Genomic DNA, 56213 nt, shown 5'->3' on the forward strand with positions numbered 1-56213 from the left:
TGCTGTGCGGGGTGCTGTTTCTGCCCATCTCGCCGTTTCTGCCGCTCTCCGCCCGCTACCGGCTGCTTAACCTTTACAACTACTTTATCGTGGTGTGGTTTCGCTGGGCGTGCGGCGTGCGCTACGAGATCGAAGGCCGTGAAAACTTGCCGAGCGGCCCCTGCGTGATTCAGGCCAACCACCAGTGCGAGTGGGAAACCGTCTTTCTCCAGGTGATGAAACCCCCGGTCTGTACGGTGCTCAAAAAAGAGCTGTTGAAAATCCCTATTTTTGGCTGGGCGCTGCGCTTATTGCATCCTATCGCCTTGGATCGTTCCAAACCCGCGCGGGCAATGAAGCAAGTGCTGACGCAGGGCGAGGCGCGTTTGAGAAGCGGGCTCTCGGTGCTGATCTTCCCGGAAGGCACCCGCGTCGACCCGGGGGTGCGCAAGCGCTACAACAAAAGCGGCAGCGTGATTGCTTGCCGAGCCGGGGTGCCGGTGCTGCCGGTGGCGCACAATGCCGGCGAGCGCTGGCCGGGGCGCGACTGGGTGAAACGCCCCGGGGTGCTGCGGGTACGCATCGGCGCGCCGATCGACACGACCGATAAAACCCCGGATGGGGTGATGCAAGAAGTGGAGGCCTGGGTGGAAGGGCAGCTTAAGGAGATTTCCGAGGTGCCGCGCCCGGAGTAAACTATTTTTATTACGTTCCAATGGCCCATTAAAAACGGCGCCGCTGCGTGAGCAGCGGCGCCGTTTGGTTTCAAGCGCTGTGGAGGTTAGTCCGCGTAGCGCTGGAACACTAGGCAGGCGTTGGTGCCGCCAAAACCGAAGCTGTTGGACAGCACCCGGTTTAGCGTCACGCCGTCGCGGCGCTGGGTGACGATATCAAAGCCATCGGCCTGTTCGTCGAGGTTTTCGACGTTGGCGGAGGCGGCGACAAAGTCGTTTTGCATCATCAGCAGCGAGTAAATCGCCTCCTGCACGCCGGTGGCCCCCAAGGAGTGGCCGGTGAGCGATTTGGTCGAACTCATCGCCGGGGTGGTGTTGCCGAAGACCTCGCGAACGGCTTTGAGCTCGGCCACATCGCCCACGGGGGTCGAGGTACCGTGGGTATTGATGTAGTCGATATCACCGTCGACCGTTGCCATCGCCTGGCGCATGCAGCGCATCGCGCCTTCACCGGAGGGCGCGACCATATCGTGACCGTCCGAGGTGGCGCCGTAACCGACCAGTTCGCCGTAAATCTTGGCGCCGCGGGCTTTGGCGTGCTCTAGCTCTTCGAGCACCAGCATGCCGCCACCGCCGGCGATCACAAAGCCATCGCGGGCCTGATCGTAGGGGCGCGAGGCTTTTTCCGGCGTGTCGTTGTAGTGGGTCGAGAGCGCGCCCATGGCGTCGAAGAGGCAGGAGAGCGTCCAGTGCTCCTCTTCACCGCCGCCGGCGAACACCACGTCCTGCTTGCCCAGCTGGATCTGCTCCATGGCGTTGCCGATGCAGTGCGCCGACGTCGCGCAGGCGGATGAGATGGAGTAGTTCACACCCTTGATTTTGAACGGTGTGGCCAAGCACGCCGAAACGGTGCTGCCCATGGTGCGCGTGACGCGGTAGGGGCCCACGCGGCGCAGGCCTTTTTCGCGCAGCACATCGGCGGCTTCGACCTGGTTGGCGCTTGAGGCACCGCCGGAACCGGCGATCAGGCCCGTGCGCTCGTTGGAGACCTGCTCAGGGGTTAAGCCCGCATCTTCGATGGCCTGCGCCATGGAGACATAGGCGTAAGCGGCCGCGTCGCCCATAAAGCGCATCAGCTTGCGGTCGATCAGCGCGTTGAGGTCGATATCCACGCTACCGGCCACATGGCTTCTAAAGCCGCGCTCGGCGTACTCTTCTTTAAAGCGAATGCCGCTGCGCCCCTGTTTGAGCGCCTCTAGCACCTGTTGCTGGTCGTTGCCCAGGCAAGAGACGATGCCTAGGCCGGTGACTACCACTCGTCGCATGGGAGCCTCCTGTTAAAAATTCGCAGTGGAGGTAAATAGGCCAACGCGCAAGTCGTTTGCCTGATAAATATCACGGCCGTCGACGGAGACCGTTCCGTCGGCGATACCTAAGATTAAACGTCGCGTAATAATACGCTTGATATTAATACGGTAGGTGACTTTTTGCGCGTCGGGCAAAATCTGGCCGGAAAACTTAACGTCGCCACAGCCGAGCGCGCGGCCGCGGCCGGGGTGGCCGAGCCAGCCAAGGTAGAAGCCGACGAGCTGCCACATGGCGTCTAGGCCCAGGCAGCCGGGCATCACCGGGTCGCCGGGAAAGTGGCAGTCGAAAAACCACAGATCGGGGGTAATATCCAGCTCGGCGATCAGTTCGCCCTTGCCGTGCTCGCCGCCATCTTCGGTAATGTGCGTAATGCGATCGAGCATCAACATATTGGGAGCCGGAAGCTGGGCGTTTCCGGGGCCGAAAAGCTCGCCGCGCGAGCAGGCCAGCAGTTCTTCGCGATCAAAAGAGTGTTGCTTGGTCACTGATTCGTTCCGAGTGTCGAGATGATTGTGGGTGTAGTCTACTTCCCGAAGCGAGCGAATGCACGTAGCGGGGCTTTTTCCCTAAGCCTTTCCTTGAGCGGCCCCGTGGCGGGCGCTCGCGCTGGCGTCTTCCGGTGGATACGCCATGGCGTCTGGCAGGGTGAAGCCTTCCACCCAAGGGAGGATATCGTCGGCGGGCATGGGGCGGGCGAAAGCGTAGCCCTGGCCGTACTCGCAGCCCAGCGCCAGCAGCGCCCGCGCGTGAGCATAGCTTTCCACGCCCTCGGCGATCACGCGCCGCTGAAACGCCTTGGCGAGGCTGAGCACGCCTTTGAGCATGACCAAATCCTCGCTGTTATCGAGCATGTTGAAGACGAAGCTACGGTCGATTTTAAGCTGTCCGACGGGTAAGTAGCGCAAGTAAGCCAGCGAGGCGTAACCGGTGCCGAAGTCATCCAGGGCAAAATGCGCGCCAAACGATTGGCAGTGTCGCATGATACCCGCTACCTGGTGGATATCGTCCAGGGCGCTGCTCTCGAGCACTTCGATTTCGATATCACCCGCCCCCACGCTTGGGTAGCGCGCAAGCATCTGCCGTAGCCAGTCGGCAAAGCCGGGGTGCTGAAGATGAATGCCGTCGATATTGATACTCACGGGCAGGTGCACGCCGCGTTTTTCCCAGGCGCAAAACTGCTCTATCGCCGTGCAAACGACCCACTCCCCCACGGTAATGGCCAGGGTGTGCTGCTGTAGCTCGGGCAAAAATGCCGCGGGGGGCAGCAGGCCTTTGTCGGGATGTTGCCAACGAATCAGCGCTTCAACGCCGATCACCTCGCCGCTGTGCATATTGATCTTGGGCTGATAAAAGAGCACGAACTCGTTATCGTCTAGCGCCTGGCGCATACGCGCGATGCTTTGGTGATGACCGCGGATGGCGCGCTCGTGGGCGGAATCAAAAATATGGCAGCGATTTTTGCCCAGTTGCTTGGCCTGATACATGGCGTGGTCGGCATGGCGGATAAACTGATCCGGCTCGATATCGTCACTCGCGTCGTTTGGGTGGCCGGCATAGCACGCCACCCCGATGCTGGCGGATACGTGGAGCTCGTGTCCGTCGAGCCACAGCGGCTGGTTCACTTGCTGAATGAGCCGATTGATCATGTGCTGCATCGCGTCGTCACTATTCAGGTGGGGCAGCAGAATCACAAACTCGTCGCCGGCCAGGCGCGCCACCGTGTTGTTACGATCCACCGAGTCGTGCAGCCGCTCGGCGATCACCTTTAATACCCGGTCGCCCAGCGCATGGCCATGGGTGTCGTTGATCTCTTTAAAACCGTCAAGATCGAGATAGGCGAGCACCACGCGGTGACCGTGTCGGCGTGCGTTCGCCATGGCATGGGTTAAGTGCAGGGTTAAACGTTCGCGATTAGGCAGGCCCGTCAAGCGGTCAAAATAGGCCAGGTATTCGAGCCGGCTTTCGTACTCTTTTTGGCTGGAAATATCGGTGAATACCACCACAAAGTGGGCGCTGCGATCGGCGCTGTTATCGACCCGGGAGATGGTCACCAGCGTCGGGAAGCGTTCGCCACTCTTGCGCGTTTGCGTCACTTCACCCTGCCAGACATCCTGCCCGCCGCTTAAGTGATCGAGCAGCCTTGCGTGAGTACTCACCACCTCTTCGGCGCCTAGCCCGGTAATGCGTGTAAACGCCGCGTTGACATTCAAAATCATGCCCGCGCTATCGGTGAGCAGGATGGCGTCGTGAGCGTTGTGGAAAACGCTGGCGGCCAGACGCAGGTCCGCCTCGGCGTGGCGCTCGGCGCTGATATCGATACGGGTGCCGGAGGCTTTCAAGGCTTGGCCCTGGGCATTGCGGCTGGTGACCTTGCCGCGATCGAGTACCCACAGCCAGCGGCCATCGCGATGGCGCAGGCGAAACTCGCAGGAGTAGCTGGGCGTTTGCCCGCAGATATGCGCGTTTAAGGCGTGTTCCGCCTCGGTAAGGTCGTCGGGATGTACCCATTGGCGCCACTGCGAGAGGCTGCAAGTGGTCAGTTCGTTAGGCGCGTAGCCCAGCATCTCGGCCCAGCAGTCGTTGACGGCAAGCTCTCCGCTGGCGACATCCAATTCCCAGGTGGCCGTACGGGTGGCGTGCAGAATGTCCGTTAAGCGTGCCTGATTGTGGCGCAGCTCGCGGGTTTTGCGCCGCACCAGCTGGCGCAGCCGCAGGTTCCAGGCGATCACCCAGAGCGCGGCGATGATCACAATCAAGGCGTGGGGCCAGTAGTCACGCCAGTTGATGCGCGCCGAAGGCAGTATCTGGCCTAGCCACTTTTCGTTAAGCCGGTTCAGCGTGCCTTGGGCGCGGGCCTGATCGATGCCCTTGTTGAGAATACTCTGAAGCGGTTGATTGCCTTCGACGACCGCCATGGCGTTTAAACCGGTATAGAGCGGCTCGCCGACCCGTTTCATCTCATCGTTGAGCCCTTCGCGGTAAAGGTGGTAGAGCACGATTTGCTCGTCGCCGATCATGGCATCGGCGTCGCCATTGATCACCGCTTGGGCGGCCTCGGCAAAGTTGCGGGTGGCGACGAGCTCGACATCAATGTCGCTCTCTGCCAGGTACTCTTCGGCGTAATCATCGCGCTGCGTGGCCACTCGGCGGCCATCAAGGTCGGAAAGCCGGGCGATATCGGGGCGGTCGGCACGGACAAAAATGGCCGCCGGTACTTCGAAAATGGTTTGGGTGAAATCAAAGGTTTGATCGCGGCTTTCGCTGTAGAAAAAGCTGGTAAGCACGTCGGCATTGCCGTTTTGCACCTGCGCCTGAGCGGCGCTGAAGTCGGTGTGGGAAAACTGGGCGTGAAAGCCGGCTTCGGTGGCGATCCAGTGGGCCAGCTCCACCATCATGCCTTGCCGCTCGCCCTGGTCATCGACGAACTCGAACGGCGGATAAGCGCGCTGGCTGACAAACACGATCGGCTCGTTGGCCTCCAGGTAGGCTTTTTCGGCGTAGCTTAGCTGAAGGCCGGGCTCAGCGGCGTAAGCCGGCACGGCGGTAAGCAAGATAAACCCGGCCGCAAGCCGGCGCAGGCAAAACGATTTGGTGGTGCAACCTTTGCGTCCTGCCACGCGAAAGCTCCCTTTGACGGTGATGCTCGTGAAAACGGTGTCGCCTTTTCGAGGCGCTGGCGTGTCAGCACCCGCTAAATTGTCGACACTTGTTAGACTCGCGTAACTTTGCGTGTCCGTCTAGTGCCCAAGTCAACTTTTTGGCTACGCCTTTCGGTGCGTTTCGCCCTCTTATGCATTGCGTTGCGCAAGTTTGCACTGTATTGCGCAAGGGGCGTGCTTGCCCTAGACTCGTCGAACTCGCTTGACGGGGTGCCGGTGAATCCGGCTGAGATGGCGCAGGGCAGTCGTTGATCAACGACTGCCAAGCGCTGGTCCCGTTGAACCTGATCCGGCTAATTTTCTGGCGCCATGCCAGAAAGGGTACCGGCGTAGGGATCAAGCACTGGCACGCGCTCGCTTGCGCCGTTTCATAGGTTTCTTGCCAGTCCCCACGCCTCCCTGGCCACCACCACGGGAGCTTTTCGCATGAGCAAGACACAGCATTTTCTCGCCGAGACCGCCACGGTCGACGCCGCCGCCATCGCGCCGTTGCCGGCTTCACGCAAGGTCTATATCGAAGGCTCACGGCCCGATATTCGCGTGCCGTTTCGGGAAATCACCCTGTCGCCCACCCGGACCTCCGGCATCGATGAAGCGAACCCGCCGCTGCTGGTCTACGACACCTCCGGCCCCTACACCGACCCGGATGCCGCCATCGACCTGCGCCGCGGCCTTCCCGAGCTGCGCCGGGCCTGGATCGAGGCGCGCGGCGACACCGAGTTTCTCGATGGTCCCACCAGTGAGTACGGCCGGCGCCGCGCCAACGACCCGACACTTGCGCCGCTGCGCTTCGACCTGACCCGCACGCCCAGACGCGCCAAGGCTGGCCGCAACGTCACCCAGCTGCACTACGCGCGCCAGGGCATCATCACCCCGGAGATGGAGTTCATCGCCATCCGCGAGAACCAGCGCCGTCAAGCGCTCGGTACCGCAGAAGTCGAGCGTATTCTGGGCCATCAGCATCCGGGCCAGGGCTTCGGCGCCCGGCTTCCCGAGGAGATCACCCCCGAGTTCGTGCGCGATGAGGTGGCCGCCGGGCGCGCCATCATCCCTTGCAACATCAACCATCCGGAAACCGAGCCGATGATCATCGGGCGCAACTTCCTGGTGAAGATCAACGGCAACCTGGGCAACTCGGCGGTCACCTCCGCTATCGAGGAGGAGGTCGACAAGATGACCTGGGGTATCCGCTGGGGCGCGGACACCATCATGGACCTCTCCACCGGGGCCAACATCCACGAAACCCGCGAGTGGATCATTCGCAACGCGCCGGTGCCCATCGGCACGGTGCCCATCTATCAGGCGCTGGAGAAGGTGGGCGGCATCGCCGAGAACCTGACCTGGGAGGTGTTTCGCGACACCCTGATCGAGCAGGCTGAGCAGGGCGTGGACTACTTCACCATCCACGCCGGCGTGCTCTTGCGCTACGTGCCGCTCACCGCCGAGCGCGTCACCGGCATCGTCTCCCGCGGCGGCTCGATCATGGCCAAGTGGTGCCTCTATCACCACCAGGAGAGTTTTCTCTACACCCACTTCGAGGAGATCTGCGAGATCTGCAAGCAGTACGATATCGCCTTCTCCCTGGGCGACGGCCTGCGTCCGGGCTCGATTGCCGACGCCAACGACGCGGCCCAGTTCGCCGAGCTCGAAACCCTCGGTGAGCTGACCAAGATCGCCTGGAAGCACGACGTTCAGGTGATGATCGAGGGCCCCGGTCACGTGCCCATGCACCTGATCAAGGAGAACATGGACAAGCAGCTGGCCGAGTGCGACGAGGCGCCTTTCTATACCCTGGGGCCGCTGACCACCGATATCGCCCCGGGGTACGACCACATCACCTCCGGCATTGGGGCGGCGATGATCGGCTGGTACGGCTGCGCCATGCTCTGCTACGTGACGCCCAAGGAGCACCTGGGCCTGCCCAACAAGGATGACGTCAAGACCGGCATCATCACCTACAAGATCGCCGCCCACGCCGCCGATCTCGCCAAGGGGCACCCGGCGGCTCAGCGCCGCGACAACGCGCTGTCGAAAGCGCGCTTCGAGTTCCGCTGGGAGGATCAGTTCAACCTGGGGCTGGACCCGGACACCGCGCGCGAATACCACGACGAGACCCTGCCCAAGGACTCGGCCAAGGTGGCGCACTTCTGCTCCATGTGCGGGCCCAAGTTCTGCTCGATGAAGATTAGCCAAGAGGTGCGCGACACCTACCGCGACCGCGGCATGCAGGAGCAGGCCGAGAAGTTTCGCCGCGAAGGCGCCGAGCTGTACAAGGAGGTGTAGTGGTATAAAGCGCTGTAGCGGCGCTTAAGCGTTATACACCGCGCGCCCAAGCTCCCGGATGTCGTAGCCGCCCAGTGCCGCCGCGCGCTGGGCGAAGCGCTCGCTGCGGGCGAAGTCGAGTAGGCGCTGCAGCGGTGGCTCAAAGTAGTGGCGCCGACGCATCGCGAGGTCGAAAGACTCTTGCTGCAGCGGGATAAACGCAAGCCCCTGACGGCGCGCGGCGGCCTCAATCCCCACGCCCGCATCGGCCTCGCCTTCGCGAATGGCAAGCGCCAGATCGTCTTCGCTAAGCGACGGGTTTTGCGCCCAGGTCAGCGCGCTGGCGTCTACACGGTGGTAGGCGAGCAGGCTCTGGAGTAAGTGGCTGGCGCCGGCGTCCGGCTGGCGATGCGCGAGGCGAATGCCCGGGCGGGCGATATCGGCAAACGCCGCGAGGCGGTGCGGGTTATCCGCGGCCAAGAGTAGCCCCTGTTGGCGCTTGGCCCAGCGAATCAGCACCAAGTCGCGCATCCCGTTAAGCCCCAGTTCGCCGGGGTCGTTGTAGCGCTGTCGCTCGGCGTGCCAGATGTGCATGCCCGCGACCATCGCCTTGCCCGCGAGCAGCCGTTGGACCCCATCGCCGCTGCCTTGGCAGAGAAGCGCCAAGTCGGCGCCGCTCTCCTTGATCGCCCACTCCAGCAGCGGGTCCTGGCTTCCCGCGAGCACCGGTGGCGCTGGGGCGCTGGCGGCGTCATCGCCCTCCATGTGGCTCATCAGCCAGAGATCAATGCGCTGACGGGGGAAGAGTAGCTTTCCCGTCACCCGCACGCAGGGGATCACCCCCTGACTCACCAGATCGTAAACCTTGCGCTCTTTCAAGCGCAGGTAGTCGGCGACCTCGGCCGTGGTGAGGTAAGCGGGCAGCGGCATGGGTGGCTCCTTAATCGTTCGAAGGCGAGATCGCGCAAAGACTCAGTATGCCGTAATCCTGTCTATGGCTGCACTTTTTTCACCATAGGATGAAAACAGCCAAATAAAAGCACACGATGCAAAGAGTAAAGCGCCAATGTCTAGGAGCGCGTCGTCGCAAACTTGGGAAAACGCTTGTGGAAAACAACGCCTTTTATGTGGCGCTATCGCTGCTGCTGAACTTGGATGCCACGCTGTTTCAGATTGTGGCGCTATCGCTTAAGGTCTCGCTGTTGGCGGTGCTGGTCGCGGCGCTATTGGGGTTTCCGCTCGGGGCGGCGGTGGCGCTGTGGCGCTTTCCTGGGCGCAGCGCGGTGGTGGTCGCGCTCAATGCGCTGATGGGGTTGCCGCCGGTAGTGGCGGGGCTTTCGGTGTATCTGCTGCTCTCTCGCGCCGGGCCGCTGGGCGAGTTCGGCCTGCTCTTTACGCCCACCGCCATGGTGATTGCCCAGGTGGTGCTGGTGCTGCCGATTCTGGCCGCGCTGTCACGGCAAAAGGTGGAGGAGCTTCTGGGCGAGTACCGCGAGCAGTTTGTCTCGCTGGGAATGTCGAAGGCCCGCATGATGCCCACGCTGTTATGGGATGCCCGTTTCGCGCTGTTGACCGTGCTTTTAGCGGGCTTTGGCCGCGCCAGCGCCGAGGTGGGCGCGGTGATGATGGTGGGCGGCAACATCGACGGGGTAACCCGCGTCATGACCACGGCGATTGTGTTGGAGACCAGCAAGGGCGACCTGCCTCTCGCGCTGGGGCTTGGCATCGTGTTGCTGACGCTGGTGATGCTGATTAACGCCGGCGCCTACGTCATTGGCGAGATGGCGAGGAGGCGGATGGGATGACGTCGTTTAATGCCTCTCTCTCCGACGTGTCCGCACGCCCAACGCCTTCGGCGCTAGCGTTTGACGGCGTCACCTTTCACCACCAGGGCAAAACACTGCTCGGGCCGTGCGCGTTTACCTTAGCCGACCCCGGCCCGACGCTGGTGATGGGGCCTAACGGCGCAGGCAAAAGTTTACTGCTGCGCTTGGCGCATGGCTTGCTAACGCCGACACAGGGGCAGGTCCGCTGGGGCGAGCGGGTACCGCGCCAAGCGATGGTTTTTCAGCAGCCGGTGCTGTTGCGACGTTCGGCGCTAGCCAATCTCACCCACGCCTTGGCGGTGAACAAAACCCCGCGTAAGGCGCGCAAGCCACTCGCGCTTGGTGCCTTGGCGCGCTTTGGTTTAAGCGCCTGCGCGGAGACCCCCGCGCGGGTACTTTCCGGCGGTGAGCAGCAGCGTTTGGCGCTGGCGCGGGCCTGGGTGCTCACGCCTGAGGTGCTGTTTCTGGACGAGCCCACCTCGGCGCTCGACCCGGCGGCCATTAAAGCGGTGGAGGAGGCGGTACGTGAATTCCAGCGCCAGGGCACGCGTATCGTGATGACCAGCCATGACGTGCACCAGGCGCGCCGTTTGGCCGGCGACGTGCTGTTTTTAGCCGGCGGCCAAGTGTGCGAGCACACCCCCGCTGACGCTTTTTTTACCGCGCCCGCCTCAAAGCAGGCGCGGGCCTATCTGGCCGGAGAGTTAGTCGAGTAACGACGCCTTCGACCTGGATGCTGTAGCGACCGTTGTAACGACCCTGCACGTTATTGTCTGACACAGGAGAACGACCCATGAAAACAACGCTAACCTTTGCCCTTGTGGGCGTGATGAGTGCCGGCTGGGCCGTACAGGCGCAGGCAGAGGCGTACATTACCTTGGCCTCGACCACCTCGACGGAGAACTCGGGACTGTTTGATGCCATTTTGCCGCAATTCGAGGACGCGACCGATATCGAGGTGCGCGTGGTGGCCGTGGGCACCGGGCAGGCGTTTGAGATTGCCCGCCGCGGCGATGCCGATAGCCTGTTGGTACACGATACCGCCGGCGAAAAGCGGTTTGTCGAAAACGGCTACGCTAGCGAGCGCGCCGACGTCATGTATAACGACTTCGTGCTGATTGGCCCGGAAAGTGACCCGGCGGGCATCGCCGATGCGCAGAGCGCCGCCGAGGCGTTGGCGGATATCGCCGAGGCCGAGGCGCCCTTTGCCTCGCGCGGCGATGACAGCGGCACCAATCGCGCCGAGCTGCGCCTGTGGGAGAGCGCCGGTGTGGAACCAGGTGGCGACTGGTACCGCGAGCTGGGCAGCGGCATGGGGCCGACGCTCAATACGGCCGCCGCCATGGACGCCTACGTAATGGCCGATCGCGCTACGTGGGTAGCCTTTGAGAATCCGCAAAACTTGACGCTGCTATTTGAAGGCGATGAGGTGCTGTTCAATCAGTACGGCAGCCTGCTGCTATCCGAAGAGCGCCATCCGCACTTAAAGCATGACCTCGCCGAGCAGTGGCACGAGTGGCTGTTATCAGACGAGGGCCAGCAGGCGATCGCGGACTTTGAGGTCGACGGCCAACAGCTGTTTTTCCCTAACGCAAAGTAAGGCGCCCGGGTGAGCGGTCATGGTTGTAATATGACCGCTCAGCACCCATGTTATATAGGTGCTATTCACCCTCTAAAAGGAGCCGACAATGTCACTACGGATTAACGAAGTTGTACCGGATTTTGAAGCCGATACCAGCCAAGGCAAGATTCGCTTTCACGAGTGGATCGGCGATAGCTGGGCGATTCTGTTCTCACACCCGAAGGACTTCACGCCGGTATGCACCACCGAGTTTGGTGCCGTGGCGACACTCGATGAAGAGTGGAAAAAGCGCGGTACCAAGGTGATCGGCGTGTCGGTTGACGGCGTGGAGGAGCACAAGCGCTGGATCAACGACATCGAAACCTACTGCGGCAACGATGTGCATTTTCCCATCATCGCCGATGAAGACCTGCAAGTTTCCAAGCTCTTCAACATGCTCCCGGCGGAAGCCTACCTGCCGGACGGCCGCACGCCCGCCGATAGTGCCACGGTGCGCTCGGTATTTATCATTGGACCGGATAAGCAGCTCAAGCTCTCCATGACCTATCCGATGACGGTCGGCCGTAACTTCGCCGAGGTACTGCGCGCCCTGGATGCGCTGCAGACCACCACGCAGCACGGCATCGCCACACCGGCCGACTGGACCGTTGGGCAGGACGTCATCATTCCGCCAAGCGTCTCCGATGAAGACGCGAAAGCTAAATACGGTGATTTTGAGGCGGTCTTTACTTACTTGCGCAGAACCAAACTGCCCAAGTAAGCAAAACGACAGCGCACTAGGTCAACGAAGCCACCCTCGGCACGGGGTGGCTTTTTTTCAAAGTAACGACCAGCTGACATTGTCCCAGGGGTGGTGCGGTTCGGGCTTGATGGCACGACGCGCGGCATCTAGCTCCTGTTGGGTAACACCACTTAAACCGTAAGTGTATCCATGGCGCTTTGCTTGGCCTTCAATCCAGCCATTGGTGTAGCGAAAGCCGGGAATACCTTTTAGCGTCTGGTGACTTTTACCCCGTTCGCCGTCAACAAAGCCATGAATCCATGCAAGGCGATACTTCCGAACGAACATACAACATCCTTAGTATTTCCTGATGGGTATTTCACTCTGAATAGTAATGCTTAATGCTTAATCTACTAAGCATATAGTATAGACTATCTTAGCTGCTTTGCAGCATGACGATGTTATGACGCGCGTGTGGAGTGAAACAGGGGAGTAGACGGTGAACAGTTGGCTTTACGCAGCGGGGTTGTTAGCAGGCGGTTCAGCGCTGGGTATTGCCCTGCAGCAGCGTTTTCACCGGCGGCTACAGCGCGAACTGGCGGCCCCGCGTGAGCCGGTCATCACGACGCTTGATGTCTATGACCTCGACGGTGACACGATACGCTTTCCTACCCAGCGCGGACGCTGGCTGGAGGGCTGGTGGCTACCGGCGGCAGCGGCGCGGGGCCATGTGGTGATCACCCATGGCTGGGGCGCGAACCGCGCCACGCTTTTGGGGTTGGCGCCGCTTTTGCTTAAGGCGGGCTGGAACGTGCTGCTATTTGATGTGCGCAATCATGGCAACAGCGATAGCGACACGTTCTCCTCCATGCCGCGCTTTGCCGAAGATATCGACGCCGCGCTTGCCTGGCTGCACGCAACCCAAACCACGCGACCGACGGCCCTCATTGGCCACTCGGTAGGGGCGGCAGCCACGCTGCTTGCGGCCTCGCGCCGCGACGACATCGACGCGGTGGTGAGCCTGTCGAGCTTTGCCCACCCCGATGGCATGATGCGTCGCTGGCTGGCAGACAAAGGCCTGCCGTTTTTCCCTTTGGGTTGGTACGTGCTGCGCTACGTGGAGCGTGTGATCGATCACCGCTTCGACGCGATTGCCCCCATCAATACGCTCGGCAAGATACGCTGTCCGGTGCTCTTGGTTCACGGGGAACACGATACCGTCATCCCGCCCGAGGATGCCCGGGCGCTAGCCGATCACAACAACAACGCAACGCTGCGCTGGGTCGAGGGCGGGCACGATTTAAGTGAAAGCCTTGCCCAGCACGGTGATGAATTAGTGGCGTTCTTGGATCAGGCTCTGTTATGAATGTCTCTGCGCGGCCTCTAGCGCGTGGCGGCGCTCTTCCAAGTCGTGGCCGGCGTCGCGGGCGGCTTTGAGCAGCGCGGGAATATCGCAGCTCTCTCCTTGGCTTTTGGCGTGGGCCCAAAGGTGCACGGCGCGCTTGCCGCTGCGGCAGAAGGCGAGGATGGGGGTGGGTAGCTCGTCCAGCGCGCGGCCAAAGGCGGCAATATCCGCGTCGCTGTAATCGCCGGGCGTCACCGGAATGCAGCGCCACTCAAGACCCAGAGAAGCGGCCTTTTCGCTCAAGCGTGCATCATCGGGGTGGTCCTCGGCCTCGCCGGGGCGGCGGTTGCAAATAACCGATTGGTAACCGCGCGCGGCGACGTCTTCCAGGTCATCCGGGGTAAGCGCTTCGCTGATAGCAAAGCCGGGCTCAAGCTCGTGGATATTCACGGCAATCTCCTTATGTTTTCGGCACACCACTTTCATCTACAGCAGGGCGAAATAATCGTGCGCTAAAACGCATAAGACACCACCTCTCAGCGGTGGTGTCGAGCGTGGTTACGTTGCTTATTTACTCCCAGGCGGCGCCCTCTAGCGCGTCCAGCGGGATTTTGAGATAGCGTTTGCCATTGGCTTCCGGCTCGGGCAAACGTCCGCCGCGGGTGTTGATCTGCAGCGCGTGGAGGATGAGCTTGGGCATGGGCAGCTCGCTGTCGCGCTTATCGCGTAGGGCGATAAAGTCGGCCTCGCTCATGCCGGCCAGGTGCGGGTTCTCCGCTTTCTGCTGCTTAACCGTGCTCTCCCACTGCGGTTCGCGGCCGTCCGGCATGTAGTCGTGGCCGGTGAAGAGGCGCGTGTCGTCGGGCAGGGTGAGAATCGCCTGAATCGAATCCCACAGCACCTTGGCACTGCCGCCGGGAAAGTCCGCGCGGGCAGTGCCGAAGTCCGGCTGAAAGAGCGTGTCGTGAACGAACGCCGCCTCGCCGACCACATAGGTGATGGAGGCGAGCGTATGGCCCGGCGAGAACATGACCCGCGCGTCGAGGTTGCCGACCTTAAACGTATCGCCCTCGGCAAAGAGGTGATCCCACTGGCGGCCGTCGGCGGGGAAATCGGGCCAGTGGTAGATGCCTTTCCACAGCTCCTGTACGTCTTTGACGTAAGTGCCAATCGCGGTCGGTGCGCCGGTTTTCTCTTTCAAGTAGTGCGCTGCGGAGAAGTGGTCGGCGTGTGGATGCGTGTCGAGAATCCACTGTACCGTCAAGCCCTGCTCTTTGACATAAGCCAAGAGTTCATCGGCGTGGTGAGTGGCAGTGGCACCCGATTTTTCGTCGTAATCGAGCACCGGATCAATGATCGCACACTGCTGGGTGGTGGGGTCACTGACGATGTACTGAACGCTGAAGGTACGCGGCTCGAAAAAACCAGCGACATCGGGGGCATTGGCGCCTGTACTAGGTGAAAGGGCAAACGTTTGCATAGGGGCCTCCTAAAAGTGAAGCGGCAAAGCGCCGGTGAGGCGCCTTGCGTTGCTGCATTATACCCGTTAGCTATTTATTCATTCTTTTACGGCTAGATAGATATTGGCGATTGCGTCGCGGTGTTTACAAGGTTTTCTTGCAGAAATACCAATCGGTGTATTCATAGCCCTCGTCCTTGCGCGCTTCTGCGCCTTCTGCCGTGTTGGGCGGTGGAACGATGACAGGCTCGCCAGGTATCCAATTTTCTGGTGTGGCGACGCCGTGTGCGTCACTGGTTTGGAGCGACTTCACCAAGCGCAATACTTCGTCGACGGAACGGCCGTTAGTCATGGGGTAGTAGAGCATAGCGCGTAGCACGCCTTCTGGGTCGATAACGAAGGTGGCGCGGACTGCTGCGGTATCGCTGGCGCCTGGCTGAATCATGCCGTAGGCGTTTGCCACTTTCATATCCAAATCGGCAATGATGGGAAAGGGAATTTCAACGCCAAAGTTATCTTTAATGCTGCGCTTCCAGGCAATGTGCGCATGAACGCTGTCGATCGAAAGCCCCAGTAAGTCGCAGTTAAGCTCGGCGAATTGATCCGCGCGAGTGGCAAAGCCAGAAAACTCGGTGGTGCAGACTGGCGTAAAATCAGCGGGATGAGCAAAAAGCACCAACCAGCGACCGGTATAGTCGCTTAACGATTTTTGCCCATGAGTCGTTTTGGCAGTAAAGCCGGGAGCCGGGCGGTTGAGTTGTGGCATGACAGGTTGAGTCTCTGCTTGTGCTTGCATCGTCTTACTCCATATCAGTGATGGGTGTTTATCGGTAGGAGACGATATCTCCATGTGGGTTATAATGTTAGATTATTTATGAATATAAGCAAGGCAACCTAATCTATAGGGCAAATAGGGTGTGGTTATCGAAATGCCATAAAAAAGGGCGCCGCGAGGGCGCCCAAACCTGCATATAGGAATATGCAGAGGGGGAGATAATCGGTGATGGTGCGCTTAGTGGTAGCCTTCGCCGACTTTGACCTTGCCGCGGAACACCCAGTAGGTCCAGGCGGTGTAGCCGACGACCACGGGGATGATGAAGACAACGCCCACCAGTAGGAAAAGCTGCGATTCAGGCGCTGACGACGCATCCCAGATGGTGTGGTCGGGGGGGACGACCACCGGCCACTTACTGGCGATCAGCCCCAGGTAAGTGAAGATGAAAAGCCCCAGCGCCATCACGAAGGGCAGGCCTTCCTGCTGGCGCTTGACAGCACGGTAGAGCAGGCCGGCGCAAACCAGCGCTAAAATGGGGAATATCCAGATCAGGTGCAGTTGACTCAGCCAGCGCTCGCGCACCTCAAGGCTTACCAGCGGCGTCCACAGGCTGATGATCGCGAATACCCCCAGCACCGCGAACAACAGCCTGGGGGTGATGCGATACGCCCACGCTTGCACATAGCCTTCCGATTTCATGATCAACCAGGTGGCGCCCAGTAGCCCGTAGCCCGCCATTAAGCCGAGGCCGGTGAGCACCGTGAACGGGGTCAGCCAGTCCAGCGCACCGCCGACATAGACGAAATCCTCCACCGCGAAGCCCTGAATATAGGCGCCGACCACCGCGCCCTGGGCAAAGGTGGCGACCGCCGAGCCCCAGCAGAACGCGCGATTCCACCAGTGGCGGTTTTTGCGTGACTTAAAGCGAAACTCAAACGAGATACCGCGAAAGATCAACCCCGCCAGCATCAAGAAGACGCCGATATAGAGCGCGGGCAGAAACACCGAGTAGACCAGTGGGAAGGCACCCAGCAGGCCGGCGCCCCCCAGGACAAGCCAGGTTTCGTTGCCATCCCACACCGGTGCCACGGAGTTCATCATCACATCGCGAGCCTCCTCGTCTGGGGCGAAGGGGTATAAAATCCCCAAGCCCAGATCGAAGCCATCCATCAGGACGTACATAATCACGCCAAAGCCGATAATACCGGCCCAAATCAACGGCAAATATGAATCGATCATGAGCGGGCTCCTTGCATATCACTGTCGTTGTCATCAAACGGCGTATGTGCAGCAGAGAGCGGGCGCTTAGGACGCTCCACTTCGCCATGCGTTTCTTCTGGGTCTTCCAGCATGCCATTGCGTACGACCCGGGTGAGGTAGTAGACACCTACGCAGAACACCACGCTATATACTGCGATATAGCCAATCAGCGTGAACAGCGCCATTCCACCGGTGAGCGAGGGGGTGAGCCCTTGTGCGTGCGTCATGACGCCATACACCAACCACGGCGCACGGCCAGATTCGGTGACAATCCAGCCCGCTAACACTGCCAGGAAGGGCGATACGATCATCGCGACCAGCACTTTGAGGAACATCGGATTTTCGTAAACCCGGCCACGGCGGCGCAGTATCAACCCGCCAATGGCCACGCCGATCATCGCAAAGCCAAGCGCCACCATGATGCGGAACGACCAGAACACAATGGCCACCGGCGGCTGCTCATCAGGCGCTGCCTCGGTAATACCCGGTACGACACCATCAGCGTGGTGGGTCAGGATCAGGCTGGCAAGGCTCGGAATGCCGATTTCGAAGTGGTTGGTTTGTGCGTCTTGATCCGGGATGGCGAACAACAGCAGTGGTACGTTGGACTGGGTTTCCCAATTGCCTTCCATCGCGGCAACCTTAGTCGGCTGGTGCTCTAGGGTATTCAAACCATGAAAGTCACCCACGACCGCTTGCGCCGGTGCTAAAAACAGCAGCAGCCACAAGCACATCGAGAGCGCTTTTTTGTTGGCCTCGACATCGCGCTGACGCAGCAGGAACCAGGCGCTTACCCCTGCGACGACAAAACCACCGGTCAAGAACGACGCCATGCCCATGTGGACAAAGCGGTACCAGAACGACGGGTTAAAGATGGCTTCCATCCAAGACGTAATATGGAAGCGGCCATCAATAACCTCAAAGCCTGCCGGGGTTTGCATCCAGCTATTGGCGGAAAGTATCCAGAAGGAGGAAATAAACGTCCCGACAGCCACCATGATGGCGGCAAACAGGTGTACACCCTCCGGGACTTTATGGCGGCCAAAAAGAAGAACACCAAGAAAAGCGGCTTCCAAGAAGAAAGCCGTCACGACTTCGTAGCTCAGCACGGGGCCGAGGAAATTCGACGTCGCCTGGGAGAAGTTGCTCCAGTTGGTGCCGAACTGAAACGACATCACGATGCCGGATACTACGCCCATGCCGAAGACCACGGCGAAGACCTTGGTCCAGAAGAGCGCCAGGCGATCCCAGGCTTCGTTTTTGGTGGTGTAGAACAGGCCGTGAAGCACGGCGATGTAGGACGCCAAGCCAATGGTGAAGACCGGAAAGATGGCGTGAAATGAGACCACAAAGGCAAATTGCAGCCTTGAGAGCAACAGCGGATCAAGCTCCATGATGACCTCCCAGAGCACGTCGCGGAAAAGAGATAGGCCTTTCCACTAACAATAAAAACCAGCGTCCATATGGCGGCGGCTTTTAGTTTTTAATGGAATATGCTTATCACGTGTATTTTATTTTAGCGTAAACCTCTTTTCGCTATAAGCGTAAGTCACGTTATTGACGAGGACGAATTGTCGCGGCGAAGCACACTTAACCCGTCAGCGACACGGTGTGAGTAATGCCTGGCGGGGCGGGCGCGCGGGCGTGGGTACCATGAACAAGATATATCACGCTGCGTCCACCTAGCCAGGTATCAAGAAAGTTTGACAAATGTTGTGCGGTAAGTTCATCGACGCTAGAAAACGGTTCGTCCAGCAGCACAAGATCCGGGTCGCGTAAAAAAAGGCGCGCCAACGCCACGCGGCGCGCCTGCCCCCCGGAGAGCTGACGGCCGCCTTCGCCTACGCGGGTTTTCAGCCCCTGGGGCAAGGCGCTTGCCCACTCGGCGAGGTCAACGTTTTTAAGCACGCGCCAAAGGGCGTCGTCATTAGCCTCGGGGTTTGCTAGGCGCAGGTTCGCGGCTAGGCTGTCGTCCAAAAGCTCGGTTTGCTGGGTGAGCACGGCGACGCGTTGGCGCAGTGCCTCTTCGGGCCACTGTTCAAGCGCTATGCGGCCAAGCGTGATACGGCCCGCGCTGGGGTAGAGCTGGCGGCTCACCAGCGCGGCCAGGGTGGATTTGCCCGCGCCGGAGGCGCCTGTGACCGCCAAGCGCTCGCCGGGGTGAAGCGTCAGCGACAGCCTATCAAGCGCGGGTTGAAGGGCACCGGGGTAGTGAACGCGCACGTTTTTCAGCGTCAGCGTCCGGGCGCTGGGCGGCACGCTCGAAACCGGGCTGGCTGCGGGCCTTTGCTGGGCGGTGAGCTGATTTAGCCGCGCCGCCGCTCCTTTCGTGGCACCTAACCAAGTGAACGCCGCTGGCAGCGCCCCCAGCGCCTCGTTCATCGCCAGTACCACCATGGGCAGCATCACCATTACCGGGCCGCTAATGCTGCCTGCTTGCCACGCCTGCGCGGCAAGCCAGAGCGTCATCAGCGTGGCGGCGCTCACCAGCCACCCTTCAAGGGCGTTACCCAGCGCCGCTAGACGCCCCAGCGTTCGTTGGCCGGCTTGCATTCGCGCCTCGATGTCATTCAGGCGCGCGCGGTGATCCGCCAAACCGCCATAAGCTTCGAGTTCCGCCAGGCCCTGTAGCTGCTCGATGGTGCGGCTGCGCAACGCTTCCAGGTAATGAACATGGCGCTCGCTTGCCGCGAGTCCAAGCCGCGCCTGCCCCAGCGTTAGCCACAGCCCGCCAAGCAGCAGAATTGCTCCCAACAGGGCACCGGCGAAGGGGACGAACAGCGCCACAAATCCGCTGAGCAACATGATAGCGACCAGTGCGACGGCCGGTGGGGCGAGCAGGCGCAAGTAAAGGCTATCGAGGGTGTCGATATCGGCGGTTAGGCGGTTGAGCCAGTCGCTGGCGCGGCGCTTGGCCAGCGTGCGGCTATCTAGCCGGGAGAGCACGCCAAAGAGCTGGGTGCGCAAATCCGACAGCAGGCGCAGCACCGTGTCGTGGTTATACAGCCGTTCGACGTAGCGGCTCACCGTGCGGCTGACGGCGAAAAAACGGATCGCACCGCCGGGCACGTAGACATCCAGACTGGCCGCCACCCCTGCAGCGAGCAGCAGTCCAGTGATACCGGTCGCGGTGATAAACCACCCAGAAACGGCCAGCAGCCCCAGCGCCGAGAGCAGCGTCAGCGCCATCAACCCCCCCCCCCGCCACAGCCGCGCGCGGCGTTTGGTCAGCGCCGCAAGCCAAGGGCGTAGCGTATTCAGCAGCGAATCAGCGGGGGACATCCGCACCTCCTTCCCCTAACAGAAGCTTGCCCTGGGTAAGATGCCAGTGGCGGTCGGCCAGGGCCTGAACCGCCGGGTGGTGAGTGGCAATGACGAGCGTGCGGCCTGCGTACTTGAGCGCTTCAAGCCCCTGCATGACGGCGCGCTCGGTGTGCTCGTCCAGGCTAGCGGTGGGCTCGTCGAGCAGCACCAGGGGGGCCTCGGAGAGAAACACCCGCGCCAGCGCCAGCCGCTGCGCCTGACCGCCAGAGAGCCCCACGCCGCGCTCGCTGATGAGCGTCTCGATGCCGTGGGGTAGGCGGCTGACCAGTTCGCTAAGACCTGCCTGTGAAAGCGCCTGATAAAGCGCCGAATCGCTTGCTTTTGGCGCGGCGAGGCGCAGGTTTTCCGCCAGGGTGCCCTGGATCAGCAGCGGGCGCTGGTCCATCCAGGCAAAGTGCAGCCCGCCTGCTACCCGGCGCTCGCCGTCGCCGGGGTCGACAAAGCCGGCAAGCAGCTGCAAAAGGGTCGATTTACCGCTGCCGGAGGCGCCGGTGAGCACCACGGTCTCGCCGCGCGCAAGGGCAAGCGTAAGAGGCCCCAGCACCACGCCGCGCTCGGGGTGAGAAACGCAGGCATCTTCCATCTCCATCAGCGTGTCGGGCGCTCGTGGCGTGGGTGGGAGCGTGTGCCCTGTGCGCGTGGCCGGTGGAGACGTAGCGAGCAGCTGGGTTAGGCTATCCGCCGCTCCGAGGGCGGCGGCGCGGTCGTGGTAGTGCTGGGCAAGGCTTCTTAACGGCTGAAAAAACTCCGGGGCCAACAGCAGAATCAACAAGCCGCTAAACAGCGTGAGTTCATCGGAAGGGCCGTAATCGATGTAGCCCAGAAGGCCGAAGCCGATGTAGATCGCCACCACGGCAATGGCCACCGACGCGAAAAACTCCAGCACCGCCGAGGAGAGAAACGCCAGACGCAGGGTGCGCATGCTGCGGGTGCGATACCCTTCCGAGGCCGCCCAAACGCTTCGGCGAGCCTGCTCGGTCTGGCCAAAGAGCTGCAGGGTGGTGAGACTTCTCACCCGGTCGATAAAATGCCCCGAAAGACGCGCCACGGCGGCGAACTGATCGCGATTCAAGCGCTCGGCGCCTATGCCCACTAGGGCCATAAAAAGCGGAATCAGCGGCGCGGCAACGGCAAGAAACAGCGCCGCCAGCCAATCTTGGCTGACGGTGATGATCAACACCCCGAGCGGCAATAGCATCGCCAGCCAGCGCTGTACGCGAAAGCGGGCAAAGTACCCGTCCAGCGCTTCTACCTGCTCTACCAGTTGATACGACAGCGACGCCGAGTGATAGCCGGCAAGACGAATGGGCCCGAGGGCGATGAGGTGATCCAAAAGCCGCTTTCGCAGCCGCTGGCGGATGGCGAGTGAGGCCTGCTGGCTCAGCGTCTCTTGGGTGTAAGTGAGCAGCCCGCGTAGCGGCAGCATCATAAGCCATAGCACAAAGAGCAAACTGAGCTCGCTTAGCGGCTGCGCATTCACTACAAGGGCGGTGACGCACCAGGCAAAAAGCCCCATTTGCCCCCACGTCAGCGCACCGGCGAGTACGCCGCTTGCCACCGCGAGACCAAAGCGGCCGCGCTCGGCGCCGGCGAGCTGGTCGAGTAGTTGCTTGGCACTGGATGTCGCCATGGCCACTCCTTAAACGTAAGCCTCTAAGACGTGCACCCGATAACTTGATTGAAACCGTCAAGTACTGCTCGCTAGCCTACGGTGAACGGCACGCATTACCAAGACGTGTGCGGCAAAGCGTCTCGACAGCGGCTTAATGAATGGCGTATTGAAAGGCGTACATGGCAAAAAATGCCAGCACCACCGTGGTCGCCACGGCATTGGGCGAGGCGTCCTTGAGGGCATCGGGGAGCAGTTCGGCGAAGACCATCCACATCATGGCGCCGGCGGCAAGCCCAAAGCCGATCGGCAAGAACGGCGCGAACCAGGTGACGAACAGAAACGCCGGCACCGCCATTAATGGCTGCGGCAGACTGGTGAAAATACTCCACCCCCCGGCTTTCAGTACCGACATGCCCCGCGGAATCAGTACCAAACTGATGGCCAACCCCTCGGGGATATTATGGATCGCAATCGCCGCGCTAATGAACACGCCGAGCGACTCACCGCCGCCGTAAGAGACCCCCACGCCGACCCCTTCCGCGAAGGAGTGAATGGTCATAATGCCTAAGATGAGCAGCGCTTTGCGCGCGCTGGCACCGCTTAATTCGCTTACGTCAGGGGCCCCACGGCGCTCAATCAGCCAGTCGGAGGCCACAATCAGTAAAAGCCCCAGCGCCATACCCAATAACGTCAGCCAGGGTGCATCGCCGCTTCCTTCGCTCACCAGGCTGTGGCTGGCGGCCAGCATTAGCCCTGCGGCCAGCGCATTGAAAAGACTTAGCCAGCGAGGACTGAACTGCTTCACGAACAGAAACGGCAGCGCGCCTAGCCCAGTCGCGAGGGCGGTAATCATCGCGGCGACGAACACGACCCAGAGGGTAACCTCGACGGTCATAAACGGCTCCTTATGCGGTGTTCCTGGCTATCCGAGTGGGTGGGCTGACAGACATCATCGCGGTCAACATAACATTTTTATTCTTTTTTTGAATTAATTTATTCCGTTTGGCGTTTTTATATTTGAACTGCTACGTTAGAAGCATAAGACAGTGACACCATCAAAGGAGGCTTTATTTATGAAAGAGGTTCGCAAGACCACGCTCCCTATCGTGCAAATGGCCAAAGAGAACGAAGAGTTCCGCCAAGTGATCTGGACGGGGGATAACACCCAGCTCGTGCTCATGGCGGTTCACGCCGGCGGCGAGATCGGCGGTGAAGTACACCAAGGCCACGATCAGCTGCTCTACTTTGTGGAAGGTGAAGGCGAAGCCACCATCGGCGATACCACGGTGCCGGTCCAGGCGGGGGAAGTGAGCATTGTGCCCTCTGGCGTTTACCACAACTTCCGCAACACGGGTAACGTGATGCTCAAGCTCTATACCACCTATTGCCCGCCGGAGCACGCGCCGGGCACCGAACACGAAACCAAGGACCAAGCCGACGCTTACGAATAAAGCAGCGCCTAATGCGGTTGGTCACAGGCGCCGACGATAGGCGGCGCCTCGATCACTTGGTTGCGGCCTGCGTGTTTCGCGCGATAAAGCGCCTCGTCAAGGCGCTTCATGCAACTATGCGTGCAATCGGTGGACTGCAGGGTGGTGACACCGAGGCTTGCGGTAATCGTCCCCACCACGCTAAAGCCGTGCGCGGCGATCAGCTGGCGTAGCCGTTCGGCGAGGTAGTGCGCCTCGCTCAAACCGGTATCGGGCAGCAGTAGCACGAACTCTTCACCGCCCCAGCGGGCGAGCAGATCAGGCACCCGCAGGCTCGATTGGATCAAGTTCGTCAACTCTACCAGCACTTTGTCGCCGACCGCGTGGCCGTGGGTGTCGTTCACCGGCTTGAAGTGATCGATATCGAGCAGGATCAACGCAGTGGAAATACCACTCCGGCGGCGCCGCGCGAGGGCTTTGGCCAGCTCCTCATCGAAGCGCTTGCGATTAAACGCGCCGGTGAGGTGGTCGGTGATGGCGTTGCGCTCAAGCTCCGCTTCCAGGCGCTTCTGCTGGGAAATGTCGCGGATCATGGTCGAGGTCTGATCGACGTTACCGTCCTCATCGTAGTGAACGATAAGCACCTGCGAGACTGGCACTTCGTCGCCGTCAGGGTTAAGAAGCGCGGTCTCTCCCTGCCAAATGCCGTCGCGTAGGGCAGCGGGCATGGCTTCTTGCTCGATGCGCTGTGCGGCCCACTCGGGGTGAAACAGGCGTATCGTTTCGGCGATACTGCGGGTCGCTTGGGGGAGCGCGTAACGCCGCCAGCCTTGCTCGGGATCCCAGTCATCGTTGACACTGGTGGCGGGGAGGCCGTGGAAGCGGCGCCCGGCGCTGTTCATGTAGAGCATGGTGCCATCGGGGCCGTGCATGGTGATCAAATCAGAAGTGCTATCGAGAATCGCCACCAGGCGGCGCAAGTTGTGCTCAAGGGCTTTCTGCTCGGTGATGTCCTGCACGGTGCCGATCATGCGTCGTGCCATACCGGTAGCATTGAACTCTATCTGCCCACGCTCGTGGACCGTGCGCACGCTGCCATCAGGGTGTACCACGCGATGGATGATATCGTAAGGCGCGCCGTGCAGTGCGGCATCAAACGCTGCTTGAACGCGCTCGCGATCATCGGGGTGAACGGACTGCATGAAAATGGCGTGGGTAATGGTTTCGCCTAGGGGGCGCCCGAACATCTGATAGATCTGCTCACACCAGTGGATTTCGCCGCGCTCGAAGTCGGAAACCCAGTTACCTAAGCGGGCAATGCGCTGCGCTTCAAGCAGGTCTTGTTTGCGCTGCAGCAGTGCCTGCCGCTGTGCTTTCTGCGCGCTGATATCGCGCACCGTGGCCTGCAGTACCGTGCCTTCGGGCAAGTCAAGGCGGTAGAGCATCACCTCGGCGGGGAATTCGCGCCCGGCAAGATCGCGCATCTGCCATTCGAAGAAGGCCTGGCCGGTGTTAAATGCCTGCTTAATATAGGTATCGCTTTCGCTAGCGCTGCGCTGGCCGTTGGGCTGCGTAGGTGGTGAAAGCCTGATGATATCGAGTGTGGCGAGTTGCTCGCGGTCTTGAATGCAAAAGAGCGCAAGAGCGGCAGGGTTGCAGTCAGAAATGCGTCCATGCTGAAAGAACAAGATGGCTTCGCGCGACTGGGTAAACGCGGCCCGATAGCGGCGCAAGAGGGCAATGTCCGCGCTATCGTCGGTGCTGGGCGCAGCATAGATCGGTTCTTGGTTTGCCATCTCGGGTCCCTGTCGAGGCATCAAAACGCATGTTTCTTTTTGTTGATACGAACTGCGGGTACGTGGTGTTCTGCACGCCATCCTGGCATTGCCTGTTGAGCCGCTGGCGTATGTTCCCAACGCGTTACACTGTTAAGGTATGGGCAGTTCAATTGACTCAGTCAGTGAGTGTGACTCAAGGTGGCTTCGGCACGCAATAGCCTTGGCTCGTCCCCGTAATGCCCGCCAACAGATAGAGTACCCGTGGCATGTTAAGTGAAATGAGCGCCAATGCGCTAGCAGGGCAGTTTTTTGGTCTGGTTGCCTTGGCCATCTGCCTAATAGCGTTTGCGAGCAAAAACGACGATCGCCTTTTGGTGCTACTGATTTCCGCCAATGTCGCCTTTGCGCTGCAGTTTGTGTTTTTTGCCAGTTGGACGGCCGCCGCGTTGACGCTACTGGTCATCGTGCGGATTCTCCTCGCGCGGCGCTATATGGGCCGCAAAACCGTGATGGTGGGGGTGCTAGCGGCCAATCTCGTTGCGGCCGCGCTGACCTGGCAAAGCGTGGTGGATATGCTGCCGCTTACGGCGGCCATCCTTGGCACGCTGGGTATGTTTATGCTGCGCGGCATTGCCATGCGAGTGGTGCTGGGCCTGGCGGCACTGTGCTGGATGCTTAATAACCTTCTCATTGGCTCGGTGGGTGGCACCTTGGCGGAAGGGCTGATTGTGGTGACCAATATGGTCACCATCGTGCTCATGCTCCGCGCCAAGCGCCGCTACTCCGAGGCGTTTGAAGAGGGCGTCTCTTAGCGGGCGAGGGCGGCGCTCTTTTGCGGCGCGTTGCTCTCCACCGCATCGGCGAGCAGCTCAGCGGTAATCGCCGATAGCGTCCAGCCAAGGTGGCCGTGACCGGTGTTGTAGAACACGGTCGGCAGCTTGCCGCTCCCTACCCGGGGCATCATGTTCGGCAGCATCGGACGCAGACCCGCCCACGGCACCACGCGGCGGGTGCTGACATTGGGGAAGCACTCCTCCACCCAGCGGATCAGCGGGCGAATGCGGTCATCGCGAATATCACGGTTGATGCCGTTGAACTCCGCGGTGCCCGCCACACGGAAGCGGTCGTGACCGAGACGGCTGGTGACGAGTTTGGTTTCGTCATCGAGCAGGCTCACCGTCGGCGCGCCCTCTTGCGAGGTGGCGTCATCCAGCCCGACGGTGATCGAGTAGCCTTTGACGGGGTAGATATTGACCCGGTCGCCCAGCTTGGCTGCCAGCGCACGGCTGCCAATCCCCGCGCACACCACCACGCCATCAAAGGTTTGGCGCACCGGCACGCCATCGGCTTCGGCGGTGACCCAGGCGCCGCTCTCATCAGCGCCCACATCCTGCACGCTGTGGCCATAGTTGAGGGTGGCGCCGCGACGCTCGGCGGCCTGGGCGAGACCGTGGGTGAACTTATGAATATCGCCGGTGGCGTCGCTTTCGGTGTAAAAGCCGCCGTAGTAGTTGCCGGCGAGCGTGGGTTCGATGGCGCGCATCTCCTCCGGCGTGACCGCGCGGCGCTCAAGCCCGCCTTTCGCCAATAGCTCGGAAACACGCGCGGCGTGATCGAAACCGGCTTTATCGCGATAAATATGCAGGATGCCTTTGCGCTTCAAATCGAAGTCGATGGCTTCGTCCTCGGCCCACTGAAACAGGTGTTCGCGCGCAGCGATGGCCAGCCGTGCCGTTTCACTGGTGTTGTCGGCGTACTGCGGAATCGCGCGGATGAATTCGGCGAACCAGCTTAGTTTGTGCCAGGAAGGGCGCGGATTGACCAACAGCGGAGCGTCGCGGCGCAGCATCCAGCGCATTCCCTTGCTCACCGTGGGCCAGTGATTCCACCCCTCGGCATTGGAGGCGGAGAGCTGCCCGCCATTGGCGAAGGAGGTCTCCATGGCGGCGTAGCGGTTTTTTTCAAACACGGTGACATCGAAGCCGCGCTTGAGCAGGCTATAAGCGGTGGTAATGCCGGTAATGCCGCCGCCGATAACGGCGATATGGCGGGGGGAAGCAGCAAGCATGGTGTCTCTCCGAAATTTAGGCGTCAGGGAAATACACGTTGGATTAACGCGGGCTAAGTCAACGTGTGCCCCTTCCGTCTATAACCTGAGAGATTCACAAGCGGCGGGCTTGCTTGCTCCTTCGGTGGGCTGAATGACGCAGATATCAGCCACTCTTCGGAAAGTGTTCGCGCAAACGGTCCGGGGGCCTGAGAGTTTCCGGGGCGGTTGCTCCTTCGGCGCTGCCACGGTAGGGATCCATGAGGATCCAGGGCAGTCTCTCCCGCAAGCGCGTAAATCATGCTAGCGTGAATTAATACCGCGTAACGTAAAGATAGTTCAATTCATCAAAGGTCTAGTGATGCAGGCAAACGGCTTTTTTCAGGGAATCGGCGAAGCCGTTGGCGAGGCGATTCAGGCGCTGGTGGCGTTTCTGCTCGCGCTATTTACCCAGTTCTTCGACGCCTTTGAAGCGTTTATCGACGGCTTAGCACGCGCGCTGGGTATCAGCCCTTCGTTTTTCAGCATCTTGGTGCTGGTGATAGGTCTGTGGCTGTTGTGGGGCGCACTGCGCGCTTTTCTGCGCGGGGCGTTTATCAGCGGCATTGTGCGCACCCTCTTAGGGCTTTTGGTGCTCGGCTGGTTGTTGATGTAGCGGCCGGGGCGATGAGTTCGCTCGCAGACGGTCGGCGAGGGCAAAGGTGTGCGGGTCGTCGATATCGAGCTCACGCAGGGCGCAAGCGAGATTGAGCAGGTACTCGCGGTTGGCGCCGCTGGGGCCGTGGGCGCGATCAATATGAGCGGCGATGGCGTCAAGCGGAGCGTCGCCCAGGTAGGCGGGATTCTCCTCGGTGGCGAGATAAACGAGCCCCTTGGCGTGGGTGCCGTCGTCAAAGGTCAACGTGGTGAGTTCGCGCAGATAGCCGTTTTTCTCGCGGATATCCAACGGCTTGAGCGTCTCTCCCGTGATACGGTAGGCCATGCCGTGACACACCGCCTCTGGCGAGGCAATTAACGTCACTACGCGACCGGGGGCTTCGGGGGTGCCGCGATGGTCGTGCGACCCCTGCCAAAAGCGCCGCTCCCAGCCGCGGATAAAGGCGCGGCGACGCTCAAGAAACGCAAAATCCGCTTTCCAGATCAGCGAGCCGTAGCCAAATAGCCAAACGGATTCATCGTCGCCCACGCGCTGGCGCTGTTGGTTAAGCGTGCGGGTATCGAGCATGGAACACTCCTGGGGTTTTGGCTTGTGTGTTGAACGAAAAGCGCTGGTATTGATTGTATCAGCAACCGGGTAAAAGGAGCTCAGAGCGATGCGTGCGATTTTTCTTACCGATAACGGCTCGCTGCGACCGCAAGCCACCTTCAACCTGCGCCGTGTGGCGGGAAGGCTTAGCGAGGTATGCGGCGAGCCCGTGCGTGCCGCCTCGCTTCTGCACTCCCATAAAATCCCCGCCGAGCAGCTTGATGGTGAGCCGGCTATTACGCTTGGGCCTCTCGCCGAACGCGCCGCTGAGGCCGGCGCGAGTGACATCATCATCGTGCCGTTTTTCTTCGGCCCCAGCCGAGCGCTGACCGATTACTTGCCAAAGCGGATGGGCGAGTTGCAGGCCCGCTTTCCGCATGTTGCCGTGCATGTGGCCAAGCCGCTGGTGGATGAGCGCTCGCCGGTGGATCTACGCTTGGCGCATTTACTCGCCGATAACGTGCGCGAGCGAATGACGCCGGGCGCGCCGCCAAAAGTGGTGCTGGTGGATCACGGTAGCCCGATTCCCGAGGTCACGGCGGTGCGCAACCGCTTGGCGGGGCAGCTAAGCGTGCTGCTGGCCGAGGAGGCCGCCTGCGTGTGCGCGGCCTCCATGGAGCGGCGCGAGGGCGAGGCTTACCGCTTCAACGAGCCGCTTTTAGCGCATCTGCTAGCCGAGCCCTCGTTTGATCACGGCGATGTGGTGCTGGCCATGCTGTTTCTCTCCCCGGGGCGTCACGCCGGGGAGGGCGGGGATATCGCCACGATTTGCGCGACGGCTGAGCAGTCGCATCCAGGACTTAGCGTGGTGCCCACGCGGCTTGTGGGTGAGCATGACGGGATCACCGCGATCCTCGCCTCACGCCTTGACGCCGTGAATACAGGCGACGTGCTGCTGACCTTGCCGCCGCTTAGCCGATGATGCGCGCGTAGGTCTCTTCGGTGGCGGGTTGGCGATCGCCGTCGAGCATGTCGCCTTCAAACATCTTGCCCATCTCTTTGGCCAGGTCCACGTACACCACCATTTGCTGGTTGCGGCGTTTACGCAGCGGCGGTTTCACCAACAGGCTGATGCCCCTGATCGGCTCGTGGACTTCACCGCGGAGTAAGTCGGGCATGTCACCGGGCGGAAACGCGTTGGCAATGGTGATGGGGTTGGAGGGTTGCTCGCCGTCGATATGAAAGACTTTTTTCACGGGGTCGAAGGTGGCCCCTTTCTCTTTTAACCACTCGGCCAAACGCTGATCGGTTGCCTCGTCGGGGTTAGAGAAGATAACAAACAGCGAGTACTTCTTGCCTTTGGCGGGACGTTTGTCGGTTTTTCCGCTATCGCCCTCCTCGCTTTCTTGGGCTTGGCGGTTATCGGATGCCGAGGTATCGCGAGGCTTTGTGTTTTTCTCATGCTTGGCGGCGGACGCTTTGCGTCGGCGATGGGGCAGCGCCAGGTAAATCAGCAGCGCAATCGCCGCGATGCCTAACACGAGTGAGCTAAGCGCTAGCGCTGCCACTAACGGGTTGTCCATTGACGTCTCCTGTGCAAAACACGTGGGCGGCAACGATGCTGAAATCCCTATGCGGCATCGGGTTATTATTAGGTGATTAGGATAACCCTGAGTAGGGAGTAAACCAACTTCTTAGGTAGCAAAGATGTTGTGATTGACGCTAAACGCCAAGATGGCTGCCATAAGAGCCAATCCGCGGGTGTAGGTTGTTTCGCTTAGGGACTCGGTGGGCCTTGAGAGGCGAGCATGACAAATTATAGCGTCTGTTGATATGCATCAACCAAGAGGATGAAATGTGTTTTGCAAAAAACGTACAATGGTTTTTATCAACATATTCGTATAAATAAGTCGAAAAGCTGAGTGAAAAACCCCTATATTGCCGCGTAACCGGCACGAGGAGTAAAAATGCGCATAACGATAAAGGCGCGTCTGATCACGGTGATCAGCGTGATGTTGGTATTGATGCTGTTGGTCGGTGTCATGGGCTTTAGTGGCATGGTGACCTCTAATCGTTCGGTCGATACCATTTATCAGCAAAACCTTCGCGATACGCAGCGCATTGCCGCCATCAACCAGCACGCCAAGGATATGATCATGGAGTTGGCGCTGGCGGGGCAGCACGACCCCATTCTTCCCGTAAGCGATTTACACAATCACGAAGTGCAGATGCACATGGACAATATCGTGATGAACCTGTCGGAAATCGATGCTCACTGGCAAGAGCTGACAGCGCATGATTTATCGCCTGAAATTCAAGAGGTGGCTGATCAGTTCATGGAGGATTATCGTCAGCTTCTAGGTGCCGTGGCACCGGTTATGCCGATGTATTCGACTGGCAATTACGATGCGGCTAATGAGAAAGCGTTTACCGAAGCGCTGCCGGCCTACCGTCAAATGGATGAAACCCTGACCGAGCTGATTGAGCTTGAGGAGCAGGCCGCCCAAGCCGAGTACCTCAATGCCGAGTCGCAGGCGAACTTTATGCGTAACCTAATGATCGCAGCACTTGTTGTCGCGGTCATCTTGGGCGGTATTATGGGCTGGCTGTTGATTCAGCGTATTACCCAGCCGCTGGCGTTGGCGCGCCGTCACTTCCACGCCATGGCGGAAGGGGATTTGACCCACTCGATCCAGAGCTCACATCGCGATGAAATCGGCGATATGTTGCAGGAACTCGACGATATGCAGTCCAAGTTGCAGTCGTTGATTGGCGAGATCAAGACCTCGGCGGATGCTATCTCGACCGCCTCTTCGCAAATTTCCACGGGCAATATCGACCTCTCCCAGCGGACCGAGGAGCAGGCCTCAAGTCTGCAGGAAACCGCCGCCAGCATGGAGCAGGTGGCCGCCACGGTGAAGAACAACACCCAGCATACCGCTGAGGCGAACCAGCTCGCTCACACCGCCAGTACCTCGGCGAGCCAAGGGGGCGAGAAAGTCACCGAGGCGGTGGGCAAAATGCACGAGTTGACCCAGAGTTCGGAGAAGATCAGCGGCATTGTCGCGATGATCGACGGTATTGCCTTCCAGACCAATATTCTCGCGCTTAACGCGTCAGTGGAAGCCGCGCGCGCCGGTGAGCAGGGCCGTGGCTTTGCCGTCGTCGCTCAAGAAGTGCGCAGCCTGGCCCAGCGCAGTGCCGATGCCGCCAAGCAGATCCAAGAGCTGATCGTGGAAAACGACGAGATCGTAACGCAAGGGAGTACGGTGGTAGAAGCCGTGGGTGACTCCATGAAACAGATCGTCACCAACATTGGCAGGGTCTCCGACCTGATGGAGGAAGTGAGCCAGGCATCCACCGAGCAGAGTTCCGCGATCGAGCAGATGAATACCGCAATTAACCAGATGGACGACGTGACCCAGCAAAACGCCGCGCTGGTTGAGCAAACGGCCAATGCCTCGGCGTCGATGGAAGACCAGGCGCGGGATCTGGCCAATGCCGTGGCGTTCTTTAAATTGAACCATACCAGTGCGCGTCCGGCGCTTTCGGCCTCAGCGCCTTCCAATGAGATGAAGCGCCCAGCGCTTGGCGGTGGCAGTCACTCCAGTGCGTCTTCCAGCTCGGAAGGGTTGCGCCGTCCTGAAGCAAAGCAAACCGCCACGCAGCACAACGACGATGACGACTGGGAAACGTTCTAACCCTCAGCGTATCGCTTAGCGCGAAATGAAAAACGCCGCTGGCCTTCAAGCCAGCGGCGTTTTTGTGAGTGTCACTGATTACCCTTTTCGGCAAAACGGCCAGACTTGGTAAAACTTGCGGCACTGAAACTCCGCTTCGCAGCTTGCAAGCTGCGAGCGGTAGCGACCGGCGCGGGTGGCGACCTGGCGTGCGGCGCGCTGTACCGCCGGTTTGGCGCGGTAGCTGCCACGCTGATAGCCGCCGGCACCTTCGTGGTAGGCGAGATAAAGGTGCTCGGGGTTATTGAGTGAAATCCCCGTTTGCGCGCGCGTCCGGGTGTTGTACCAGCCGATAAAGTCGGTGGCGTACTTCATGTGCGTGCGCCGGGCGAAAGTGCTGCCCGCTTGGTCGCGGTACTCACCCCAAACAGGGTCTTGGGCTTGGGCGTAACCTTTGGCCGATGACGGACGCGGGCCGGGTATAAAGCCAAGGTAGCGTTTGCGCGCGGGGCGGATATGACTGCGAAACGAGGACTCCTGCTGAATAAATGACATTTGTGTGGCGATCGGTGTGCCCCATTTGTCTTCGGAGTCGCGGGCGTAGTCGTACCAGCTGGGCTGCTCGCGGAATATTTCGCAGATATTGCTTTGGTCCTGCGGCGGGCTGGGCGCAAAGACGGCGCAGCCGGAGAGCAAAAGCATCAGCAAAAGCGCCGTGGCAAAAGGCGTACGTAGGATCATGGTAATTCTCTTTTAGTGACTCATCGGCATGACCGGGCGCACCGGCGCGGTCAGCTCAAGGGTGTCGCCGTTATCAAAGCGGAGCGTCAGCGCCACTTCGTCGCCTTTGCGCACGGGGCTTTCCAGGCCGATAAGCATAAGGTGCAGCCCGCCGGGGGCGAGGTTGACTTCGCCGTTGGCCGGCACCTCGATCTGCTCGATTTGGCGCATCTGCATCACCCCATCGACCTCCACGTGGTTGTGCAGCTCGCTGTGGGCGGTGAGCTCGTTATCCGCGCTGATTAAGCGTACTGGCGTATCACTCGTATTTTGTAGCGTCATAAAGGCGGCGGTCGCGGGTGAGCCGGGCGGCACTTCGCGCACGAAAGCGTCAACGGCATTGATCGCGGCGGCGTGAGCCGTGGTCGCTAGCAGCAGCGCACTGGTGGCTGCGGAAAAAAGTATCGACTTCAGCATAGGAGGGTCTCGTGTGATGATGGATAACGCGACAAGCATCATACAAGGTTTTCTTACCGCGCCGCCAAAGTGTGCGACACCGCGTCCTAGGGCTTGATTTGCAAAAGCCATCGATCGCGGTAGCGTAGGGGGGTCAATAATGAAGGAGAGTGCTATGTATATCGCCATGAACCGTTTTCGCATCGCGCCCGGCCGTGAGGAGGATTTTCTCAACGTCTGGCGTAACCGCGATAGTCATCTTGACGAGGTGCCGGGGTTTAAGCAGTTTCAGATGCTCCAAGGCGAAGCCCAAGAGGATCACACGGTGTTTATTTCCCACAGCGTCTGGGAGTCAGAAGAGGCGTTTCGCGCTTGGACGAAATCCGAGGCGTTTCGCAAGGCCCACGCCAACGCCAAAGCGCCGGAAGGTATCTATCTCGGGCCACCCCAGTTTGAGGGCTATCAGGTCGTACTGTAGGAAATAAGTATGAACGATAGATGATAGGGCTAAATCAAATAAATGACATACATCAATACTATGTAGTAATCCCGGGCGGAAACAGCTTAAAAAGTGTGCTAAATGAGGCACCCTTAATAAATCCCCTTATCCCTCATAATGACAATAGGTACCCGGCGCTATGCCAGACTCCCCCGATCAGTTGGCGGCTGAATCGCGTTTATACCACCGCCTTCGCGTGAACGCCGTCGTGCTTTATGTGCTGGCGCTGATCGCGATGGTGGCGATCTGTACGTGGCTATTGAGCGACCAATACCGCGAGGATATTGAGGCGGCACACGAGCGTAACGCCACGCGAGCCGATTTAATCGCCGAATGGGTGAACAGCACTTTTGCGCTAAGTGGCTATGTACTAAAGGATATTGCTCAGCTTTTGGAGTCGCCGCTGCTATCGCGTATGAACGAATATCAGCAGCTTGAAAAGCTGCTGATAAAACGCCGCGACAGCTTGCCGTTGATCAACGGCATCGCCGTGATTGATTCGCGCGGCCAGGTACTGGTGAGCTCAAATACGGACCATCCGCCTGGGTTTGACACCAGCGAGATGCGCTTTTTCCGCGCCTTTCAGCAAACGCCGTCGCTTGATCACTACGTAACGTCGCTTGTGTGGTTGGAGCAGGAGAGCCGCTATGCCCTATTCCATGCGCGCCGGCTGCGTGGCTTACAGGGCTACTTCGAGGGGTTGGTCGCGGTGCGTATCGATCCGCGGTTATTTGACGACACCTTGCAGCAGTTGACGGGGCGACACGGCGAGAGCATGGCGATCATGGATGGTGAAGGCCAGCTGCTTGCGCGCCGCCCCGATAAGGCAGCGTCATTGGGGATGGCGGTCAAAAATACCGAAGTGGAGCGTTTTCTTGCCAGCGGAGATGATACGCGCACGGTGCAGATGGTGTCTCCCGTGGATGGCGAAGAGCGACTTTATTGGATGCAGCGCTTAGAGTCGCTCCCCTTTGCCATCGTGGTGGGAGAGAGTACCGATACGCTGCTAGCCGGGTGGCGGCAGCGGCTGATGATTTTGAGTTTGATCGCGCTGCTCATGGCGGTGCTGGGTATTTTTGTCGTCCGCCACTACCTCAATCGGTTGCAGTTATCCCAGCAGCTACATAAGCGGATGCAAGAGCGGGAGGAGGCGCGCGCACAAGCGCAAATGCGCGAAGCACGCCTGGAAGCGCTCGTACACTCGATCCAGGATATGATTTTTGTCTTCGACGAGTACGGCCGTTTTAGCTATATCCACGCGCTGGACGATGACCACCTCCTACGCACTCGAACGGAGGTGATCGGCTGCCATTACAGCGAAGTGCTCCCCACGGAAGTCACCCAAGCGCTTACCGGTACGTTCTACCGCGTTCAGCATAAACGCGAGACCCAGGAGCTGGAGTATTCGCTGAATATCAGCGGTAAAGTGCGCTATTTTCATGCGATTTTAAGCCCGCTGGCCGATGCAACCGGCATGTTTAACGGCGTGCTGGCCGCGGTGCGCGATGTGACCCAAACCAAGATCAACGAAGCGGAGCTGCGCATCGCCGCGACCGCGTTCAAAACGCATTTGGGCATGATTATCACCGATGCGCGCGGACGTATCCTCAAGGTCAACGATACCTTTACCCAAATTACCGGCTACCAAGAGCATGAGGTGCTGGGTAAGAACCCGCGGATGTTTAGCTCCGGGCGCCACGACCGCGAGTTTTATCACAAAATGTGGTCCGACGTGGCCAAAACAGGCAGCTGGGAAGGCGAGATTTGGAACCGGCGCAAAAACGGCCAGGTCTTCCCAGAATGGCTGACGATCAGCGCCGTTCACGACGAGCAGGGGCGGCTCACCCACTACGTCGCCACGCTGAATGACATCACCGAAAGCAAAGCCGCCGAGCAGGAAATCCATCAGTTAGCGTTTTATGACCCGCTCACCGGGCTTGCCAATCGCCGCTTGTTTATTGACCGCATGGAAGCCGCCCTCAAAGATAGCGAGCGTCATGCGCAGCACGGCGTGCTGCTGTTTATCGATTTGGATAACTTCAAGCAGGTCAACGATACCCTAGGGCACTACGCCGGTGATCAGCTGTTGCAAAACATGGCGCGCGAGTTGGCCCAAGTGCTGCGTGATAGCGATACCCTGGCGCGGTTAGGCGGCGATGAGTTCGCCGTCTTGATTCACGCCCTCAATCGCGACGTGGAGCAGGCCGCGCGTTTAGCGGAGGGCATCGCCCTGAAGCTTCTGACCGCGATTCGTCGCCCAATCGATGTCAATAACGAAACCGTGCTGGTGACCGGGAGTATCGGTATCACGCTGCTCGATGACAGCGTGAACAGCGTCGATGACTACCTGCAGCAGGCGGATATGGCCCTCTTCCAGGCCAAGGAAGCCGGCCGCGACACGCTGAGCTTCTTCGACCCCAATATGCAGGCTGCCCTCGTCTCGCGGGCGAGGCTGGAGAAGGATCTGCGCCAAGCCTTAGCCAACGATGAGTGGCGGCTGGTGTATCAGCCGCAGGTGGACCTAGAAGATCAGCTCACCGGCGTTGAAGCGCTGCTGCGCTGGCAGCACCCGGAGCGCGGTATGGTTTCGCCGGGGGAATTCATCCCCATTTTAGAGAGCACGAGGCTGATCAACGAAGTGGGCTTCTGGGTGCTGGAGATCGCTTGCCATCAGCTGGCCGAGTGGCAGCAGCAGCCTGAGGCGGCCCATCTCACCGTGGCGGTGAACATCAGCCCGATTCAGTTCCGTGAAGACAACTTTGTCCCCAAGGTAAAAGCGATGTTGCGCCGTACCGGCGCGCCGGCGGATAAGTTAAAGCTCGAAGTCACCGAGTCACTGTTCGTTGAAGCGCAAGAGGAAACCCGGCGTAAAATGGAGTATTTACGCGCACAAGGGCTGCGCTTCTCCTTGGATGACTTTGGCACCGGCTACTCATCGCTCTCTTACCTGGCGCAACTGCCGCTTGATCAGCTCAAGATCGACCAGAGCTTTGTCTTTAAGGTGCTCGAAAGCCCCGCCAACGCCGCGATTGTGGAGAGTACCATCGCGCTGGCGCAGAGCTTGGGGCTTTCCGTGATTGCCGAAGGCGTTGAGAGCCGGACGCACAAAAACTGGCTGGCTCGCCACGGCTGCTACGCCTTCCAAGGGTATCTGTTTGGCCGGCCAATGGCCGTTAAAGAGATCGAAGCGATGCTGTTGTGACAGATGTTGTTGTGACAGAGGTTCTTGTGACAGATGTTGTTATGACTTAGGTGAGCCGCTCAAGCAGCGGCGCCACCGCGCGGGCATCGGCGCTGGGGATGATCACTTCCAGGCGTGAATCCTGTCGCCAGGAGGTGCTTTCCAACTGAAAGGTACCGCCGGCGCGATTGACCTTTTTCCAACCGTGCTCGGTGTGAAAGACACCTTTGATGCGCGCCGCCGCGGGGAGCTCTCCCAGGGTGGCCGCGAGGTGGTCGAGATCAAAGCGTGTGCCGGGATGCCAGCGCATCCCCGTACTGGTGTAACCCAGCGAGGTGCCGGTTTCGATTTGGGGCTTGCCGGGGGGCGGTGGAAAATCGAAAAACTCCCCCGCCAGGTGACCTTGCGGGCTTTGCGCCCGGTGCGCTTGTGGCATCGCGCCGCTTTCCGCTTGGCTGACGTCGCTTTCGTACAGCAGTTTGATCGGCAACTCGCCATGAGGCGCATCGTGCACCCACTTGCGCGGCGGCCAGTGCTCCCGCGCAAGGCGGTGGGCGGCGTCGATCTGCTCAGCGCTGCTGTGGTCGAGCATCGTGATGGCAATGGCGTCGGCGATGGCGAGCTGATCCTGGAAGGTCTCGTGCTCGCGCACACGCGGCTCCTCCAGCCGGCGAGGGTCGAGCGTGGCGATAATATCGCGCACCTCAAGCGCATCCGCGAAGGCCTCGCTGCGCAATAGGTCAATAAGCCCCGCCGGGTGGCCCAAGCCCGAGGGCTCGATAATCACCCGGTCAGGCTTGGCGCGGGCGATCAAGTTGACAAGTCCGGCTTGCAGCACAAAGGCCAGCTGGCAGCAGAGACAGCCGCCGGGCAACCCCTTCACCGCGACGTCGTCGCGCTGTTCAAACATCGCCTGATCGATGCCGATCTGGCCGAACTCGTTGACCAGGATCGCCCAGGTTTCATCCACAGGCTTCTGTGCAATCAGGCTGTGGATAAGCGTGCTTTTGCCGCTGCCCAAAAAGCCGGTAATGATATGTACCGGTACGCGTTTTGCCATCTTTAACCGCCGGTCATGTTCATAAAGCGCACGACCTGAACGTCACCGTCGGTGGTGAAGTGGTGGCGCTCGGGTTTTTTCGGCAAGGCATTGACGATGGCCATTTTTAGCGCGTCCATGTCGCCGGGGTAGCGGCGCAGCACCGCGCGTAGGTCCACCGAGTGCTCGTTACCCAAGCAGAGCAGCAGCCGCCCCTCAACGGTGACGCGAACGCGGTTGCAGCTTGCGCAGAAGTTATGGCTGTGCGGCGAGATAAACCCGATACGTGAGTCGCTGTCGGCCATTTTGAAGTAGCGCGATGGCCCCGGCGTGGCTTCGGTGGTAGGCGTGAGCGGATAGCGGCGTTCGATGTGCGCCTGTACCTCGTCGCTGGAGCAGTAGGTCTCATCGCGGCCATGGTCGGAAACATCACCAAGCGGCATCTCCTCGATGAAGCTGATGTCGAGCCCTTCCGCCCGGGAAAACTCGACCAAATCGAGCACTTCGTCGTCGTTGCGGCCTTTTAGAATCACGGCGTTGAGCTTGATGCGCTCAAAGCCGGCTTCCTTCGCTGCCCGAATGCCGTCGATCACCTTGGACAAATCGCCGGTGCGCGTCAGGCGTTTAAAGCGGCCGGGGTCGAGCGAATCGAGGCTGATATTGAGGCGGGTGAGGCCACTCTGGCGTAGGCGCTCGGCGAACTTGGGGAGGCTTGCGCCGTTGGTGGTCATGGTGAAGTCATTGAGCCCCGGCAGGGCGCCGATCTCATCGACAAGCTGTTCGACGCCGCGGCGCACCAGCGGCTCGCCACCGGTTAAGCGGATCTTCTCCACGCCCATCTCGGTAAAGGCGCGCGCGATCATGCCCATCTCTTCCAGGGTGAGTATCTGCGCGCGGGGGAGAAACGTCATCTCCTCGCTCATGCAGTAAACGCAGCGGAAATCACAGCGGTCGGTCACCGAGAGGCGAACGTAGTTGACCCGGCGGCCAAAACTGTCGATCAGCTGTTGAGGTATTGTGTGCGTTGTCATTCGTCAAGCCTCTCTCTGTGCCGTTCGTCCCGCATCGCTTCCCTTCGGCCTGAGCCTTATGCCTTACCCTAGCAGCGGTTGTAGGGTGACCGCTTCGCCAGGTTCAACGCTTTCGCGTTCATCGGGCACCTCGATCAGGCAGTTGGCGGCGACCATGGAAGTCAAAATCCCCGAGCCTTGCGCGCCGGTGCTGCGTACATAAAGCTTGCCCGAATCGTCACTATGGTAGACGCCGCGAATAAAGTCGCAGCGGTTCAGACGACTGTAGAGCGGTTCATCGGCGATGGCAGTGAGCCGCCTCGGGGGCGATACCGGCTGATGTTCCAAACGCTGCAGAAGCGGCACGACAAATTGTAAAAAAGTGACCATAACCGCCACGGGGTTACCCGGCAATCCCACCAGAGGGGTACGCCTTTTGCCCAGTTGCCCGCAGGCGAGCGGTCTGCCAGGGCGAATCGCCACGCGCCAGAACGCGAGCTGCCCGAGGGCGTGTAGCGCGTCGCGGGTAAAGTCGGCCTGGCCGACGGAAACCCCGCCGCTGGTAAGCACCAGGTCGCTCGTCTGCGCGGCGTGGGCCAGCGCTTCGCGAATCGCGCCGGCGTCGTCGGGCAGAATGCCGAGATCGACCACGTCGGCGCCGTGCTCCTTTAATAGCCCGGTCAACGTGAATCGGTTGGTATCAAAAATCCCGGCGACGGGAAGCGGCTCGCCGGGGGCGGTCACTTCGTTGCCGGTGGAAAACAGCGCCACCCGGGGGCGGCGGTAAACGCGCACCTCGGCAAACCCCAGCGAGGCGATAAGCCCCAGGTGCGCAGCGTCGAGTCTAATGCCTTCGGGGAGGGCAGTGGCCCCTTGACGAATATCCTCGCCGGCTTGGCGCACGTTCTGGCCGCGTTTGACCCGCTCGGGGGCATGGACGATCACGTGATCGTCATGCTCGTCAAGCTGTTCGCGCATGATCACGGTGTCGGTGCCCGCCGGCAGCGGCGCGCCGGTGGTGATGGTAACGCAGCGGCCGGCCGGCACAGGGTGGTCAAGGTGCTCACCGGCAAACACCCTGCCGGAAAGTGCCCAGCGGGTCTGTTCGGCGCTCGCCCAGGCCAGCGCCACGCCATCCATGGCGGCGTTGGTATGTTGCGGCACGTTAATGGGGGCGTGAATGGCCTGGGCCAGGCGCCGTCCGTGGGCGTGAGCGAGCAAAACGCACTCGGTCTCCACCGGCGTTTCCACCAGCGTGGTAAGGGCCGCACGCGCCTCGTCGAGGCTTAACATCCGCTCGCCGAGGTCAAAGCATGAAAGCGGGGAAGGCGAGTTTGTCATAACGCCCCCGCCTTCAGGGCCATTTCCAGGCGCGTTTTTTCCTCGTCGGTATTCAAGTTGGCGAAGGCCGACGCGGCGTCCGGCATGTCGATACGACACCACGGATGGCGTGCGTACCAGCGGTCGATCTTGCGTTCACCTGCTGCCAGCGCGGCGTGAAGATCATCGGCGAGAGTGGTGCGGATCAGCGCCACCACCGGATGCAGGCGCTCGCCGTCGAAGGCGACTCCGATGTCGTTACCCTGAATGCCTTCCACCAGGCGCGCGACCAGATCCCGCGGCAGCGCCGGAGTGTCGCAGGGCGCGATAATCAGCCACGGCGTTTTGGCCGCGCGCAAGCCGCTGTAAATACCCATGAGCGGCCCTTGAAAGCCGCCTTCGGCGTCTTCGATCACGCGGTCGGCGTAGCGGGCGTAGGCATCGACGTTGCGGTTGGCGTTGATGAGGAGCTCCGCCACGTGACCGTGCAGGCGCAGGCTGACATGCTCGACGAGCGGGGTGCCGGCAAACGGCTCTAGCCCTTTGTCGCGGCCCCCCATGCGGCGGCCTTCGCCCCCGGCGAGAATCATGCCGGTGATGTCGCTGGCGGGAATCATGCGCGAGCCTCCTGGGTTACGGCGGTGGATGTCGAAAGCTCCCGAGAGCTGCGCGCTTTGGGCGGGCGCGGTGGAATGGCGTCAAGCGTCAGGCGGCCATCGGCATTGAGCGCCTGAAACGTCTTGCCCTTGGCGCGGGCGATTAGCATGACGCCGAAGCGCTCGGCGAGTTCAACGCCTTTTTGCGTCACGCCCGAACGCGATACCAGCACGCTGATGCCCATCTGCGCGACCTTGAGCACCATCTCGGAGGTCAAGCGCCCGGTGGTGTAGAAAATGTCCGCGTCGTCGCTGTCGGCTTCTTTGAGCCACTGGCGCCCGGCGAGGGTGTCCACGGCGTTGTGGCGGCCCACGTCCTCGACGAAATCTAGCACCTCGGCCTGGCGGCAGAGCGCGCAGCCATGCACGGCGCCGGCGCTGCGGTAGGTGTCGTTGTAGGCGTTGAGATTTTTCAGCAGCGTGTAGAGCGTGGATTGCAAAAGCGGCGTTGCCGGTAGCGCCGTGAGTGAGGTCTGATCGAGCAGCTTGCCAAACACGGTGCCCTGCCCGCAGCCAGTGGTCACGGTACGCTGCCCCAAGCGCTCGTCAAGATCCTCGGGAAGATGGCGCGTGGCGACCGCGGCGGCTTCCACGTCCCAGTCGACCTGCACGGCGATCAAGTCCTCGGCTTGGCGTAAAAGCCCTTGGTTGCGCAGATACCCCACCACCAGGGCTTCTGGGTCATCGCCTAGGCTCATGAGCGTGACGATTTCGCGCTTATTGAGGTACACCGTCAGCGCCCGCTCGGCGGCAATCATTTGCTCGCGGGTATCGCCGTAGGCGTCGACCACCTGCACCTGCGTGGTAGCGGGCAAGCGGGCATGACTTAACGCAATCGCGGGCATCCGACGTTCCTCGCTTTTTTAGTACCTGAGTAAAATTGTCGATATTGACGATGATGGCGCCCTGTGTGCTTACTTGTCTAGCCTGGCGTTTGATTTCACTTGCTGATCGGGAGAGACCGCGTGACGTCTGACAATACACGGCCGCTAAGCGTAGCGCTTGCGGCACAAGAGAAGCAGGTGGGGAAATTCCGCCTGCGCCAGTGGCGGATTGACTCGCTCACCCTTGGCGAACAGGGCCCCTATACGCTGTGGCTGCAGCTAACCATGACCGAGCGCGCGGCCTACCGCTTCAATCTCACATCAACAGCGCCCCGGCTGTTTGTGCGGGCCGGCTTCAGCGGAGAGGATCCAGTGCCTGACGCCATCAGCGCCAGCCAAGACGTTGCCGCCGGCTGGATGGATGGCGAGCAGCAAGTTTTTGAGGCGCCCATGCCGATGGCGATTCAGATATGGCTCGAAGGGTATCTTGCCCGCCACGGTGAGGCGCCCGTGGAGGGGCGCAAGAAAAAGCGCAAAGGCGCCGGTCGCGCCAAAGAGCTGCCGACCAAGGAGAACCCCCAATGAGCCGTTTTGAACGCTGGTCGCGCGCCAAGCGCGGGTTACCCGTTGACGACGAGGTGAAGGGAGAGCACCCCGCCGCTGAAGGCCCGCCGCCTGAAGCACCCGAACCCAACCATCAAGCAGTAGAAGACAACCAAGCAGCAGAAGACAACGAGGCGAGTGAAGCCCCGGCCAAAGAGGTGCCACCCGAGCCCGGGAGTCTCGACCACACCCTACCCGACCCCGATACGTTGGCTGCCGACAGCGATTTCAGCGCCTTTATGGCACCCGGCGTGAGCTCGGCATTGCGGCGAAAAGCGCTGCGGCGGCTATGGTCCACCGGCGACTACAACGTCCGCGATGGCCTCAACGATTACGATCATGACTTCAAGGCGCAGATGAAACCCATGGCGGCCGAGATGGCGGACAAAGTGCGTCAGTGGACCAAGAAAGTGGAGGAGGCGCTGGAGGAGCCCGAGGATAAATCCGCTACCCAGCCACTAGGGGAGCCCGCCGAAGAGAGAACGGCGGAAATAGCGGAGGAGAGCGACGATCGCGGCGAGCCTTACCCAAACGTTGAACAGCCTGAACGTGGAAAACAGGTTGGCAAATAACTCATTTCCGCCATACGCTGTTATAAAAGATTAAGCTAGCATGATAATAAATGTGGCTTATATTAAATAGCTAAAAAATAAATCATAACGATAACAAGAAGACACCTGACCGTGAGAACGCATGAACCAGCACATCGAACTGGCGTCGGTCGACGACGCACGTAACGCCCAGGCGAAAGAGGCGGTGCGTCAGCGCATCTCCTGGCCGATCAACTTAACGCCCGCGAATGTGACTTATCACAGCCGCGGTCATGCGCTTTTGCTCGGCAGCGAGCGCGATACCCGACAAGCCGCGCGGGCTCTGCAGGGGCAGGGCTTGGCCTCATTGACGCTGCTATTTACCGCGCCCAACGCCCCCCAGGCCGACGCTGCCCATAGCGACAGCGATCTGCTCGCGGCCACCGAGGCGCTCACCACGCAAGCGCTCACCCGCGCCCAGGTGGAAAAGCTGCGTATCAGTGGCTATCTGGGGGCGTTCAATGTAACGCTTGATGGCCCGGCCGATGAGGATGAGGCACCGCTCAATCTGGCTCGTGCGTTGATCGAGCGTGACACGTTCGACCTGATCCTCGATCTGAACGCCGCCCCCTGCCTGCCGGTGGATTTGCCGCCGCCGGGCTACGCGGTTGTTGACTGGCAGCAAACAGAGGCGCGCAGCGACGCGCTAACGCAGTTCGCCGACTTGGTCGGTGAGTTCGACAAGCCGCGCTATTTTCAGGTCAATAGCGACCTGTGCGCCCACTCCTCTAGCGGCAATATCGGCTGCACCCGCTGCTTGGAGGTGTGCCCGGCGGATGCGATTTCAAGTCATCAAGGGCGCATAGAGTCGCAGATTGAGATCGACCCCTTTCTGTGCCAAGGCGTGGGCAGTTGCACTAGCGCCTGCCCCACCGGGGCGATCGAGTTTCGCCTGCCCGAAACCCGCCGCCAGCAGGAAACCCTCTCCACCTGGCTTTCCGCCTATCGCGACGCCGGCGGCACCGCCCCCGTCCTGCGCTTTGTTACCTACGACACCCTGGAAGCTGAGCAGCAGGCAGGTGTTGGTAGTGCCGGACACGTGCTGGATGTGCCGCTGGAAGAGCTCGGTGCCGCCGGCCATGATCAGTGGTTGACCGGTCTTGCCGCCGGTGCCAGCGAGATCCGCTTGCAGTATCACGCCAACATGCCCGCCCGTTTAACGGCATTTCTCGATCAGCAGATCGCCCAGGCGCGCACGCTGCTCGAAGCGCTTGGGCACGACGCCGATCGCATACAGCCGCTCGCGGAGGGTGACACCCAGGCGCTGAGCGCCTTGCCCAAGCGCTTACCGCTGACGGAGGCGCCGCTTACGTTTAGCGCCAATGAAAAACGCGCGCGCTTCAACCAAGTGTTGCGTCATCTTTCAACGCTCGGCGCGCCAAGTGGCGAGCGCCACCGCATGCCAAGCGGCGCGGCGTATGGCGCCATCAACGTCGACAGCAACGCCTGCACCCTGTGCTTGGCATGCGTGAGCAACTGCCCGACGCCGGCGCTGAAGGCCGGCAGCGATCAGCCGGCGCTTAGCTTTCTGGAAGCCGACTGCGTGCAGTGTGGCCTGTGCGAGGCGGCGTGCCCGGAAGAGGCGATTACGCTGACGCCCGGATTCTTGGCTGCGCCCGAGCGCACCGAGCGCCATATTTGCCACGAAGAAGCCGCCTTCGCGTGCATCGCCTGCGGTAAGCCGTTTGCCACAGCGAGTACCGTTGCCACGATTAAAGAGAAACTAGCCAATCACCCCTATTTTGCCGGTGACGCCATGGCGCGCCTGGAAATGTGCGAAGACTGCCGGGTGAAAGATGTCTGGCAGACCATGGCTCGTGACCCCAACGCGCAACTGAAGGTGTAAGCGATGAGTGAAGAGAGTGCGGTATCCGGCAACAACACGCTGTCCGAAGAGGGCGCGCTACGGGCCGATATCTATCTGCTTTTGGCGGCGCTTTTGCGCCAGGCACCCAATGTTGAACTGCTTAACTGGCTCGCCGAACTTGACGTCGAGCAAGACGGCACGCGCCTCGCTGATGCTTGGCAACGCTTGGCCGATGCCGCTGCAACAGCAACGCCCGAAGCACTTGAGCGCGCTCACTTCAACCATCTGGTGGGCGTTATCCAAGGCGATATCACCCCTTACGCGTCGTGGTATCGCCAGGGCGAACTGATGGATGCCGCCTTGGTGGCCATACGCCAGGATTTGCGGGTGTTGGGGTTTGAACGCAGCGAACACACCCGCGATCCCGAAGACCACTTGGCAGCGCTATGCGAAGTCATGGCGATGTTGATGGACGCCGATGAGCCCACGCAAGCCACCTTTTTTGTCCGCCACGTAGCCCCTTGGGCGAAAGATTGCTGGGGGGACCTGGCGCGGGTGGATACCGCTTTCTATGCAGCACTTGGCGAGGTAGGCAGTACTTTTATGGAGAGCGAGCAGGCGCGTCTGGTCGCGTTAGCCAGTGAAGCGCCGGTGCGCTTCGTTGAACCATAACCATAGCGCCTGGGCAGATAGCGTCTAACATTAAACAGATAAAAGACCCATAAGCAGATAAAAGACCCATCTAATAAAAAACTAGCATGAAAGAGGAGAGCCCCATGCAGACCTCACACAACCCCGAGCGCCGCCGGTTCATGAGAACCGTGGGCCTAGGCACGGCCGCCGCCGGTGCTGCGGCCGCGGTAGGTCATGTCACCCTGGCCAATGCCGAGACGCCCACCACCAAGCGCGATGATAAAGAATCGGTTAACTACCGTGAAACCGACCATATCCGAGCCTTCTACGCGACGCTGCGTGACTGACGGCCAACGCCAGGAGAATTGCCATGCGTTTAACTCGCAAAACAACCGCCTCTAAAGCGAGCGGTCTGGGCATCAGCCGCCGCCAGTTCTTAAAGCGTAGCGGGGCGGCCACGGGCGGTATCGCGGCGGCCGGCTTCATGGGCGCGCCAATGATGCAGCGGGCCGAAGCAGACGATAAGACCCCGTCGACGCCACTGCTCGACTCTCCGGTCGAGACCAAGCGGACGATCTGTTCACACTGCTCGGTGGGCTGCGGCGTTTATGCTGAAGTGCAGGAAGGCATTTGGACCAAGCAGGAGCCCGCCTTTGACCATCCGATTAACCGTGGTGCCCACTGCGCCAAGGGCGCTTCACTACGCCAGCACGGCCACTCGCCGCGCCGTTTGAAATACCCGATGAAGCTCGTCGGCGGTGAATGGCAGCGCATGAGCTGGGATGACGCCATCGAAGAGATTGGCAATAAGGTGCTGGAACTCTCCGAAGCGTACAGCCCGGACAGCATCTACTGGCTAGGTTCGGCCAAGTTCAATAACGAGCAGGCGTATTTGATGCGCAAGTTCGCCGCGCTTGCCGGCACCAATAACACCGACCACCAGGCGCGTATTTGCCACTCCACGACCGTGGCCGGCGTGGCGAATACCTGGGGTTACGGGGCGATGACTAACTCGCTCAACGACCTGCAAAACAGTAAGTCGATCATGTTTATCGGCTCCAACCCGACCGAAGCGCACCCGATCGCCATGCAGCACATTCTGCTGGCCAAGGAGCGCAGCCACGCCCAGATTATCGTCGTCGACCCCCGCTTTACCCGCACCGCCGCCAAAGCGGATAAGTTTGTGCGTCTACGCCCGGGCTCCGATGTTGCCTTTATCTGGGGGCTTTTGTGGCATATTTTCGAGAACGGCTGGGAAGATCGCGAATACATCAACCAGCGTGTCTACGCCCTGGATGAAGTCCGCGCTGAAGTGGCGAACTTCACCCCCTCAGAAGTCGAGCGCATCACCGGCGTACCTGAAGAGGTGATGTATGACACCGCAAAACGTCTGGCCGACAATCGTCCTGGCTGCATTGTGTGGTGCATGGGCGGCACCCAGCACACCACCGGCAACAACAACACCCGGGCGTACTGCATTCTGGAGCTGGCGCTGGGTAACATCGGCAAATCGGGTGGCGGTGCCAATATCTTCCGCGGCCACGATAACGTACAGGGCGCTACCGACCTGGGGCTGATGTCGCACTCGCTGCCCGGCTACTACGGCCTCTCGGAAGGCGCCTGGAAGCACTGGGCTCGCGTTTGGGATCTGGACTACGAGTGGCTCCAGAGCCGCTTCGACGATACCGAGTATGTCGATGGCAAGCCGATGCACTCAAGTGGCATTACTGTCTCGCGCTGGATCGATGGCGTGCTGGAAGAGGACGAAAACATCTCTCAGCGCTCCAAGCTGAAAGCGATGTTTTACTGGGGGCATGCGGTCAACTCGCAAACCCGCGGGCCGGAAATGCAACAGGCGATGAAGCAGCTGGAAATGATGGTCATCGTCGATCCGTACCCCACGGTGGCCGGTGTCATGCACGACCGCCAGGATGGCGTTTACTTGTTGCCCGCCGCCACGCAGTTCGAAACCACCGGCAGCGTGACAGCGACCAACCGCTCGCTTCAGTGGCGCGACCGGGTCATTGAGCCACAGTTCGAGTCCAAGCCCGACCACGAGATCATGTATCTCCTGTCACAGAAGCTGGGCTTTGCCGACGAGCTGTTCAAGAATATCCGGGTGGAAAACAACGAGCCGGTGATCGAAGACATCACCCGTGAGTTCAACGCCGGCATGTGGACCGTTGGCTATACCGGCCAGAGCCCGGAGCGTTTGAAAGAGCACCAGCAAAACTGGCACACCTTCAGCTTCCGCGACCTGAAAGCCGAGGGCGGCCCCGCCGATGGGGATTACTATGGCCTGCCGTGGCCGTGCTGGGGCACCGCCGAGATGGGCCACCCCGGTACGCCGATCCTATATGACACCAGCAAGCCGGTCGCGGAGGGTGGCTTGACCTTCCGCGCCCGCTTTGGCGTCGAGCGTGATGGGGAGAACATCCTTTCCGATGGCTCCTATAGCGTCGGCTCCGACATCGAGGACGGTTATCCCGAATTTACCGCGCAGATGCTCAAGGACTTGGGCTGGTGGGATGACCTCACCGATGCGGAGAAAGCCGAAGCCGAGGGCAAAAACTGGAAGACCGACCTCTCCGGCGGTATCCAGCGTGTCGCTATCGCCCACGGCTGCTCACCGTTTGGTAACGCCAAAGCGCGCTGTAACGTCTGGACCTTCCCCGACCCGATTCCCAAACACCGCGAGCCGCTTTATACCAGCCGCCGTGACCTGGTCGAGGATTACCCCACTTGGGACGACGTGGCCTCGCACTACCGTTTGCCGACGCTCTACGAAAGCATTCAGGAGAACGACGTCACCGACCGCTACCCGATTATTCTGACCTCGGGCCGCTTGGTTGAGTACGAGGGCGGTGGCGAAGAGACGCGCTCCATGTCTTGGCTTGCCGAGCTGCAGCAGGAGATGTTTGTCGAGATCAACCCGGCTCTGGCCAATGATACCGGCATCCGCGATGGCGACATGGTGTGGGTTGAAGGGGCCGAAGGCGGCCGTGTGAAGGTGAAAGCCCTGGTGACGCCGCGTGTCGCGCGGGAAGTCGTGTTCATGCCGTTCCACTTTGGCGGCATGTTCCAAGGGGAAAGCTTGCATGATCGCTATCCCGAAGGTGCAGCGCCCTATGTACAGGGCGAAGCGGCTAACACCGCCACCACCTACGGCTACGACTCCGTGACCCAGATGCAAGAGACCAAGTGTACGCTCTGCCGGATTGAGCGCGCCTAAGCCCAGACCTGACGTATTAGCGGTGCGGGAGCGATTCCCGCACCGTGAAAGGAGAACACCATGGCGACTATGAAGTTCATGTGCGACGCGGAGCGCTGCATCGAGTGCAATGGCTGTGTTACCGCGTGCAAGAACGCCAACGAAGTCGAGTGGGGCATTCAACGCCGCCGCGTTGTGACCCTAAATGATGGCGAAGCCGACGAAATGTCGATTTCGGTGGCGTGTATGCACTGTGACGATGCGCCCTGCATCGCCGTTTGTCCTACCGAGACGCTTTACCAGCGCGATGACGGTATCGTGCTGCACGATAAAGACCTGTGCATCGGCTGCGGCTACTGCCTCTACGCCTGCCCCTTTGGTGCGCCGCAGTTCCCGCAGGAGAAGGCCTTCGGCGAGCGCGGTAAGATGGATAAGTGCACCTTTTGCGCGGGCGGCCCGGCAGACTCCAAAGAAGAGGAGTACGAAAAGTACGGCGCCAACCGCATCGCCGAGGGCAAGCTGCCGCTCTGCGCGGAGATGTGCTCCACGAAAGCGCTGCTCGCCGGTGACGCGCAGGAAGTGGCCGATATCTTCCGCCAGCGTGTGGTACGCCGGGGACACGAAGATGGCGCATGGTCGAACAATCCGCGCGCTCAGGCCGATAATCTCGCCGTTGACGCTACTCGCAAAGGGTAAAGGGGAGGTGAGTCATGAACGTGTTACATTCAAGCCTATGGCGGTGGTTGTGGCTATCACTCGCGCTGCTGATGGGGCTCGGTATGGCGCAGCTGGCGATAGCGCAGGCTGACCCCGAGCGTGAGATGACCACCGCCGCGCCGGCTATTAGTGCTGACCAGTGGCGTCAGGTCAATAGCGGCGAAACGGGGCCTAACTTTCGCGACACGCGCGCCGATAGCACGTACAACTTGATCAATTCCAGCGGCGAAACCTGGCGCCAGCTGCGCAATCGCTGGGTCTCCCCCTATGGCTTGATCGTCATTCTGGGGATGGCCGGCATGATCACGCTGTTCTACTTGGTGTTTGGACGCAAGCGCCTTGATGAGCCGCGTACCGGCAAGAAGCTTTTTCGCTGGTCGGTGTTTATGCGCTCGCTGCACTGGACGATGGCGACCCTGTTCATCGTGCTGGCGTTGACGGGCCTGAACCTGCTTTATGGCAAGTTTGTCTTCCGCCCGCTATTTGGCGATGCCTTCTGGTCTGCCATGATGAGTGGCACCAAGGTGCTGCACAACTACCTAGGGCCGATTTTCGGCATCCTTTTGTTGGTGCTACTGATCAAGGTGTTTAAAGCCAACTTGCCCAAAAAGCACGACTGGGAGTGGTTCAAAAAAGGCGGTGGCATGATCGGTAAAGGCCATGTGGATGCCGGCTTCGCCAACGGCGGGGAGAAGGTGTGGTACTGGATTCTGGCCACGGTAGGGCTTGCGGTGATCGCTAGCGGTTTCGTGCTCGACTTTCCCAACTTTGGCCAAGCGCGTGACACCATGCAGTGGGCCAATATCATCCACGCCGTTGGCGCGCTCGGCCTCACCGCCGTGGCCCTGGGGCACATCTATATCGGCACCCTGGGTACCGAAGGCTCGCTTGAAGGCATGACCACCGGCTACGTCGACGAGACCTGGGCCAAAGAGCACCACAACCTGTGGTACGAAGAGGTCAAGGATCAGGCGTTGACGGAAGAAGAGGTCGCCGCGCAAAAAGGTGCTAAGGGGACGGGTGATACGGCGTCCTCGCAGCCAAGCTAGGTGACCTTCCCTTAAGTCGGATTTTGTTGACCTTTGACACCGCCTGCGGGCGGTGTCCTTTGTTATGCTCTCAGCACGTTAGTCTCTTTTTACCTCCAGGAGTCACCATGCAACAGTTTGATGATGCAACCCGTACCGAGCTTGAAGCCGCCGCCTTTCGTCGCCTGCTTGAGCACCTTGATAACCATAAGGATGTGCAGAACATCGATCTGATGATTCTTGCCGACTTCTGTCGCAACTGCCTCTCCAAGTGGCTGGTGAGCGCCGCCACCGAACGCGGCGAAACACTCGATTATGAAGCGGCGCGTGAGTACGTTTACGGCATGCCCTACGGCGAGTGGAAGGAGAAGTACCAAAAGCCCGCGACCCCCGAGCAGTTGGCGGCGTTTGAAGCCCGCCAAGCGCAAAAGCAAGCCGGCTCGCCAAAGGAGTAACCGCCGTGAGTGAACCCATGATCCCGTTGAGCGTGGCGGTGTTGACCATTTCAGATACCCGCACGGAAGAGACTGACCGCAGCGGTCAAGCACTGGTGGAGCGTGCCACCAATGCTGGCCACCGCGTGGCGGAAAAGCGCATCGTGCCCGACGATGTCTACCAGATCCGCGCGGTGGTGGCGGCCTGGATTGCCGATCCCGAGGTTCAGGTGATTATCACCACCGGCGGCACCGGCTTTACCGGCCGCGACTCCACGCCCGAGGCGGTCTCCGTGCTGCTCGATAAGCGCATCGAGGGATTTGGTGAGCGGTTTCGCCTGCTTAGCGGCGAGGAGATCGGCAGCTCCACGATTCAAAGCCGCTGCCTGGGAGGACTCGCCAACGCCACGGTGATCTTCTGCCTGCCGGGCTCCACCGGTGCTTGCCGCACCGGCTGGGATGGCATTCTCGCCGAGCAGCTCGATAGCCGTCACAAACCCTGCAACTTTGCCAACTTGGTGATCCCCGAGCGGGGGCAGCATGGCTAATCCAACGACGACGCTGGCGCCGGTTGAAGACGCGCTTATTGCGCTACTGGCGGATATCTCACCGCTGGCAAGCGAGCGGGTCCGATTGCAGGATGCCGCCGGGCGCGTACTGGCGGAAGACGTTAGCGCACGCCTGGACGTACCGGGGTTTGATAATAGCGCCAGGGATGGTTACGCGCTGCGCGCGGCTGACGCCGGCAAGCGCCTGCCGGTAAGCCGGCGGATTGCCGCCGGGATTCACGCCGAGCCGCTCCCGCCGGGTAGCTGCGCACGAATTTTTACCGGCGGTGAAATCCCGCCGGGGGCGGATTGTGTCGTCATGCAGGAGCGCGTGGAGCGCGATGGCGACATCGCCGCGATTCCGGCGGATATTCCAGTGGGCGATAACATCCGCCGGCGTGGGCGCGATGTCCAAGCCGGGGCAACGCTACTGACCGCCGGTGCCCGCCTGGAAGCCGCCGCGCTCGGGCACTTGGCGGGGCAGGGGATCGTAGACGTAAGCGTACGCCGCCGCCCTCACGTCGCGCTTCTTTCCACCGGCGATGAAATTGTCGACCCCGGCCAGCCGCTGGCGCCGGGGCAGCTCTACAACTCCAACCGCCCCATGCTGAAGCGGCTTTTGGAGACGTTTGGCGCCGAGGTGGTGAGCTTGCTCAGCGTGCCGGATGACTTTGCCCAGACCGTGGCGCTGCTGCAGCAGGCCGCCGAAGACGCCGATGTGGTGGTGAGTACCGGTGGCGTCAGCGTTGGCGAGGAGGATCACGTCAAAGCCGCGCTTGAAACCCTGGGCGAGCTCAATCTTTGGCGCTTGGCGATTCGCCCCGGCAAGCCGCTGGCGCTCGGGCGTCTGCCCAATCCTCGCGGCGAGGCGCGCTTTGTGGGGCTGCCGGGCAATCCGGTTTCAAGTTTCGTGGGGGCCTGGCTCTTTCTGCGTCCGCTGATGGGAGCGCTGACAGCTTGCCCGGCGCTGGCGTCGCTACCTGAGATCACCGCCCGCGCAGGGTTTGTCACCTCAACCGGGCCGCGCCAGCACTATATGCGCGTTCGGCTGCGCTTAACGCCAGACGGCGCGGTGGCAAAGGCGTTTGGCGATCAAAACTCGGGAGTGCTCTCCTCCTGCATTGACGCTGACGCGCTGGCAGTCATACCGCCCGAAACGCAGGTCAACGAGGGTGATAGCGTTAAATGTTTGTGGCTTGGCGTCTGAACAGCGAAAAGGTGAGCCGATAGACATCGTCAATCAGAGGTATACTTTGACAGAAGTGATACAAGAGCTTAGTCTCGCGACCCGATGGAACAACGGCAAACGCCAACCTATAAGGACGCTCTATGTTATCGCTCTCATCTTCCGCGTTTTTGCGCTTATTACGCTCGCTGGCGGAGCAGGCCGGGTGCGACACGGGCATGCTCCCCGCTGCAGGCAGCTCAGACCGGCAAACGCTGCGCCACACGCTTCAACGCTTTTTTGATCTGACGCCGGCGCAAGCCGAGGCGTTTTTGCCCGAAAGCGCGGTCACGCTCGATGAGTGGGTGGTCACGCTCAGCGCCGAAAATGCTTCGCTTTCCACCCTGTGGCTTTATGAGCTTGCCGCGGCAGGTGCTTTTCGCTTTGAGCTCCCCGCGCAGCACCCGCACCGCGTTGAGGATTTAGGCGAGGAGGCAAGGGCGCTTGATTCGCTATTAAGCCCGACGGCGACACCACGCACCTTGGTCCACTGGCTGTCACCGCAGACCGCCGAGGGGTTTGTGTTGACCATGCTGCTGCCGGAACAAGCCGAGTGGCGCTCGCTGTCACTGTTTGATCACGCCGGTGCCCTGCATACATTGACGCCGGGCGATGCCGTGGTCACCAGCGCGGACGGCTGGCATCAGTTGGCCCAGCGCTTGCCATCGCTGCCGGTGGGTATCACCGCCATCGCCACCGAGCCGCTGGCGGTAAAAACGTACCGCACGCTGTTGGCCAAAGGGGTGGCGCAGGTGATCGAGTTGCACTGCCAGCCGGAAACCGGGGTGCTCGCCGCGCGCCGCTCACAGCAGGCGCCGTTTGAGCTATTGTCCCACTGGCATCCCACCGAGAGCGATGACTTCCTTCTACGCGTGACAAGCGGTGAGCCGCGAGAAGTGCGGCTGAGTCAGCCGCTTTACTGGGTCGGTGGTCGCCACTTTTTAACCACGCCACCGGCAGAGGCGTCGCCTTCACGGGTTAAGAAGCAGAACGCAGCGCAAAGCCGCGTGACTGCCGCGTGAGGCGAGCCGAGCATCAGCCATCGGCGTTGATTTTGGCGATGATCTCCTTGAGGGTGCTTTCGGCTTTGTCGTTATCGATTTGGCAGGTGCCGGCGTTGAGGTGACCGCCGCCGCCGTATTCAAGGCAGAGCTCGCCCACGTTGGTTTGGCTTGTGCGGTTTAGAATCGATTTGCCGATCGCGAACACGGTATTTTGCTGCTTCAGGCCCCACATGACATGGATGGAGATATTGCACTCCGGGTAGAGCGCGTAGATCACAAAGCGGTTGGTGGCGTAGATGGTCTCTTCATCGCGTAGGTCAAGCACCACCAGGTTGCCGTGGACCTCGGCGCAGCGCTTAATCTGCTCTTTGGCTTTGTCTTCGTGGTCGCGGTAGAGCTCGACACGCTCGCGCACGTCATCAAGGGCAAGGATCTCTTCGATGGTGTGTTCGCGGCAGTAGTCGATCAGCTTCATCATCAGCTGATAGTTGGAGATGCGAAACTCGCGGAAGCGGCCAAGGCCGGTGCGCGCGTCCATGATGAAATTGAGCAGCACCCAGCCTTGAGGGTTGAGGATTTCCTCTTTGCTGAACTGCGCGGAGTCGCCCTTGTCCACCGCTTCCATCATATCGTCCCAGCGCGCGGGGAAGGCGTCGTGGCCGCCGTAGTAGTCGAACACCACGCGGGCGGCGGAGGGGGCATCGGGGTCGATAATATGGTTATCGGCGCGCTCGGTGTTACGCACGGTTTCGCTCAGGTGGTGATCAAAAGCGAGATGGCAACCGGGCACGTAGGGCAGGTTGGTGGTAATGTCGCGCTCGGTGATCTCAATCTTGCCATCCTGCATGTCTTTCGGGTGAACGAAGGTGATGTCGTCGATCAAGTCCAGGTGCTTTAGCAGCGCGCCGCAGACCAAACCGTCAAAATCGCTACGCGTGACAAGACGAAACTTGGGCGAATCGGTAGAAGCCATAAATCATCCTCGAAATCGTGTTCAGTGTGCAATGGCACGGATACTAGGTGAGTTATGAGACGATACCAGCCCTTACGACGTAGGGGAACTTAAGTACAATCGGTTGTGATGTCCATTTCCGGCGTAAGGAGCAGGCGGTGAGCGACCCCATCATTCGTATCGAAGGCCTTAGCAAGACCTTTGCCGGCGGCTTTCAAGCGCTGCGTCACGTGGACCTGTCGATTCAGCGCGGCGAGATTTTCGCCTTGCTCGGCCCCAATGGCGCGGGAAAAACGACGCTGATTAGCGCCGTGTGCGGGCTCGTCTCCCCCACGCGCGGCACGATATGGGTGGACGGTTTCGATAACGTCAAAGCGTATCGCTCCGCCCGCGAACGCATCGGCCTGGTACCCCAGGAGCTAACCAACGAAGCGTTTGAGACGGTGTGGAACACCGTCAGCTTCAGCCGTGGCTTGTTCGGCAAGCCGCCCAACCCGGAGCATATCGAGCGCGTGTTAAAATCGCTGACGCTGTGGGAGAAGCGCAATAACCGGTTGATCACCCTCTCGGGCGGGATGAAGCGCCGGGTGCTGATTGCCAAGGCGCTCTCTCACGAGCCGCGAATTCTGTTTCTCGATGAGCCCACCGCCGGCGTCGACGTGGAGCTTCGCCGCGAGATGTGGGAAGTGGTGCGCGAGCTACGCGAACGTGGTGTCACCATTATTCTCACCACGCACTACATCGAAGAGGCCGAGGAGATGGCCGACCGCATTGGCGTGATCAACCGCGGCGAGATCGTGCTGGTGGAGGAGAAGCACGCGCTGATAGAGAAGCTGGGGCGCAAACAGCTCACCGTACAGCTGTTTGAACCCTTAGAGCGGTTGCCATCGGTGCTTTCCGGTTTTGCGCTAACGCAAAACGAGGCCGGCGACGAGCTGGTGTACAGCTATGAAAGCGCCACCCAGAAAGCGGGGGATGGTGGCATTTCAGCGCTGCTGGCGGCGCTCAATAGCGCCGGTATCGGCGTGAAGGACCTGCATACCCGGCAGAGCTCGCTGGAGGATATTTTTGTCGACTTGGTCAAGGAGCGCGCATGAACCTCTACCCCGTCCGTGCCATTTATATGGCGGAAATGATGCGCACCCGGCGCACGCTGCTACAAAGCGTGGTATCGCCGGTGATTTCCACCTCGCTCTATTTTGTCGTGTTTGGCGCGGCGATCGGCTCGCGGATCGAGCAGATTGGAGGGGTGAGCTACGGGGCGTTTATTGTCCCCGGTTTGATCATGCTGATGCTTCTGACCCAAAGCGTCTCCAACGCCTCGTTTGGGATTTTCTTTCCCAAATTCTCCGGGAGTATTTATGAACTGCTCTCCGCGCCGATTTCCTTTTTCGAGATCGTCGTTGGCTATGTCGGGGCGGCGGCGACGAAATCGGTGCTGCTGGGGGTGATCATTCTGGCCACCGCCCGACTTTTTGTGCCGCTGGAGGTCGCGCACCCGGTCTGGATGCTGCTCTTTTTGCTGCTCACGGCGGTAACGTTTAGCATGCTCGGCTTTATTATTGGCATCTGGGCGGATGGCTTCGACCAGCTCCAGCTGGTGCCGCTTTTGGTGATTACGCCGCTGACCTTTTTGGGCGGTAGCTTCTACTCCATCGATATGCTGCCGCCGTTCTGGCAAGGCGTGACGCTCTTCAATCCGGTGGTTTATCTGGTGAGCGGCTTTCGCTGGAGCTTTTATGGCATCAGCGACGTCAGCGTGGTGGCCAGCGTGACGATGATTCTGCTC

Annotated in this window: 53 protein-coding genes and 2 riboswitches (2 of these 55 running past the window's edge); of the genes, 28 read left to right on the forward strand and 25 right to left on the reverse strand. The window is 60.5% G+C overall.

The genetic code is table 11. The features are described from left to right. Positions 1-674, forward strand: the 3' portion of a protein-coding gene (locus tag BQ9846_RS10870) for a lysophospholipid acyltransferase family protein (RefSeq protein WP_075880978.1). 55 nt of this gene lie to the left of the window's left edge; 674 of the gene's 729 nt are visible here — the last part of the coding sequence; its start codon lies off the left edge, out of view; its stop codon occupies positions 672-674. Between the two features lie 86 nt (positions 675-760). On the opposite strand, the gene fabB is transcribed toward BQ9846_RS10870, so the two are convergent. The 3 genes from fabB to BQ9846_RS10885 form a co-directional block, all read right to left on the reverse strand. Beyond that, positions 761-1978, reverse strand: a complete 1218-nt coding sequence (fabB, locus tag BQ9846_RS10875) for a beta-ketoacyl-ACP synthase I (RefSeq protein ID WP_075880979.1) — start codon at positions 1976-1978, stop codon at positions 761-763. A gap of 12 nt (positions 1979-1990) precedes the next feature. Next, positions 1991-2506, reverse strand: coding sequence for a 3-hydroxyacyl-[acyl-carrier-protein] dehydratase FabA (gene fabA, locus BQ9846_RS10880; protein ID WP_075880980.1), 516 nt, complete (start codon positions 2504-2506; stop codon positions 1991-1993). An 81-nt stretch (positions 2507-2587) separates the two neighbouring features. Further along, positions 2588-5638, reverse strand: coding sequence for an EAL domain-containing protein (locus BQ9846_RS10885; protein ID WP_075880981.1), 3051 nt, complete (start codon positions 5636-5638; stop codon positions 2588-2590). Positions 5639-5876: 238 nt separating this feature from the next. Further along, positions 5877-6033: riboswitch (TPP riboswitch) on the forward strand. A gap of 73 nt (positions 6034-6106) precedes the next feature. Here BQ9846_RS10885 and thiC point away from each other — a divergent pair. Beyond that, positions 6107-7963 (forward strand): phosphomethylpyrimidine synthase ThiC, encoded by a 1857-nt coding sequence (gene thiC, locus BQ9846_RS10890; protein WP_075880982.1) that lies wholly within the window; start codon positions 6107-6109, stop codon positions 7961-7963. A gap of 24 nt (positions 7964-7987) precedes the next feature. On the opposite strand, the gene BQ9846_RS10895 is transcribed toward thiC, so the two are convergent. Further along, positions 7988-8872: a helix-turn-helix transcriptional regulator gene (locus BQ9846_RS10895; RefSeq protein ID WP_075880983.1), complete on the reverse strand. Its 885-nt coding sequence runs from the start codon at positions 8870-8872 to the stop codon at positions 7988-7990. Positions 8873-9048: 176 nt separating this feature from the next. Here BQ9846_RS10895 and BQ9846_RS10900 point away from each other — a divergent pair, with 176 nt between their 5' ends. The 4 genes from BQ9846_RS10900 to BQ9846_RS10915 all read left to right on the forward strand — a co-directional run bounded on the left by BQ9846_RS10900 (position 9049) and on the right by BQ9846_RS10915 (position 12110). Then, positions 9049-9747: an ABC transporter permease gene (locus BQ9846_RS10900; RefSeq protein WP_075880984.1), complete on the forward strand. Its 699-nt coding sequence runs from the start codon at positions 9049-9051 to the stop codon at positions 9745-9747. Continuing rightward, a complete protein-coding gene (locus tag BQ9846_RS10905) occupies positions 9744-10484 on the forward strand; it encodes an ATP-binding cassette domain-containing protein (RefSeq protein ID WP_075880985.1) in 741 nt (246 codons plus the stop codon). Before BQ9846_RS10900 ends, BQ9846_RS10905 begins: the two co-directional genes overlap by 4 nt. A 113-nt stretch (positions 10485-10597) precedes the next feature. Then, positions 10598-11368 (forward strand): ABC transporter substrate-binding protein, encoded by a 771-nt coding sequence (locus tag BQ9846_RS10910; RefSeq protein WP_235818982.1) that lies wholly within the window; start codon positions 10598-10600, stop codon positions 11366-11368. Between the two features lie 88 nt (positions 11369-11456). Then, positions 11457-12110 carry a peroxiredoxin gene (locus tag BQ9846_RS10915; protein ID WP_075880987.1) on the forward strand — a complete coding sequence of 218 codons (654 nt, stop codon included), beginning with the start codon at positions 11457-11459 and terminating at the stop codon, positions 12108-12110. Positions 12111-12167: 57 nt separating this feature from the next. Here the strand turns inward: BQ9846_RS10915 and BQ9846_RS10920 are convergent, their stop codons facing one another. Further along, positions 12168-12419, reverse strand: coding sequence for a hypothetical protein (locus BQ9846_RS10920; protein WP_075880988.1), 252 nt, complete (start codon positions 12417-12419; stop codon positions 12168-12170). A 151-nt stretch (positions 12420-12570) separates the two neighbouring features. Here BQ9846_RS10920 and BQ9846_RS10925 point away from each other — a divergent pair, with 151 nt between their 5' ends. Next, on the forward strand, positions 12571-13437 hold the full coding sequence (locus tag BQ9846_RS10925) for an alpha/beta hydrolase (protein ID WP_075880989.1): 867 nt from the start codon (positions 12571-12573) through the stop codon (positions 13435-13437). Here BQ9846_RS10925 and BQ9846_RS10930 read toward each other — a convergent pair. From BQ9846_RS10930 to BQ9846_RS10965, 8 genes are all read right to left on the reverse strand, one after another. Continuing rightward, a complete protein-coding gene (locus BQ9846_RS10930) occupies positions 13432-13866 on the reverse strand; it encodes a protein tyrosine phosphatase family protein (RefSeq protein WP_075880990.1) in 435 nt (144 codons plus the stop codon). The genes BQ9846_RS10925 and BQ9846_RS10930 overlap by 6 nt on opposite strands. 121 nt (positions 13867-13987) lie before the next feature. Further along, positions 13988-14896 (reverse strand): MBL fold metallo-hydrolase, encoded by a 909-nt coding sequence (locus BQ9846_RS10935; protein ID WP_075880991.1) that lies wholly within the window; start codon positions 14894-14896, stop codon positions 13988-13990. Positions 14897-15020: 124 nt separating this feature from the next. After that, positions 15021-15671: a peroxiredoxin gene (locus BQ9846_RS10940; RefSeq protein WP_075880992.1), complete on the reverse strand. Its 651-nt coding sequence runs from the start codon at positions 15669-15671 to the stop codon at positions 15021-15023. Between the two features lie 216 nt (positions 15672-15887). Beyond that, a complete protein-coding gene (locus tag BQ9846_RS10945) occupies positions 15888-16889 on the reverse strand; it encodes a cytochrome d ubiquinol oxidase subunit II (protein WP_075880993.1) in 1002 nt (333 codons plus the stop codon). Beyond that, entirely contained in the window at positions 16886-18304 is a 1419-nt protein-coding gene (locus tag BQ9846_RS10950) for a cytochrome ubiquinol oxidase subunit I (protein ID WP_075880994.1), read from the reverse strand. The genes BQ9846_RS10945 and BQ9846_RS10950 overlap by 4 nt, the downstream gene beginning before the upstream one ends. Positions 18305-18500: 196 nt before the next feature. Then, positions 18501-20192, reverse strand: a complete 1692-nt coding sequence (cydC, locus tag BQ9846_RS10955; RefSeq protein ID WP_075880995.1) for a thiol reductant ABC exporter subunit CydC — start codon at positions 20190-20192, stop codon at positions 18501-18503. Further along, a complete protein-coding gene (gene cydD / locus BQ9846_RS10960) occupies positions 20179-21864 on the reverse strand; it encodes a thiol reductant ABC exporter subunit CydD (RefSeq protein WP_075880996.1) in 1686 nt (561 codons plus the stop codon). Before cydD ends, cydC begins: the two co-directional genes overlap by 14 nt. Positions 21865-21997: 133 nt before the next feature. Beyond that, complete coding sequence (locus tag BQ9846_RS10965; protein WP_075880997.1) at positions 21998-22741, reverse strand: ZIP family metal transporter; 744 nt, start codon at positions 22739-22741, stop codon at positions 21998-22000. 178 nt (positions 22742-22919) lie between these two features. On the opposite strand from BQ9846_RS10965, the gene BQ9846_RS10970 reads away from it, so the two are divergent. After that, the gene (locus BQ9846_RS10970; RefSeq protein ID WP_075880998.1) at positions 22920-23297 is read left to right on the forward strand and encodes a cupin domain-containing protein; all 378 of its coding nucleotides are present in this window, start codon (positions 22920-22922) and stop codon (positions 23295-23297) included. An 8-nt stretch (positions 23298-23305) separates the two neighbouring features. On the opposite strand, the gene BQ9846_RS10975 is transcribed toward BQ9846_RS10970, so the two are convergent. Further along, complete coding sequence (locus tag BQ9846_RS10975) at positions 23306-25072, reverse strand: sensor domain-containing diguanylate cyclase (RefSeq protein WP_083651567.1); 1767 nt, start codon at positions 25070-25072, stop codon at positions 23306-23308. Positions 25073-25320: 248 nt separating this feature from the next. Between BQ9846_RS10975 and BQ9846_RS10980 the strand changes: the two genes are divergently transcribed. Continuing rightward, positions 25321-25866, forward strand: a complete 546-nt coding sequence (locus tag BQ9846_RS10980; RefSeq protein ID WP_075880999.1) for a YgjV family protein — start codon at positions 25321-25323, stop codon at positions 25864-25866. Here BQ9846_RS10980 and BQ9846_RS10985 read toward each other — a convergent pair. Further along, a complete protein-coding gene (locus BQ9846_RS10985; RefSeq protein WP_075881000.1) occupies positions 25863-27122 on the reverse strand; it encodes a D-amino acid dehydrogenase in 1260 nt (419 codons plus the stop codon). The two genes, BQ9846_RS10980 and BQ9846_RS10985, sit on opposite strands and share 4 nt — an antisense overlap. Positions 27123-27288: 166 nt before the next feature. Beyond that, positions 27289-27397: riboswitch (glycine riboswitch) on the reverse strand. Positions 27398-27462: 65 nt separating this feature from the next. Here BQ9846_RS10985 and BQ9846_RS10990 point away from each other — a divergent pair. Beyond that, positions 27463-27756, forward strand: a complete 294-nt coding sequence (locus BQ9846_RS10990; protein ID WP_075881001.1) for a hypothetical protein — start codon at positions 27463-27465, stop codon at positions 27754-27756. Here BQ9846_RS10990 and BQ9846_RS10995 read toward each other — a convergent pair. After that, entirely contained in the window at positions 27721-28326 is a 606-nt protein-coding gene (locus BQ9846_RS10995; protein WP_075881002.1) for a gamma-glutamylcyclotransferase, read from the reverse strand. The two genes, BQ9846_RS10990 and BQ9846_RS10995, sit on opposite strands and share 36 nt — an antisense overlap. 88 nt (positions 28327-28414) lie before the next feature. On the opposite strand from BQ9846_RS10995, the gene BQ9846_RS11000 reads away from it, so the two are divergent. Then, positions 28415-29269: a sirohydrochlorin chelatase gene (locus BQ9846_RS11000; RefSeq protein WP_075881003.1), complete on the forward strand. Its 855-nt coding sequence runs from the start codon at positions 28415-28417 to the stop codon at positions 29267-29269. Here BQ9846_RS11000 and BQ9846_RS11005 read toward each other — a convergent pair. Then, on the reverse strand, positions 29259-29870 hold the full coding sequence (locus tag BQ9846_RS11005; RefSeq protein WP_075881004.1) for a cell division protein ZipA C-terminal FtsZ-binding domain-containing protein: 612 nt from the start codon (positions 29868-29870) through the stop codon (positions 29259-29261). The two genes, BQ9846_RS11000 and BQ9846_RS11005, sit on opposite strands and share 11 nt — an antisense overlap. A 384-nt stretch (positions 29871-30254) precedes the next feature. Between BQ9846_RS11005 and BQ9846_RS11010 the strand changes: the two genes are divergently transcribed. Beyond that, the gene (locus BQ9846_RS11010; RefSeq protein WP_075881005.1) at positions 30255-31988 is read left to right on the forward strand and encodes a methyl-accepting chemotaxis protein; all 1734 of its coding nucleotides are present in this window, start codon (positions 30255-30257) and stop codon (positions 31986-31988) included. Between the two features lie 78 nt (positions 31989-32066). Here BQ9846_RS11010 and BQ9846_RS11015 read toward each other — a convergent pair whose 3' ends face one another. Beyond that, positions 32067-32708 carry a transglycosylase SLT domain-containing protein gene (locus tag BQ9846_RS11015; protein ID WP_075881006.1) on the reverse strand — a complete coding sequence of 214 codons (642 nt, stop codon included), beginning with the start codon at positions 32706-32708 and terminating at the stop codon, positions 32067-32069. Between the two features lie 12 nt (positions 32709-32720). Further along, positions 32721-33164, reverse strand: coding sequence for a copper chaperone PCu(A)C (locus tag BQ9846_RS11020; RefSeq protein ID WP_075881007.1), 444 nt, complete (start codon positions 33162-33164; stop codon positions 32721-32723). Positions 33165-33318: 154 nt separating this feature from the next. Between BQ9846_RS11020 and hmuQ the strand changes: the two genes are divergently transcribed. Continuing rightward, on the forward strand, positions 33319-33621 hold the full coding sequence (gene hmuQ / locus BQ9846_RS11025) for a heme-degrading protein HmuQ (protein WP_075881008.1): 303 nt from the start codon (positions 33319-33321) through the stop codon (positions 33619-33621). A gap of 160 nt (positions 33622-33781) precedes the next feature. Continuing rightward, complete coding sequence (locus BQ9846_RS11030) at positions 33782-36844, forward strand: EAL domain-containing protein (protein WP_075881009.1); 3063 nt, start codon at positions 33782-33784, stop codon at positions 36842-36844. A gap of 46 nt (positions 36845-36890) precedes the next feature. On the opposite strand, the gene BQ9846_RS11035 is transcribed toward BQ9846_RS11030, so the two are convergent. The 5 genes from BQ9846_RS11035 to BQ9846_RS11055 all read right to left on the reverse strand — a co-directional run bounded on the left by BQ9846_RS11035 (position 36891) and on the right by BQ9846_RS11055 (position 41693). Further along, a complete protein-coding gene (locus BQ9846_RS11035; RefSeq protein ID WP_075881010.1) occupies positions 36891-37883 on the reverse strand; it encodes a CobW family GTP-binding protein in 993 nt (330 codons plus the stop codon). Between the two features lie 2 nt (positions 37884-37885). After that, a complete protein-coding gene (moaA, locus tag BQ9846_RS11040; protein WP_075881739.1) occupies positions 37886-38878 on the reverse strand; it encodes a GTP 3',8-cyclase MoaA in 993 nt (330 codons plus the stop codon). Between the two features lie 78 nt (positions 38879-38956). Beyond that, positions 38957-40213: a molybdopterin molybdotransferase MoeA gene (gene moeA, locus BQ9846_RS11045; RefSeq protein ID WP_075881011.1), complete on the reverse strand. Its 1257-nt coding sequence runs from the start codon at positions 40211-40213 to the stop codon at positions 38957-38959. Continuing rightward, on the reverse strand, positions 40210-40809 hold the full coding sequence (mobA, locus tag BQ9846_RS11050) for a molybdenum cofactor guanylyltransferase MobA (protein WP_075881012.1): 600 nt from the start codon (positions 40807-40809) through the stop codon (positions 40210-40212). Before mobA ends, moeA begins: the two co-directional genes overlap by 4 nt. Next, complete coding sequence (locus BQ9846_RS11055) at positions 40806-41693, reverse strand: formate dehydrogenase accessory sulfurtransferase FdhD (RefSeq protein ID WP_075881013.1); 888 nt, start codon at positions 41691-41693, stop codon at positions 40806-40808. The genes mobA and BQ9846_RS11055 overlap by 4 nt, the downstream gene beginning before the upstream one ends. Before the next feature lie 120 nt (positions 41694-41813). On the opposite strand from BQ9846_RS11055, the gene BQ9846_RS11060 reads away from it, so the two are divergent. From BQ9846_RS11060 to BQ9846_RS11115, 12 genes are all read left to right on the forward strand, one after another. Then, positions 41814-42257, forward strand: a complete 444-nt coding sequence (locus BQ9846_RS11060; protein WP_075881014.1) for a DUF3305 domain-containing protein — start codon at positions 41814-41816, stop codon at positions 42255-42257. Continuing rightward, on the forward strand, positions 42254-42847 hold the full coding sequence (locus tag BQ9846_RS11065; RefSeq protein WP_075881015.1) for a DUF3306 domain-containing protein: 594 nt from the start codon (positions 42254-42256) through the stop codon (positions 42845-42847). Before BQ9846_RS11060 ends, BQ9846_RS11065 begins: the two co-directional genes overlap by 4 nt. A 121-nt stretch (positions 42848-42968) precedes the next feature. Further along, positions 42969-44711, forward strand: a complete 1743-nt coding sequence (locus tag BQ9846_RS11070) for a 4Fe-4S dicluster domain-containing protein (RefSeq protein WP_075881016.1) — start codon at positions 42969-42971, stop codon at positions 44709-44711. Between the two features lie 3 nt (positions 44712-44714). After that, positions 44715-45344, forward strand: a complete 630-nt coding sequence (locus tag BQ9846_RS11075) for a TorD/DmsD family molecular chaperone (protein WP_075881017.1) — start codon at positions 44715-44717, stop codon at positions 45342-45344. A 104-nt stretch (positions 45345-45448) separates the two neighbouring features. Next, positions 45449-45652 carry a twin-arginine translocation signal domain-containing protein gene (locus tag BQ9846_RS11080; RefSeq protein ID WP_075881018.1) on the forward strand — a complete coding sequence of 68 codons (204 nt, stop codon included), beginning with the start codon at positions 45449-45451 and terminating at the stop codon, positions 45650-45652. A 23-nt stretch (positions 45653-45675) separates the two neighbouring features. Beyond that, entirely contained in the window at positions 45676-48537 is a 2862-nt protein-coding gene (locus BQ9846_RS11085; RefSeq protein ID WP_075881019.1) for a formate dehydrogenase subunit alpha, read from the forward strand. A gap of 60 nt (positions 48538-48597) precedes the next feature. Beyond that, positions 48598-49212, forward strand: coding sequence for a formate dehydrogenase FDH3 subunit beta (gene fdh3B / locus BQ9846_RS11090; RefSeq protein ID WP_075881020.1), 615 nt, complete (start codon positions 48598-48600; stop codon positions 49210-49212). 14 nt (positions 49213-49226) lie between these two features. Further along, positions 49227-50282 (forward strand): formate dehydrogenase subunit gamma, encoded by a 1056-nt coding sequence (locus BQ9846_RS11095; protein ID WP_075881021.1) that lies wholly within the window; start codon positions 49227-49229, stop codon positions 50280-50282. A gap of 107 nt (positions 50283-50389) precedes the next feature. Further along, a complete protein-coding gene (locus tag BQ9846_RS11100; protein WP_075881022.1) occupies positions 50390-50716 on the forward strand; it encodes a DUF1244 domain-containing protein in 327 nt (108 codons plus the stop codon). Between the two features lie 5 nt (positions 50717-50721). Continuing rightward, positions 50722-51243 carry a molybdenum cofactor biosynthesis protein B gene (moaB, locus tag BQ9846_RS11105; RefSeq protein ID WP_075881023.1) on the forward strand — a complete coding sequence of 174 codons (522 nt, stop codon included), beginning with the start codon at positions 50722-50724 and terminating at the stop codon, positions 51241-51243. Continuing rightward, on the forward strand, positions 51236-52450 hold the full coding sequence (locus tag BQ9846_RS11110) for a molybdopterin molybdotransferase MoeA (RefSeq protein WP_075881024.1): 1215 nt from the start codon (positions 51236-51238) through the stop codon (positions 52448-52450). The genes moaB and BQ9846_RS11110 overlap by 8 nt, the downstream gene beginning before the upstream one ends. A 122-nt stretch (positions 52451-52572) precedes the next feature. Further along, positions 52573-53490 carry a dsRNA-binding motif domain-containing protein gene (locus BQ9846_RS11115; RefSeq protein WP_075881025.1) on the forward strand — a complete coding sequence of 306 codons (918 nt, stop codon included), beginning with the start codon at positions 52573-52575 and terminating at the stop codon, positions 53488-53490. Between the two features lie 13 nt (positions 53491-53503). On the opposite strand, the gene BQ9846_RS11120 is transcribed toward BQ9846_RS11115, so the two are convergent. After that, a complete protein-coding gene (locus BQ9846_RS11120; protein WP_075881026.1) occupies positions 53504-54445 on the reverse strand; it encodes a DHH family phosphoesterase in 942 nt (313 codons plus the stop codon). A 137-nt stretch (positions 54446-54582) separates the two neighbouring features. Between BQ9846_RS11120 and BQ9846_RS11125 the strand changes: the two genes are divergently transcribed. Next, positions 54583-55521 (forward strand): ABC transporter ATP-binding protein, encoded by a 939-nt coding sequence (locus BQ9846_RS11125; RefSeq protein WP_075881027.1) that lies wholly within the window; start codon positions 54583-54585, stop codon positions 55519-55521. Beyond that, a protein-coding gene (locus BQ9846_RS11130) for an ABC transporter permease (RefSeq protein WP_075881028.1) crosses the window boundary here: on the forward strand, positions 55518-56213 show its 5' portion. Its footprint extends 66 nt past the window's final position; only the first 696 of its 762 coding nucleotides appear in the window; the start codon lies at positions 55518-55520; the stop codon falls past the right edge of the window. Before BQ9846_RS11125 ends, BQ9846_RS11130 begins: the two co-directional genes overlap by 4 nt.

It is taken from the genome of Vreelandella massiliensis, assembly GCF_900155385.1.
Taxonomy (GTDB): domain Bacteria; phylum Pseudomonadota; class Gammaproteobacteria; order Pseudomonadales; family Halomonadaceae; genus Vreelandella; species Vreelandella massiliensis.

Excerpts from the sequence above, each read along its gene's own strand:
- BQ9846_RS10990 (WP_075881001.1), top strand. The coding sequence starts at position 27,463 with ATGCAGGCAAACGGCTTTTTTCAGGGAATCGGCGAAGCCGTTGGCGAG.
- BQ9846_RS11075 (WP_075881017.1), top strand. The coding sequence starts at position 44,715 with ATGAGTGAAGAGAGTGCGGTATCCGGCAACAACACGCTGTCCGAAGAG.
- BQ9846_RS10940 (WP_075880992.1), bottom strand. The coding sequence starts at position 15,671 with ATGCAAGCACAAGCAGAGACTCAACCTGTCATGCCACAACTCAACCGC.
- BQ9846_RS11010 (WP_075881005.1), top strand. The coding sequence starts at position 30,255 with ATGCGCATAACGATAAAGGCGCGTCTGATCACGGTGATCAGCGTGATG.
- BQ9846_RS11115 (WP_075881025.1), top strand. The coding sequence starts at position 52,573 with ATGTTATCGCTCTCATCTTCCGCGTTTTTGCGCTTATTACGCTCGCTG.
- hmuQ (WP_075881008.1), top strand. The coding sequence starts at position 33,319 with ATGTATATCGCCATGAACCGTTTTCGCATCGCGCCCGGCCGTGAGGAG.
- BQ9846_RS11000 (WP_075881003.1), top strand. The coding sequence starts at position 28,415 with ATGCGTGCGATTTTTCTTACCGATAACGGCTCGCTGCGACCGCAAGCC.
- cydD (WP_075880996.1), bottom strand. The coding sequence starts at position 21,864 with ATGGCGACATCCAGTGCCAAGCAACTACTCGACCAGCTCGCCGGCGCC.
- BQ9846_RS10995 (WP_075881002.1), bottom strand. The coding sequence starts at position 28,326 with ATGCTCGATACCCGCACGCTTAACCAACAGCGCCAGCGCGTGGGCGAC.
- BQ9846_RS11055 (WP_075881013.1), bottom strand. The coding sequence starts at position 41,693 with ATGCCCGCGATTGCGTTAAGTCATGCCCGCTTGCCCGCTACCACGCAG.
- BQ9846_RS11035 (WP_075881010.1), bottom strand. The coding sequence starts at position 37,883 with ATGGCAAAACGCGTACCGGTACATATCATTACCGGCTTTTTGGGCAGC.
- moeA (WP_075881011.1), bottom strand. The coding sequence starts at position 40,213 with ATGACAAACTCGCCTTCCCCGCTTTCATGCTTTGACCTCGGCGAGCGG.
- BQ9846_RS10980 (WP_075880999.1), top strand. The coding sequence starts at position 25,321 with ATGTTAAGTGAAATGAGCGCCAATGCGCTAGCAGGGCAGTTTTTTGGT.
- BQ9846_RS10945 (WP_075880993.1), bottom strand. The coding sequence starts at position 16,889 with ATGATCGATTCATATTTGCCGTTGATTTGGGCCGGTATTATCGGCTTT.
- BQ9846_RS10910 (WP_235818982.1), top strand. The coding sequence starts at position 10,598 with ATGAGTGCCGGCTGGGCCGTACAGGCGCAGGCAGAGGCGTACATTACC.
- BQ9846_RS11100 (WP_075881022.1), top strand. The coding sequence starts at position 50,390 with ATGCAACAGTTTGATGATGCAACCCGTACCGAGCTTGAAGCCGCCGCC.
- BQ9846_RS11030 (WP_075881009.1), top strand. The coding sequence starts at position 33,782 with ATGCCAGACTCCCCCGATCAGTTGGCGGCTGAATCGCGTTTATACCAC.
- BQ9846_RS11065 (WP_075881015.1), top strand. The coding sequence starts at position 42,254 with ATGAGCCGTTTTGAACGCTGGTCGCGCGCCAAGCGCGGGTTACCCGTT.
- BQ9846_RS10920 (WP_075880988.1), bottom strand. The coding sequence starts at position 12,419 with ATGTTCGTTCGGAAGTATCGCCTTGCATGGATTCATGGCTTTGTTGAC.
- BQ9846_RS10950 (WP_075880994.1), bottom strand. The coding sequence starts at position 18,304 with ATGGAGCTTGATCCGCTGTTGCTCTCAAGGCTGCAATTTGCCTTTGTG.
- BQ9846_RS10915 (WP_075880987.1), top strand. The coding sequence starts at position 11,457 with ATGTCACTACGGATTAACGAAGTTGTACCGGATTTTGAAGCCGATACC.
- BQ9846_RS11070 (WP_075881016.1), top strand. The coding sequence starts at position 42,969 with ATGAACCAGCACATCGAACTGGCGTCGGTCGACGACGCACGTAACGCC.
- BQ9846_RS10905 (WP_075880985.1), top strand. The coding sequence starts at position 9,744 with ATGACGTCGTTTAATGCCTCTCTCTCCGACGTGTCCGCACGCCCAACG.
- BQ9846_RS11015 (WP_075881006.1), bottom strand. The coding sequence starts at position 32,708 with ATGATCCTACGTACGCCTTTTGCCACGGCGCTTTTGCTGATGCTTTTG.
- BQ9846_RS11120 (WP_075881026.1), bottom strand. The coding sequence starts at position 54,445 with ATGGCTTCTACCGATTCGCCCAAGTTTCGTCTTGTCACGCGTAGCGAT.
- BQ9846_RS11110 (WP_075881024.1), top strand. The coding sequence starts at position 51,236 with ATGGCTAATCCAACGACGACGCTGGCGCCGGTTGAAGACGCGCTTATT.
- BQ9846_RS11005 (WP_075881004.1), bottom strand. The coding sequence starts at position 29,870 with ATGGACAACCCGTTAGTGGCAGCGCTAGCGCTTAGCTCACTCGTGTTA.
- mobA (WP_075881012.1), bottom strand. The coding sequence starts at position 40,809 with ATGATTCCCGCCAGCGACATCACCGGCATGATTCTCGCCGGGGGCGAA.
- BQ9846_RS11095 (WP_075881021.1), top strand. The coding sequence starts at position 49,227 with ATGAACGTGTTACATTCAAGCCTATGGCGGTGGTTGTGGCTATCACTC.
- BQ9846_RS11085 (WP_075881019.1), top strand. The coding sequence starts at position 45,676 with ATGCGTTTAACTCGCAAAACAACCGCCTCTAAAGCGAGCGGTCTGGGC.
- BQ9846_RS11080 (WP_075881018.1), top strand. The coding sequence starts at position 45,449 with ATGCAGACCTCACACAACCCCGAGCGCCGCCGGTTCATGAGAACCGTG.
- fdh3B (WP_075881020.1), top strand. The coding sequence starts at position 48,598 with ATGGCGACTATGAAGTTCATGTGCGACGCGGAGCGCTGCATCGAGTGC.
- BQ9846_RS10985 (WP_075881000.1), bottom strand. The coding sequence starts at position 27,122 with ATGCTTGCTGCTTCCCCCCGCCATATCGCCGTTATCGGCGGCGGCATT.
- cydC (WP_075880995.1), bottom strand. The coding sequence starts at position 20,192 with ATGTCCCCCGCTGATTCGCTGCTGAATACGCTACGCCCTTGGCTTGCG.
- BQ9846_RS10975 (WP_083651567.1), bottom strand. The coding sequence starts at position 25,072 with ATGGCAAACCAAGAACCGATCTATGCTGCGCCCAGCACCGACGATAGC.
- BQ9846_RS11020 (WP_075881007.1), bottom strand. The coding sequence starts at position 33,164 with ATGCTGAAGTCGATACTTTTTTCCGCAGCCACCAGTGCGCTGCTGCTA.
- BQ9846_RS10970 (WP_075880998.1), top strand. The coding sequence starts at position 22,920 with ATGAAAGAGGTTCGCAAGACCACGCTCCCTATCGTGCAAATGGCCAAA.
- BQ9846_RS10935 (WP_075880991.1), bottom strand. The coding sequence starts at position 14,896 with ATGCAAACGTTTGCCCTTTCACCTAGTACAGGCGCCAATGCCCCCGAT.
- thiC (WP_075880982.1), top strand. The coding sequence starts at position 6,107 with ATGAGCAAGACACAGCATTTTCTCGCCGAGACCGCCACGGTCGACGCC.
- BQ9846_RS10895 (WP_075880983.1), bottom strand. The coding sequence starts at position 8,872 with ATGCCGCTGCCCGCTTACCTCACCACGGCCGAGGTCGCCGACTACCTG.
- fabB (WP_075880979.1), bottom strand. The coding sequence starts at position 1,978 with ATGCGACGAGTGGTAGTCACCGGCCTAGGCATCGTCTCTTGCCTGGGC.
- BQ9846_RS10965 (WP_075880997.1), bottom strand. The coding sequence starts at position 22,741 with ATGACCGTCGAGGTTACCCTCTGGGTCGTGTTCGTCGCCGCGATGATT.